44 protein-coding genes (1 of these 44 running past the window's edge) are annotated in these 57,671 nt (G+C 63.8%); 9 read left to right on the top strand and 35 right to left on the bottom strand.

The window, feature by feature from the left end; all coding sequences use genetic code 11:
• The 24 genes from OQE56_RS18915 to OQE56_RS18800 form a co-directional block, all read right to left on the bottom strand.
• Nucleotides 1–414, bottom strand: the 5' portion of a protein-coding gene (locus tag OQE56_RS18915) for a YchJ family protein (protein WP_267226470.1). The gene continues 9 nt to the left of window position 1, outside the view; 414 of the gene's 423 nt are visible here — the first part of the coding sequence; the start codon lies at nucleotides 412–414; its stop codon lies beyond the left edge, outside the window.
• A gap of 69 nt (nucleotides 415–483) precedes the next feature.
• Nucleotides 484–1,077: a DUF938 domain-containing protein gene (locus OQE56_RS18910; RefSeq protein ID WP_267226469.1), complete on the bottom strand. Its 594-nt coding sequence runs from the start codon at nucleotides 1,075–1,077 to the stop codon at nucleotides 484–486.
• Nucleotides 1,078–1,275, bottom strand: coding sequence for a hypothetical protein (locus OQE56_RS18905; protein ID WP_267226467.1), 198 nt, complete (start codon nucleotides 1,273–1,275; stop codon nucleotides 1,078–1,080).
• Nucleotides 1,276–1,344: 69 nt separating this feature from the next.
• Nucleotides 1,345–1,923, bottom strand: coding sequence for an NnrU family protein (locus OQE56_RS18900; RefSeq protein ID WP_267226466.1), 579 nt, complete (start codon nucleotides 1,921–1,923; stop codon nucleotides 1,345–1,347).
• A 69-nt stretch (nucleotides 1,924–1,992) separates the two neighbouring features.
• Nucleotides 1,993–2,547 carry a HutD/Ves family protein gene (locus OQE56_RS18895; protein ID WP_267226463.1) on the bottom strand — a complete coding sequence of 185 codons (555 nt, stop codon included), beginning with the start codon at nucleotides 2,545–2,547 and terminating at the stop codon, nucleotides 1,993–1,995.
• Nucleotides 2,544–4,646, bottom strand: a complete 2,103-nt coding sequence (dinG, locus tag OQE56_RS18890; protein ID WP_267226462.1) for an ATP-dependent DNA helicase DinG — start codon at nucleotides 4,644–4,646, stop codon at nucleotides 2,544–2,546. The genes OQE56_RS18895 and dinG overlap by 4 nt, the downstream gene beginning before the upstream one ends.
• Before the next feature lie 672 nt (nucleotides 4,647–5,318).
• On the bottom strand, nucleotides 5,319–8,279 hold the full coding sequence (locus OQE56_RS18885) for a TonB-dependent receptor plug domain-containing protein (protein ID WP_267226461.1): 2,961 nt from the start codon (nucleotides 8,277–8,279) through the stop codon (nucleotides 5,319–5,321).
• A 344-nt stretch (nucleotides 8,280–8,623) separates the two neighbouring features.
• Nucleotides 8,624–10,258: an NAD(P)/FAD-dependent oxidoreductase gene (locus tag OQE56_RS18880; protein ID WP_267226459.1), complete on the bottom strand. Its 1,635-nt coding sequence runs from the start codon at nucleotides 10,256–10,258 to the stop codon at nucleotides 8,624–8,626.
• Nucleotides 10,259–10,342: 84 nt separating this feature from the next.
• The gene (locus OQE56_RS18875; RefSeq protein ID WP_267226457.1) at nucleotides 10,343–10,996 is read right to left on the bottom strand and encodes a DsbA family oxidoreductase; all 654 of its coding nucleotides are present in this window, start codon (nucleotides 10,994–10,996) and stop codon (nucleotides 10,343–10,345) included.
• A 155-nt stretch (nucleotides 10,997–11,151) separates the two neighbouring features.
• On the bottom strand, nucleotides 11,152–11,658 hold the full coding sequence (locus OQE56_RS18870) for a DUF1993 domain-containing protein (RefSeq protein ID WP_267226455.1): 507 nt from the start codon (nucleotides 11,656–11,658) through the stop codon (nucleotides 11,152–11,154).
• Nucleotides 11,655–13,004, bottom strand: coding sequence for a TCR/Tet family MFS transporter (locus OQE56_RS18865; protein ID WP_267226452.1), 1,350 nt, complete (start codon nucleotides 13,002–13,004; stop codon nucleotides 11,655–11,657). The genes OQE56_RS18870 and OQE56_RS18865 overlap by 4 nt, the downstream gene beginning before the upstream one ends.
• 1,113 nt (nucleotides 13,005–14,117) lie before the next feature.
• Nucleotides 14,118–14,435, bottom strand: coding sequence for an EF-hand domain-containing protein (locus OQE56_RS18860; protein ID WP_267226451.1), 318 nt, complete (start codon nucleotides 14,433–14,435; stop codon nucleotides 14,118–14,120).
• A 38-nt stretch (nucleotides 14,436–14,473) separates the two neighbouring features.
• Nucleotides 14,474–17,266 carry an AAA family ATPase gene (locus tag OQE56_RS18855; protein WP_267226450.1) on the bottom strand — a complete coding sequence of 931 codons (2,793 nt, stop codon included), beginning with the start codon at nucleotides 17,264–17,266 and terminating at the stop codon, nucleotides 14,474–14,476.
• Nucleotides 17,259–17,972 (bottom strand): hypothetical protein, encoded by a 714-nt coding sequence (locus OQE56_RS18850; RefSeq protein WP_267226448.1) that lies wholly within the window; start codon nucleotides 17,970–17,972, stop codon nucleotides 17,259–17,261. The genes OQE56_RS18855 and OQE56_RS18850 overlap by 8 nt, the downstream gene beginning before the upstream one ends.
• Entirely contained in the window at nucleotides 17,965–19,266 is a 1,302-nt protein-coding gene (locus OQE56_RS18845; RefSeq protein ID WP_267226447.1) for a hypothetical protein, read from the bottom strand. Before OQE56_RS18845 ends, OQE56_RS18850 begins: the two co-directional genes overlap by 8 nt.
• Before the next feature lie 13 nt (nucleotides 19,267–19,279).
• Complete coding sequence (gene folE, locus OQE56_RS18840; RefSeq protein ID WP_267226445.1) at nucleotides 19,280–19,882, bottom strand: GTP cyclohydrolase I FolE; 603 nt, start codon at nucleotides 19,880–19,882, stop codon at nucleotides 19,280–19,282.
• A 214-nt stretch (nucleotides 19,883–20,096) separates the two neighbouring features.
• Nucleotides 20,097–20,960, bottom strand: a complete 864-nt coding sequence (locus OQE56_RS18835; RefSeq protein ID WP_267226443.1) for a class I SAM-dependent RNA methyltransferase — start codon at nucleotides 20,958–20,960, stop codon at nucleotides 20,097–20,099.
• Nucleotides 20,961–21,034: 74 nt separating this feature from the next.
• Entirely contained in the window at nucleotides 21,035–21,823 is a 789-nt protein-coding gene (locus OQE56_RS18830; protein ID WP_267226442.1) for a hypothetical protein, read from the bottom strand.
• 245 nt (nucleotides 21,824–22,068) lie between these two features.
• Nucleotides 22,069–23,517 carry a DNA recombination protein RmuC gene (locus OQE56_RS18825; protein WP_267226440.1) on the bottom strand — a complete coding sequence of 483 codons (1,449 nt, stop codon included), beginning with the start codon at nucleotides 23,515–23,517 and terminating at the stop codon, nucleotides 22,069–22,071.
• Between the two features lie 78 nt (nucleotides 23,518–23,595).
• Nucleotides 23,596–24,798 (bottom strand): DUF2252 domain-containing protein, encoded by a 1,203-nt coding sequence (locus OQE56_RS18820; RefSeq protein WP_267226437.1) that lies wholly within the window; start codon nucleotides 24,796–24,798, stop codon nucleotides 23,596–23,598.
• Between the two features lie 24 nt (nucleotides 24,799–24,822).
• Nucleotides 24,823–25,998: a class I SAM-dependent rRNA methyltransferase gene (locus tag OQE56_RS18815; protein WP_267226435.1), complete on the bottom strand. Its 1,176-nt coding sequence runs from the start codon at nucleotides 25,996–25,998 to the stop codon at nucleotides 24,823–24,825.
• Between the two features lie 1,062 nt (nucleotides 25,999–27,060).
• Entirely contained in the window at nucleotides 27,061–27,495 is a 435-nt protein-coding gene (locus OQE56_RS18810; protein ID WP_267226434.1) for a hypothetical protein, read from the bottom strand.
• A 391-nt stretch (nucleotides 27,496–27,886) separates the two neighbouring features.
• Nucleotides 27,887–28,885: a serine/threonine protein kinase gene (locus OQE56_RS18805; protein WP_267226433.1), complete on the bottom strand. Its 999-nt coding sequence runs from the start codon at nucleotides 28,883–28,885 to the stop codon at nucleotides 27,887–27,889.
• Nucleotides 28,828–29,268 carry a hotdog fold thioesterase gene (locus tag OQE56_RS18800; protein WP_267226431.1) on the bottom strand — a complete coding sequence of 147 codons (441 nt, stop codon included), beginning with the start codon at nucleotides 29,266–29,268 and terminating at the stop codon, nucleotides 28,828–28,830. Before OQE56_RS18800 ends, OQE56_RS18805 begins: the two co-directional genes overlap by 58 nt.
• 333 nt (nucleotides 29,269–29,601) lie before the next feature.
• On the opposite strand from OQE56_RS18800, the gene OQE56_RS18795 reads away from it, so the two are divergent.
• Entirely contained in the window at nucleotides 29,602–30,678 is a 1,077-nt protein-coding gene (locus tag OQE56_RS18795) for a 2Fe-2S iron-sulfur cluster-binding protein (protein ID WP_267226429.1), read from the top strand.
• A gap of 64 nt (nucleotides 30,679–30,742) precedes the next feature.
• Here OQE56_RS18795 and OQE56_RS18790 read toward each other — a convergent pair whose 3' ends face one another.
• The 3 genes from OQE56_RS18790 to OQE56_RS18780 form a co-directional block, all read right to left on the bottom strand.
• Entirely contained in the window at nucleotides 30,743–31,189 is a 447-nt protein-coding gene (locus OQE56_RS18790) for a rhodanese-like domain-containing protein (RefSeq protein ID WP_267226427.1), read from the bottom strand.
• Between the two features lie 183 nt (nucleotides 31,190–31,372).
• Nucleotides 31,373–31,786 carry a hypothetical protein gene (locus tag OQE56_RS18785; protein WP_267226424.1) on the bottom strand — a complete coding sequence of 138 codons (414 nt, stop codon included), beginning with the start codon at nucleotides 31,784–31,786 and terminating at the stop codon, nucleotides 31,373–31,375.
• A gap of 53 nt (nucleotides 31,787–31,839) precedes the next feature.
• Complete coding sequence (locus OQE56_RS18780; protein ID WP_267226422.1) at nucleotides 31,840–32,322, bottom strand: YiiD C-terminal domain-containing protein; 483 nt, start codon at nucleotides 32,320–32,322, stop codon at nucleotides 31,840–31,842.
• A 395-nt stretch (nucleotides 32,323–32,717) separates the two neighbouring features.
• Between OQE56_RS18780 and OQE56_RS18775 the strand changes: the two genes are divergently transcribed.
• The 3 genes from OQE56_RS18775 (at nucleotide 32,718) to OQE56_RS18765 (ending at nucleotide 35,937) form a co-directional block, all read left to right on the top strand.
• On the top strand, nucleotides 32,718–33,488 hold the full coding sequence (locus OQE56_RS18775; protein ID WP_267226420.1) for a uroporphyrinogen-III synthase: 771 nt from the start codon (nucleotides 32,718–32,720) through the stop codon (nucleotides 33,486–33,488).
• Between the two features lie 92 nt (nucleotides 33,489–33,580).
• Entirely contained in the window at nucleotides 33,581–34,684 is a 1,104-nt protein-coding gene (locus OQE56_RS18770) for a uroporphyrinogen-III C-methyltransferase (RefSeq protein WP_267226417.1), read from the top strand.
• Entirely contained in the window at nucleotides 34,681–35,937 is a 1,257-nt protein-coding gene (locus tag OQE56_RS18765; protein WP_267226415.1) for a heme biosynthesis protein HemY, read from the top strand. Before OQE56_RS18770 ends, OQE56_RS18765 begins: the two co-directional genes overlap by 4 nt.
• 6 nt (nucleotides 35,938–35,943) lie before the next feature.
• Here the strand turns inward: OQE56_RS18765 and OQE56_RS18760 are convergent, their stop codons facing one another.
• The 7 genes from OQE56_RS18760 to OQE56_RS18730 all read right to left on the bottom strand — a co-directional run bounded on the left by OQE56_RS18760 (nucleotide 35,944) and on the right by OQE56_RS18730 (nucleotide 44,762).
• Nucleotides 35,944–36,300 (bottom strand): hypothetical protein, encoded by a 357-nt coding sequence (locus OQE56_RS18760; protein ID WP_267226413.1) that lies wholly within the window; start codon nucleotides 36,298–36,300, stop codon nucleotides 35,944–35,946.
• A 103-nt stretch (nucleotides 36,301–36,403) separates the two neighbouring features.
• Nucleotides 36,404–36,982 carry an FUSC family protein gene (locus OQE56_RS18755; RefSeq protein ID WP_267226412.1) on the bottom strand — a complete coding sequence of 193 codons (579 nt, stop codon included), beginning with the start codon at nucleotides 36,980–36,982 and terminating at the stop codon, nucleotides 36,404–36,406.
• 11 nt (nucleotides 36,983–36,993) lie between these two features.
• Nucleotides 36,994–39,285, bottom strand: a complete 2,292-nt coding sequence (locus OQE56_RS18750; RefSeq protein WP_267226411.1) for a UvrD-helicase domain-containing protein — start codon at nucleotides 39,283–39,285, stop codon at nucleotides 36,994–36,996.
• A gap of 72 nt (nucleotides 39,286–39,357) precedes the next feature.
• Nucleotides 39,358–41,313, bottom strand: a complete 1,956-nt coding sequence (locus tag OQE56_RS18745; protein WP_267226409.1) for a serine hydrolase domain-containing protein — start codon at nucleotides 41,311–41,313, stop codon at nucleotides 39,358–39,360.
• 103 nt (nucleotides 41,314–41,416) lie between these two features.
• Nucleotides 41,417–42,601: an FAD-dependent oxidoreductase gene (locus OQE56_RS18740; RefSeq protein ID WP_267226408.1), complete on the bottom strand. Its 1,185-nt coding sequence runs from the start codon at nucleotides 42,599–42,601 to the stop codon at nucleotides 41,417–41,419.
• 215 nt (nucleotides 42,602–42,816) lie between these two features.
• On the bottom strand, nucleotides 42,817–43,035 hold the full coding sequence (locus OQE56_RS18735) for a hypothetical protein (protein ID WP_267226405.1): 219 nt from the start codon (nucleotides 43,033–43,035) through the stop codon (nucleotides 42,817–42,819).
• A 110-nt stretch (nucleotides 43,036–43,145) separates the two neighbouring features.
• Complete coding sequence (locus tag OQE56_RS18730) at nucleotides 43,146–44,762, bottom strand: alpha-glucosidase family protein (protein ID WP_267226401.1); 1,617 nt, start codon at nucleotides 44,760–44,762, stop codon at nucleotides 43,146–43,148.
• 498 nt (nucleotides 44,763–45,260) lie between these two features.
• Here OQE56_RS18730 and OQE56_RS18725 point away from each other — a divergent pair, with 498 nt between their 5' ends.
• From OQE56_RS18725 to OQE56_RS18705, 5 genes are all read left to right on the top strand, one after another.
• Entirely contained in the window at nucleotides 45,261–48,158 is a 2,898-nt protein-coding gene (locus tag OQE56_RS18725) for a TonB-dependent receptor (RefSeq protein WP_267226399.1), read from the top strand.
• Between the two features lie 173 nt (nucleotides 48,159–48,331).
• Nucleotides 48,332–49,900, top strand: a complete 1,569-nt coding sequence (locus OQE56_RS18720; protein WP_267226396.1) for an alpha-amylase family glycosyl hydrolase — start codon at nucleotides 48,332–48,334, stop codon at nucleotides 49,898–49,900.
• A complete protein-coding gene (locus OQE56_RS18715; RefSeq protein WP_267226393.1) occupies nucleotides 49,900–52,221 on the top strand; it encodes a TIM-barrel domain-containing protein in 2,322 nt (773 codons plus the stop codon). The genes OQE56_RS18720 and OQE56_RS18715 overlap by 1 nt, the downstream gene beginning before the upstream one ends.
• Nucleotides 52,218–54,437, top strand: coding sequence for an alpha-L-rhamnosidase-related protein (locus tag OQE56_RS18710; RefSeq protein ID WP_267226390.1), 2,220 nt, complete (start codon nucleotides 52,218–52,220; stop codon nucleotides 54,435–54,437). Before OQE56_RS18715 ends, OQE56_RS18710 begins: the two co-directional genes overlap by 4 nt.
• A complete protein-coding gene (locus tag OQE56_RS18705) occupies nucleotides 54,434–55,906 on the top strand; it encodes an MFS transporter (protein WP_267226389.1) in 1,473 nt (490 codons plus the stop codon). Before OQE56_RS18710 ends, OQE56_RS18705 begins: the two co-directional genes overlap by 4 nt.
• A 55-nt stretch (nucleotides 55,907–55,961) precedes the next feature.
• On the opposite strand, the gene OQE56_RS18700 is transcribed toward OQE56_RS18705, so the two are convergent.
• On the bottom strand, nucleotides 55,962–57,008 hold the full coding sequence (locus OQE56_RS18700; protein WP_425601647.1) for a LacI family DNA-binding transcriptional regulator: 1,047 nt from the start codon (nucleotides 57,006–57,008) through the stop codon (nucleotides 55,962–55,964).
• Between the last annotated feature and the right edge of the window lie 663 nt (nucleotides 57,009–57,671).

Below are 57,671 nucleotides of genomic sequence, written 5' to 3'. Positions count from 1 at the left end.
GGATCCTTCCGGAAATTCGCCGTCCACGTAGAACCAGCGTCCGTTCTCACGCACGAAGCGGCTGATCTCATGCATGCGCTGCGCTTTGCCACCGCCGTAGCGCAGCCGGACCACAAATTCCACCGTAGCCTCGTCGCCATCGCTCTCATGGCGCTTGACCGTGAGTCCCAGCCAGGTCGGTGCCGGTTGCTGGGCGCTCAGCTTCAGGTGTGCCGGGCGCGTGCTGTGATGCCAGGTGGCAAGCAGGTAGTCCTCGCGCTTGAGCACGTAGGCGCTGTAACGCGAGCGCATGAGCTGCTCGGCCGTGGCCGCGATGCCGCCGTCATGCAGCAGTCCGCAGCAGTGGGCATAGCCGGCATCGTTGCCACAGGGGCAAGGGGTTAGCGTGTCAATGGCTTGCACGTAGGGTCGCATGATCCGGGTCAAGGGCTGAGCACATCGTGCCGCCTTCCCATCCAAATGCCAATGCCGAATATTCAGGGGTCAGCGGTTGCGCTGCCAGATGCGAGTCCGGTTATTGGCAGGCATGGCGATATCGTCGATGAGATCGAACCCATGAATCTCGGCCAGCGCATCGACGGCTTCCGCGTCACGAATACGCATGTGGACGCCGCGCGCCTGTAGCCACTGATCAAACGAAGCATTGCTGTCGCTGGTGTAGTGGCCGTCATAGTTGAACGGGCCGTAGATAACGAGCATGGCGTCGTCGGTGGTCACGCCGGCAAGATGCTCAAACAGTTGCTCGACCTCGTCCCAGGCCATGATGTGCAGCGTGTTGGCGCTGAAAACGGCGTCATATCGACGCGAAGGCCATGGGCCACCTACATCCAGCTCGAGCGGCGCGGGTGTGTTTGGCAGGCTGGCATCATCCAGCCACATGCGGATGCCCGGCAAGTTCTCCGCGCGATCAGTGCATTGCCACTGCAGATGCGGCAGCGCCGCAGCGAAATACACCGCGTGTTGCCCGGTACCGCTGCCAATCTCCAGCACGTGCCGGCGATCGGCGAAGTACGTGCGCAACACATCGAGGATGGGATCGCGGTTGCGCTCGCAGGAGGGCGCGTCGGGCTTTTCCACTTAAACCGGACGACCGCGCAACACGCGCGCGGGAAGCATCAGCATGGCAGCGAGCGCTGCGAACACGGCGCTCACCGTGATGCCGATCAGGCGGAACGGCAGCATCAGCAACCACACGATGGGATAAAGAATGAGCGCCACCAGGGCGATCGGCCAGCAGATCACCAGCAGCAAAAGCCAAAGCAGAAAAGCAGCCATAGCCCGATCCTCGTCCCGAAGTTGGCGCCACTCTAGCTCAGCGGCATGGCGCCGCGTAGATGACTACCTTCACCCCATCGGCTTTACGCCGATCAGCCAGCCGTGAAGCCAGAAAGCGAAGATCGCCCAGAAAACGAAGCCTGCCACTACCACGATGATGTCTCCCTTCATCGTGCCGGCGGGGTAGGTGACGCCAGCGGCGCGGTCACGGCGGCGGCAGACCAGGAAATCCACGCCTGCCCACAGCAGGAAGGCGCCGAACAGCACCACGTCATGCAGCATGCCGGTGGCCAGCAGATGGCCAAACGCCCAAGTCTTCACGCCGGCGAGCATGGGGTGGCCCAACTTGGCCTTCAGGTGATTGCCGGGCACATAGGCGGCGATCACCAGAATGAAGGCCACCAGCGTGAACAGCGCATTGAGGTGCCGCAGCCACAGGGGCGGCACATAGAGCAGCACCGGCTGTTGCCGCGCCAGCCCGAAGCCCCAGATAAGCAGGACAAAACCAGCGATGGAAATAAGCGTATAGAGCCCTTTCCAGCGTTTTTCGCCGAGGCGGGCCAGCTGGCGGCTACGCCAGTCGTTGGCAAAGATGCGTACGGAATGCACGCCGAGAAACAACACCAGACCGAGGATCAGCAGCACCATGGGCTCACCGTGGGGTTGGCGGAATCTCGGCGATGATAGCCCTTACGGTTGCCGCTGAGGTGACAGTCGTTAGCGCGGTTCCGCCATGACGAGCAGCGCTACGCTGTCCTCGCCTAGCTCGAATGGGCTGCGATCAGGCTGCCAGGCGTCACCCGCCTGCAGATCGCCGTCGATGGTCGTCGCCGTGCCGCGTGCGATATAGATCAGTACACAGCCGGGATCGGGTACGTGACTTCCCGCCTGCGTGCGAACGCGGACGTCGCCGCGGCCCCAGGCGCGGCGCACCATCAGGTTGAAGTCGCGCGTGGCGCCGCCAGCCATCACGACATCCACATGGGCCTCGCCCGGAAAGGCGAACGGCGCGAAGGGGGTGGTCAGCGCATGCGTGTGCTGGCCATCCATGGTCATGGTGAAGCCTTCGCCATCGATCAGCGCAATCTGCCGGTCGATGCCCGGAAAAGCGGAGAACGGCGCGGCGCTGTTCACTTCCGCCACGCTCACACGCCACAGAAAATCGTCGCTGCCCGCGTCGGCAGGAAAGCGGGCAATTTCGCGTGTCGTGCCCAGGCCGTTCTTCCACGGCTGAGGTTTCATGTCGGCTGCGCGGATGATATGAAAACTCATGCGACCTTCTCGATGACGCGGGTGAACGGGGGCAACGCCTTGAGCATGCGTTCGCCGTAGCGCTTGAGCACAACGCGGCGATCCAGCAGCACGATGCGGCCGCGATCGGTTTCTGTGCGGATCAGGCGCCCGCAATACTGCGTAAGCAGCCGCGTGGCTTCTGGCACCGTGACTTCAATGAATGGATTACGCCCGCGAGATTCAAGCCATTCCGCATAGGTGGCACCCACGGGGTCCGTGGGCACGGCAAAGGGGAGTTGCGTAATCACTACGGTCTCGCACAGTTTGCCCGGCAGATCGAGACCTTCACCAAATGAAGCGAGTCCGAACAGTGTGCTGCCTTTGCCCGCTTCGATATCGGCAATGTGCTCGGAAACCAGTTGCGCTTTGCCGAGCGAGCCTTGCGCGCGAACCTTGCGCACGTGTTCGATCGGCAACTTTTGCAACACGCGATCGAGTTTTGCGCGCGACGTGAACAGCACCAGGTTGCCGGCGTCCCAATCAAGATGCTCGGCCAGCCAGTCGCAGATCTCCTGCACGTGCTCTTCGCGTGCATCAGGCAGTGCGCGCATGGCAGGAACTTCCAGCCGTGCCTGCGACGCGAGATCGAACGGTGACGGCAGGCTCAGGGTTATGGAATCATCCGGTAAGCCCACCGCATCGGCGAAGCCGCGGAAATTGCCGCCGGCGCTCAGCGTGGCCGACGTCATCACGACGGCGCTCGCGTTGCCCCACAGCACGCTGCGCAGCAAGCCGCCTGCCGATACCGCCGATGCATGACAGATCAACTGCTGGTCTGGACTCAGCGTCACCCAGCGTGCCAATGGCGGCGAATTATCGCCGTCGGTCGCGGACCACGCACGCCAGGTACGCAGCTGGCGATCGATGCGTTCGAGGGCCATACCGAGTTCGCGCGACAGCGCTTCGTGTGTTGGGCCGCTTTCCGTCATCTCCAGCACGGCGCGACGGACTGCGCCCACCCAACGTTCCACTTCGCCAGTGAACACGTAAAGCGCCCGCGCGTGCTCTACCCACGCGTCGGGGAGTTGGCCGAGCGAACCGCGATACATCGGCTCGTCGTCATCGGGCGAAGGCAGCCAGCTGAGCCGGATTTCTTTCTCCAGCTCCTCCAGCGCATCGCTGAGTTCCTGCAGCTTTTGATCACCGGCATCGAGCGGCAGTTTGCCGATCACTTCCTTGTCGGTGAGCGAATAGGCGGCGTGGATCTGGCGGCCAAGCCGGCTCAACTGCCGCACAGCCGCGTTGATATAGACCTCGGCAGCACCGCGGTCGATCGCTTTCGACGGTACGTGATGACCTTCATCGAAGATGTACAGCGTTTCGTCCGGCTTCGGCAGGATCACGCCGCCAAAACCGTCTTCCTCGCGCGGCATGGTGAGGTCGGCCAGCACCAGGTCCTGATTGGCCACGATGATGTCGGCGTCGCCTACCGCCCGCCGTGCTGCGAAGAACGGGCAGTTCATGAACTGCACGCACTTGCGGCCCGTGCAGCCTCCCGCACTCGTCGTGATCATGGGCCGCAGCACGTCGCTGATCGGCTCCGGCGCGGCGTCAATATCGCCGTTCCATTCGTTGCGATCGAACAGGCCAGCCAGCTTCGATAGCGCCTTCTTGTCGCGCTCCTGCGGCGGCTTGGTCCACAAGGCCAGGTCGGCGTCGAACCCTAAGCCCATCTGCGCTGTTTCGCTGAGGCTATTGCTGGCCATGGCGAGATTGCGCGGGCACAGGTAGCGGCCGCGCCCCTTGGCCAAGGCCACCTTCGCTTCGCTGCCATTGAGCCGGAGATAAAGCGGGATATCGCGCTGTACCAACTGCTCCTGCAGCGCCACGGTGGCGGTGGCAATGAGCAGTTTCTTCTTGTGGGCGCGCGCTACCTCGACACCGGCGATGAGATAGGCCATCGACTTGCCGGTGCCGGTGGGCGCTTCGATAACCGCTGCGCCACCCTCCTGTGCCAGCGCTTTCGCCACCTCGGCAATCATCTTTCCTTGCGACGCACGTGCGCGAAAGCCGGGCAGGCCGTCCTTTAGGCGCGTATAAGCGGCGCGGATCGCGTCTTTGGTTGTGTCGGCAAGCATGGGGGCAGGTCGGGCGAGGGTGGCCGCGTCGGTCGGTCATTCTCGCATGTCGGACCGGGTATTGCCCTGGACGGTGGACGGACGGGCGGCCCAGCCAACCCGATAGCCCCGAGCGAGCGTCCTGCACGGCTGTTGGAGCTATTTGCGGGAGTCTCCGGCCGACCCTTATCTCAAACAAAAAAAGAGCGGGTGACCCAGATCACCCGCTCTCCCCATCACACGTTGTTCAAATGTCCCGACGTTTCCCGGCTCCAAAGGGGGCAGGAGCCTTATCCCCGGACTCGTCGCGCGCGTCACCGCGGGCCCGCGTGCATTCCTTGCTCACGTGGGACGCCTGTCACTCTATGAGTCGGTGGGGCGGCAAAACATAAGACGAATCTGAAAGTAGAAGCCTGATTTGTCCGGCATTGGCAGTGAGGTGATGTGACGTCCATGAACGACATAACTATCGGAAGTCGCCGATAGGCGAAAGGTTCGGTACGGGGCAACCTACGTGCGCTCCCTGGGCATATCCCCCATGCCATCCCTCTGGGAGCATCGGGTCAGGCTCCTCCCCTTAGGTCTGACCCCCGGCCCCCGCAAGGGGGCCTTTCTTTTTGCTCGGGTGGTTAGAAAAGAAAGGGCCGGCTAGGCCGGCCCTTTCACCCCAAGCTCCTGGGCTGCCACCCAGGATCAGAAGTTGTAGTTGAAGCCTGCGTAGTAGGCGCGGCCGATGGCATCGTAGATACCGCTGGAAGCACCGGTACCGAAGAAGTTCACCGGCGGATTGCGGTCGAACACGTTGGTGATGCCGCCGTACACCTGCCAGCCACTGTTGGGAATCGAGTAGCTGACCTTGGCGTCGTTGAAGAAGCCGATACCCGTCTTGATCGGGGTCGTCTGGATCGGGTTCGACGCGTAGCTCTCGTTGCTCACGCGAAGCATCGAGGAGAAGTAGCGCATGTTCCAGTTAAACACCCAGTTGTTCCAGCCGTAAGTGGTGTACAGCGTGGCCTTCCACTTCGGGAACGCGCCATTGGTCGTGGCGGTGCCATTGTCCTGGATGGCCGTGCTCGGGTCGTCTTGGAACGGATGCTCGGTAAACGCGATCACCTTGGTGGCATTGAGGTTGAACTTCAGGTTGCCGCCGCCGACCTCGGTGCTGTAGTACGCGCCAATATCCACGCCCGAGGTGCTGAGGGCGGAGATGTTCTGGTTGACCGAACGGATCGACACCAGCTCATGCGTCACCGGATCACGCTCTGCGTTGAGGCAGTAGACGTTGTTGATGCCGCTCGGCGTGTCCACGCAGCGATCCACAATGTCCAAGCCGCCCGGCGCGGTGATCGCGTTGGTCAGCCTGATGTTCCAGTAGTCCAGCGTCAGGCCGAAGTTGTCGATAAAGCGCGGCGTGATCACCATGCCCGCGGTCCAGGTGCGACCCTGCTCCGGCTTCAGATCCGGATTGCTTCCCGAAACGCCCTGCACAGAGGAAGTGCGCGTGGACTGCCAACCCGCAGGAATGCCCAGCGCGGCGCAGTTCGCCGTGCGTACGGCCTGGCTTGCGCCGTTCTGCAACTGGTCGGCCGAGCACGGGTCGTTGCTGATCGTGAAGAAGTTCTGGGTCTGGCCGCCGAAGAGCTCGCCGATGTTCGGTGCACGCACGGCGCTGGACATGGTGCCACGCAGGCGCAGGTCATCGATGATCGACCAGTCCAGGCCCCAGCGCCAAGCCTTGGTGTGGCCGATGGTGCTGTAGTCGGAGAAACGGGCCGCTGCGTCGAAGGTCAGGTTCTGCGCAAACGGGCGGCCGGAAATCAGCGGCAGCGCCGTTTCGATGTAGCCTTCCTTCACGTTGTACGCGCCACCCGAGCTCGGGATGGCATTGAGGAAGGTCAAGCCCTGCTGGTCCAGCGGATCCGTGGTCTGGCTGCTGGTTTCGCGGCGGTACTCGATGCCGGCGGCCATGCTGGCGGCGCCCGCTTCGAACGGCATCTGGAACAGATTGTTGTTGGTGATCGAGCCGCCACCCACAAACTGCGTCAGATGCGACGTGGTGGTGGTGGTGGTGTTGAACCAACGTGCCGCCGCCGGGTTGATCACGCCAGCGCCGAAGATGCTGGTGGGCACGCAGCCGCCACCCAGCGCGATCGGGTTGAGTACGCCGCCGCGGTTGTTCTGAGCCACGTTGATGTGGTTCGGGTTGATGTAGTTCGGATTAATGCTGGAACGGCAGACGATATTGCCGTTGCTGTCCCTTACAGCATCGATGGACGCAAAGAAGCGATCATGGATGCGGTTGTTGAGGTTGTGGCGGGTTTCGTCCGTCACACCGTAGTTCACCGAAGCGTCGTACTGCCAGTCGGAGGCAATCACGCCGTTCGCGCCGAACACGGCACGTGCGGTGTCGCGCTTGGTGTCTTCGCCACGCACGCCGGCATCGCCGTCGATGCGGGAAACGCGAATGGACTTCAGCTTGTTGGCGTCCATCAGCGCGGCGAGATCGGACGTGATGTAGGCGTTGTCGCGTGTGATCACATAGCCATTGCCCTTGGCGCGGGTGCTGTCGAATGCCGGCGACGACTGCTGCTTGACGTCGACGTGACTGTAGGTGCCTTCAAAGTACAGCTTGTGCTCGGGCGTCAGGTCATAGCTGGCGATCGTGCTCAGCGTGGTGCGGCCATACTTCGGCTGCAGCTGCACGTACTTATTGTTGTCCGAGCGATCGCAATCCTGGCAGTAGCCGGCGTCGTCATAGATGCCGTTGAACTGCTGCTTGCGGATCGTGTGATCCTGGTTGAACACGTAACGCTTGGAGACGTCCGTGGCTTTGCCGATCGAGAATGTGCCGGCATCGACACGCGTGTAACCGCCGGCGTTGTCGAACAGGGCGGAGTTGGTCGGGCCCTTGGGCGTCTTGATCGTCGCGTAGGCTTCGTGGCCAAAGCGGTCGCGGAACATCAGCTCGTCCTGGTCGCTATGCTCCACCGACGCCGCGATGTTGCCGCGGTTGTTGTCGAAGTTCATGCCGCCGGAGAGCGAGAACAGGCCCTTCTTGAAGCCACCGTGCTCCGAGGTGCCGAGCTGCGCGTGCAGGTTGGCGCCCTGGTAGTTCTTCTTGAGGATGAAGTTGATCACGCCGGTCACTGCGTCGGCACCGTACACTGCCGAGGCGCCGCCGGTGATGATTTCAACGCGCTCGATCCAGTCGGCCGGGATCAGGTTCACGTCGACGCCGGTGTCACCCGCGCTGGAACCCACAAAACGACGACCATTGACCAGCACCAACGTGCGGCTGGTACCCAGGTTGCGCAGGTCCATTTCGGCCACGCCTGCGGTGCCGATGAAACGGCCCGAATTACCCATGGTGAAAGTGGTAGCCAGCTGCGGCATTGTCGTCATCAAATCGCCGATGTTGATCGCACCGGTGGCCTTGATTTCGGCGGCGCTCATCACGGCGACCGGGGTCGGCGAGATGACGTTCGGGTTGGAAATGCGGGTACCGGTAACGGTTACCGTCTCCAGCTTGGTGGCCTGGCTGGCATCAGCGGGCGAGGCGTCGTTCTTCGCAGCATCTTGCGCGGCGGCCGGGCCAGCGATAGCGGCCAAGCAGGCCAGGGCCAGCAGTTTGCGGGTGTAATTTGGGTTCTTCATGCAACCGTCTCTCCCTTACGGGGCATAGAGTTATGGAGAGCCGACGTCTTGCAACGTCACTCGGGGACAGCCGTCGGCGGGGGTTCTTGCTATGGGGGTAGCAGCAAGATTTTACGATTCGATCACAATTGCCTTGCATGAAACTGACGAAGCGCAAATTCATAGAGGCCATAGGCGACAAGTCACGGGTCGCCTGATCCCCTAGGTGCGCGGGCAGAAGTGGTGATGGATGCAGGGGGAGATCTGGCCGCAGTCACTCGCAGGCGGTCAGGCACACGGCGTCGTTGGCAGCCAATGCATGGCTACCTTCACAGGGCTTGGCGAGGAGATTCGCCTGGGTGGCGTCAGCGTGCCGCGTTGATGGCCAGCGCCATGGCCTCGGCCACGCGGATGCCGTCGACGGCCGCGGAGAGGATGCCGCCGGCATAACCGGCGCCCTCGCCAGCGGGGTACAGGCCGCGCGTATTGAGGCTCTGGTAATCCTCGCCGCGGCGGATCCGCACCGGCGAGGACGTACGGGTTTCGACGCCGGTGAGCACGGCGTCGTGCATGGCGAAGCCTTTGATCTGGCGATCGAAGGCCGGCAGCGCTTCACGAATCGCCTCGATGGCGTAATCGGGCAGCGCAGGCGCCAGGTCGGTGAGATGCACGCCCGGCTTGTAGGAAGGCTGCACGCTGCCGAACTCGTTCGACGGTTTGCCCGCAATGAAATCGCCCACCAGCTGCCCCGGCGCGCTGTAGTCGCGCCCACCCAATTCATAAGCGCGTGATTCCAGCGCGCGTTGCAGAGCGATACCGGCCAGCGGGCTGCCGCTGTCGTCAAACGCGGCGAAATCCTTGGGGTCGATGCCCACCACGATGGCGGCATTGGCATTGCGCTCGTTGCGCGAATACTGGCTCATGCCATTGGTGACCACGCGTTCCGGTTCGGATGCGGCCGCAACGACCGTGCCGCCAGGGCACATGCAGAAGCTGTAGACCGAGCGGCCGTTCTTGCAGTGGTGCACCAGCTTGTAATCCGCTGCGCCCAGAATCGGATGGCCGGCCTGCGGACCGAAGCGCGCCTGATCGACAATCGACTGCGGATGCTCCACGCGAAAACCGATGGAGAACGGCTTGGCCTCCAGGTAAACGCCACGATCATGCAGCATGAAAAAGGTGTCGCGCGCGCTGTGGCCCACGGCGAGCACCACGTGATCGCTGAGCAGCGATTCGCCATTGGCCAGCACTACACCGCGCACCTGCCGCGTGCCGTCGGCGGCGGTGTCGACCAACACGTCTTCCACGCGCTGGCTGAAGCGGATCTCGCCGCCCAGTGACTCAATGGTCGCGCGCATGTTCTCCACCATGGTAACCAGGCGGAACGTGCCGATATGCGGCTTGCTGACGTAGAGGATTTCCTCCGGCGCACCGGCCAGCACGAATTCGGTGAGTACCTTTCGGCCATGATGGTGCGGGTCGGAAATCTGGCTGTGCAACTTGCCATCGGAGAACGTGCCGGCGCCGCCTTCACCGAACTGCACGTTGGACTCGGGCTCCAGCTTGCGCTTGCGCCACAGGCCCCAGGTATCCACCGTGCGCTCGCGCACCGCCTTGCCGCGATCGAGAATGATGGGGCGATAACCCATCTGCGCCAGCAACAACCCGGCGAACAGGCCACAGGGGCCCATGCCGATCACGATAGGGCGCTGCTGCAACCCTTCCGGTGCTTTGGCCACAAAGTGGTAGCTCGTGTCCGGGGATGGCTGTACGTGCTTGTCGTCGGCGTGCCGCTTCAATACGGCGGCCTCATCGGTCACGTCCACATCGAGCGTATAGATCAACTGGATGGCGCCCCGCTTGCGGGCGTCGTAGCCACGACGAAACACGGCGAAGCCACACAGGCTGTCCTTGCCCAGCCCCAGCTTCGCGCGGATAGCGGCCTCGACGGCGCCTTCTGCGTGGTCCAGCGGGAGCTTGATGTCAGTCAGTCGGATCATGCGATGCGGCGGTCAGGGGGAGCGGCCGGGTATTTTCGCATGGCTGAGCGGCTGGGGGCTGGCCCGACGCGCTTGGCGAAGGCTTCAACCCTCCGCCGCAATCTTTCGCAACGTCTGCTCGAACACTTCCGGCGGCTGCCCGCCCTGGATCAGATAGCGGTCATTGACGATCACCGACGGCACCGCCTGAATACCCTGCGACTGGTAGAACTGCTCCTGCGCACGTACTTCCTGCGCATAGCGATCCTCATCCAGCACGTGGCGGGCGGCGGTCGCATCCAGCCCAACCCGGGCCGCCACATCCACCAATACATCACGCGAACTCACGTCACGGCCTTCGGTGAAATAGGCGGCGAGCAGGGCTTGCTTGAGCTCCGCCTGGCGACCTTCCAGCGCGGCCCAATGCAGCAGGCGGTGCGCGTCAAAGGTGTTCACGATGCGGCTGCGCCGGTTCATGTCGAAGACAAAACCGAGCTCTGCGCCACGCTGCCGGATCGCTTCCTGATTCGCGCGCATCTGTTCAGGCGTGCTGCCGTACTTGCGCGCCAGATGTTCGCCAATGTCCTCGCCTTCAGCCGCCATCTGCGGATTGAGCTCAAACGGCTGGAAATGCAGATCCACCGAAACGTCACTACCCATGCGCTCCAGCGCTTGTTCCAGCGACTTCAGGCCGATGGCACACCACGGGCACACCACGTCGGAGACGAAGTCGATCTTGATGGGAGTAGGGGTGGTCATGAACTGGCTCTTGCGTACAGGTTTCGATCAGCTCTTAGTGGGACTTGAGCTGTCAGAAATCAAGTGGTTTTAGGAGTGAGGAGCGAGAAGTGAGAAACGAGAGAAAGCGCGCTTGCACCTCTCACTACTCACTCCTCTTCACTATCTCCTGGCTCTCACGGCTTGCCGATGAAATCCGCCTTGCCGAGATCCGCGCCAGCCTCACGCAGGATGGCGTAGGCAGTGGTGCAGTGGAAGAACACGTTGGGGATCACGTAGTGAAGCAGATAACCCTGACCTTCGAAATGCTGTTCGCCGCTGCGCAGCTTGAGCGTGATGGCGCGCGTTTCGCTGCCATCGATCTGGTCCGCCTTGAAGCTCTTGATGTACTCGATGGCGCGATCGATGCGGGCATGCAGCTCAGCAAAGCTGGTCTCATTGTCGTCGAACTTCAGCGGATCGACCCCGGCCAGGCGAGCGCAGCAATTCTTGGCCATGTCGGTGGCGATCTGTACCTGGCGCGTCAGCGGCAGCATGTCCACCGTCAGGCGCGATTGCAGTAGCAGGGAGGACTCGTACTTGCGTGCCTCAGCGTGTGCCTCGCCCTTACGCAGCACGTGCTGCAGATTGTTGAGCGCGCGCAGGAAGACCGGAACCGAGGCTTGGTACATCGACAGTGTCATGGGGAATGCTCCGATGTTTCAGTGGAAGTCGTCGTGCCTTGCAGCGAGACGACGGAAGACAGTTCGCCGGGCGATGCATGGGGCGTAGCGTCATCCGCTTTTGCGAGGTCGCTGGTGTGCCTTGTCACGTGCCACGCGATGGCGGCGCCGATAGCCAGCAATGCGGCGGACAACACGAACGCGAGACCTGGCAAGTGCAACGGCGAGGCCGGCGAAATCGAAAACGAGAATACCTGGGCGAACAAAAAGGGGCCAAAAATACCGGCAAAACTGGCCAGGCTGCTGATGGCCCCTTGCAAACGCCCTTGCTCGGACGGATCGACCTGGTGTGTCATCAATGACTGAATCGGCGGTTGTGACAGCCCCCACAGCGCCATTAGCGGGATACCGAGCAAGAACATGGCGCCGGTGTTGGCCAGGCCCATCACCAGAAACGCGCCGATACCGCACAGCATGCCGCTCAGCATCAGGCGTCGCTCGCCCATGCGAGGCGCCAGACGGCGGGTAAGCACCGCCTGCACAAACCCATCACAGGCGCCCACCAGCATCAGCACATAACCCACCGCCTGCGGGCCCCAGCTGTAGCGGTAATCCGCATACAGCACAAAGGTGGTCTGAAGCACGTAGTGCGCCAGATAAACCAGAAACATCACCACGGCGAGGTTCAGCACCAGCGGGTAGCGACGGAGCAGTTTCAGCGAGCCCAATGGATGGGCGCTGTGCATCTCAAAGCGTGCCGTGCGGCGCTCCTTGGGCAGCGATTCCGGCAGCACGAACAAGCCATAGAGAAAGTTGCAGGCGGCCAGCACCGCCGCCACCCAGAACGGCAGGCGCAGGTCGTAATGCCCAAGAAAGCCGCCAACGCCCGGGCCGATGATGAAGCCGAGCCCAAAGGCGCTACCGAGAATGCCGTAAGCAGCGGCGCGTTTCTCTTTGGGCGTGATATCGGCGATGTAGGCATTGGCCGTGGTGAAACTGGCCGCCGTCATGCCGAGCAGCACACGCGCCACGAACAACAGCCACAGCGTTGGCGCGATAGCCAGCAACACAAAGTTCAGCGACAGCCCTGCGTTGGAAATCAGGATCACGGGCCGCCGGCCGAAGCGGTCGGAAAGCGCGCCCTGCACCGGCGAGAATGCAAATTGCACCAGTGCGAACACCGTGCTGAACACGCCTACCCACCATGCCGCGTTGGAAATGCCGCCGCCGGCCAATTGTTCGATCAGATGGGGCAGTACCGGTATGACGATGCCGAAGCTCAGCATGTCCAGCACCACGGTGACGTAGATGAGTGCCAGCGCTGCGCGACGGCGCGGGTGAAGGTCGGTGGGGGTGGGCTGGTCCATGAGATGAGACTCGTGGGGAGGCATGCACGATAGCTGATTGGGGGGAAGAGGGGTGTGGGGGAGGGGGAGTTCTGGCGATGCTTTTAGCTCCCTCTCCCCTCCGGGGAGAGGGTTGGGGTGAGGGGTGGGTGCTCGCGGTAACGCCCATTCCCCTCACCGTCATCCCAGCGAAGGCTGGAAGCGCTTCACAACAGCCGAAGGCTGGTCATCCAGTGACTTTGCTCTGGTGTGAGGATTCCGCGACCTGGCTCGCCTGCGGCGGGCTTCCGACCTCCTGCCGGAGGCCGGGTCACTTTTCTCTGTTTGGCCAGAGAAAAGTAACCAAAAGAGAGGCCACCCCGATGGCGCGCCTTCCGGGCTTGCAGCCCGGAAGGTACGCGGGCGGGTTACGGGGTTTTTCGACAGGACATCCCTGTCCTGACGAAAAACTGGCCGGCCTCCCTGCCGGCCACCCTGCGGGCTATTCCTCCACCCGCCCGCCGCGCCATAGGGGCCCGGAGGTCAAGAGCGAAAGCCAGAGCCAGAGCGGCGCGCACCGCGCGCCTGAAGCCGCGGCCGTGGTTTCTCCGTGCCCATGGGTTCCCTGTAGGAGCGCACTTGTGCGCGACCGCAGCGTCATGTCGTTGCCTCTCCGTAGGCTGGTCGCGCACCAATGCGCTCCTACAGAAAAACCGCCAGACGAACTGCAATGCGATGTGCCGCGCCAGCGGCACGAGCCTTTGCGCTTTTGACCTGCGGGGCCCCTGTGCGGCGGTGAGGGTTGGACGATCAGGCCCGCAGGGGGATCGGCATGGATGCCGATCCCTTTTCGTCAGGGCAGGAAGCCCTGTCGAAAAGCCCGGCCAACCCTCACGGACTTGCCGGGCCATAAGGCCCGGCAAGCGCCAAGCGGGGTGCCTTTTCTCTTGGTTACTTCTCTTTGGGCAAGCAAAGAGAAGTGACCCGGCGATCGGCAGATCGTCGGAAGCGCCGCAGGCGAGCACGCTGGCGGAAACGTCACATCAGAGCAAAGGCGAGAGATAGAAACGCTACCGCAAGCACCCACCCCTCACCCCAGCCCTCTCCCCGGAGGGGAGAGGGAGATAAGGGCAGGAGCGAAGATCGGAGGCAGCCTCACCCTTGCGGCGGCTGCGTCAACTCACGCGCGTCCAGATACCCATCGTGGTTGCGATCCAACTTATGAAACTGCCGTCGCAAATTGTCCTGAAACTGCTTGAGCGTCACCGGCTTGCCATGACCACCCGGCAACTCATCGGCCTCCAATACCCCATCCCCATTGCGATCCAGCCGGTAAAAACCTTCACTCAAATGGGCGACATACTCAGCCTCGCTGACCCGCCCATCGCCATCCGTGTCAAACGTGCGCAGATACTCCTCAGGCGTGCTCTGCGCCCGGAGCGCCATCGGCAGCAAAAGCAGGCCGGCCAGCATCACGCTGCGAAAGGCAGGTGACGCAGGCCGGCGCATGGTCAGGCGGCCTCAGTGCGGCGGCGCAGTACCGCCAACGGTTGCGCCCAGGTGGCGCCGGGACGGCGCTTGCTGGTCACCAGGGTGAGGTCGCTGGGCTGGAACACGTTGATGTTGTGCGTGGCCGGGGTAGTGAGAATGTACTGGGCGCGAGTCGACTTGAGGAAGGCGCCCACCTTATCGATGTTGAAGATGTCCAGATGGGCGAACGGTTCGTCGATGAACACGAAGCCGCCGGGGCGATCTTCGTCGCGCATCAGCGCCACCAGCAGCAACAGCGACTTCATCACCTGCTGACCGCCGGAGGCTTCGCCGTCGTCCATGCCGATCCAGCCCTTCTTGTCGAACTCGAAGCGGACCGTGAGACCAGCCTGCGCCAGTGCCAGGTCTTCGTTGGACAGCTCCGGCAGATCCACTTCGACGCCGATGCCCGCCAGGTCCGCCAACACCTTGAGATTGCGGGCGTAGCGCTTCACCGTGTTGCGCAGCACGTTGAGATAGGCGCCGCGTGCTTCGGTGGTGATGCGGCCGGCACGTTCCAGGTGTACGCGGCGGCGCTGCAGATCGTCCTTCAGACCTTCATGGTCGTTGGAGTACTTGTCGCGCAGCGGCAGACAGCCTTCGTCGGTTTCCCAGTGGCCTTCGTTGAGGCGGCGTTCGATACGATCGATTTCGCGGCGCACGGATGCAGGCGATTCGTAGCGTTCGCGAAGTTCGAGCATGGCGCGGCGGCTGCGGTGAGCGGGGCGCACGTGGCCGCGTTTGTGCCGGAACGCCTTGAGGCGATCCACTTGCTCGTTGCGGAACTGGTTGAACTGACGCGCGCTGTCGGCCAGTTGCTGCTGCACTTGCTTGTGTTCGCGCGCATCGTTGTCGCGCTGGCGCGAGTTCTGCTGTCGCTTTTCGCGCACAGCTTCGTAGTGGGCTTCGGCAGCGGCATAGCTGTCGGCACAACGCTGTACGTCATCTTGCAGCGCTGCCTGCGCTTCATGCGCGTCCGCGAATTCATCGGCGCGGTCGGCCAGCTGGCCGCTGGCGTTGGCACCGCGTAGCAGGCTTTCAGCATCGCTGGCCTGCTGCTGCCATTGCTTGCGCTGCTCGGCGATGGTGCGCAGCTGTTGCTCGATCGACTGCAAGCGCGCCTCGCCCTCGCGCAGCTGGCGCTCGCGTGCAGCGCTGCCGAAATAGACATCGTCCACGCCGAGATGACGGCCGCCGCGACGTTCGCGGAAGTAACCTTGCGGCGTGATCCAATCCTGATCCTTGCCCAGCTTGGCGCCGTCGGCCACGTCATCGACGCGGCGGATGCGATCGAGCTGGCGCAACAGCCACTCGGGCGCGGCGGCGTTGAAATCCACCACTTCGAGCAGCGAGCCACGGGTAGGCGTGGTGGAAGGCGCGCGATCGGCCACCACGAAATGCTTGTAGCGATGCTGTTCGCCGAGGCGCCACGCTGCCTCGCGGTCGCGGGGATGATCGAGCAGCACCACATGGCGATAACCCGCGAGGACAGCTTCGACAGCGGCCTGCCAGCGAGGATCGCTGATCTCCACGATTTCGCTGAGCATGCTGTGGCCGATGCCGGCATCATCCAGGGCACGGCGGAACGATTGCTCGAACTCTGGCGTGTAGCGCTGGCCGCGGCGCCATGCGCCCAGCTGGGCGGTAAGCGTGGTCAACTGATCGCGCAGACGAGTCTCTTCCGTCTGCAGACGTCCCAGCTGGCTGCGTGCATCCACCAGCTGCTTACCCTGCTTCTCGTGATCAGCGCCATCCTGTTCGGCCACCAGCTTGCGCAGGTGCTGATCCTGTTTGAGCAGCGTGGCGTTCTCTGTCTCGGCGCGGCGTGCCTCATCCAGCTGTTGCTTGGCCTGCTGACGAGCCTGGTCGGCAGAGTGCTGCTGGCCGCGCAAATGCTCTTCCTGGGCGTCGAGCGTCTGGAGGTGCAGCTGCAATTCCACGTCGCGTGCCGATAGATCGCGGCACTTTCGCTTGAGGCCAAGCAGTTGCGGGCGCGCGCCACGGATGGCGGCGTGCAGTTCTGCCAGCTCGGTGCGCGGTAATGTTTCGGCCACGAGATCGGTGTGCTCGTGCTTGAGCGCGTCCCACTCCTGCCACGAACGCACGCGGCCCTCGGCCTCCTGCAGGCTTACGCCGATCAGGGAGAGCTGATGCTCCAGGCCGTGCAGCTCGCGATCGGCCTCGGCTTGTTCGTTGCGCGCGCGCTGGTAGTCCTCGAGCACGACCTTGTCGCCGAACACGTCGAACACCAGATCGAGCAGCGCCTTGGGCGCCATCTGGCAAAGCTTGTCGGTGGCGCCTTGTTCCAGCGTGAGCACGCGGCGAATCGCTTGCGAAAGGCCGGCGCCTTCCAGCCGTACGCGATACTCGCGCAACCCCAGCCAATCGTTGCGCGCTTCGATGTCATCGATGCTCACGTCGCCGCCAAGCACGGCGTACTGGCGTTGCCATTCGCCGCCCTTCTTCTGGATGCGCACGGCCAGCGTCACTTCGCTGTCCATGATCGGGAAGAACGGACGCTCGCCGCGTGGCCCCGGGATGTTGCCTACGCGGGCGCGCAGCCACGAAAACGGCTTGCCGTTGTGGCGCAGATAGCTCTTGTAGTCGCGGTTGCCGGCGCAATCGATGGTGAGCAGCGTGCGCAGCGCATCGAGCAGCGTGGTTTTACCCGAACCGTTGGGGCCCACGACGGTAACGATGTTGGTATCCAGTGGCAGGCTGAAGCGCTGCCAGTAGTCCCAGTGAATGACTTCGAGGCTGCGGAAATCAAACATCGTCGGTCACTTCGCTGTCTTCGAGTTCGGTGTCGTCGTACAAGGGCTCGTCACTGTCGTTGCCGGCGTCGCGAGGCGTGAGGCCGGCAAGCAGATCGCCCAGTGCGCCATCGAGGATGCGTCGCGCGGTGCGTTCGTAATCGAACACCAGATCGAGCAGCGGTCCCTCGGCGAGGTCACCTTTGCGGCGGGCGATGAAGCCGTGGCGCGAGAGCAGGCCAAGATTGAAGTTCACGCGCGTCTTGCCACCGAGCTTGTCGGCGAAGTCGGCAAGCAGGGTGCGCTCGGCCACTACGGGCGAGAGCGACGGATCGCGCGAAATCGGTTTTGCCTCGGCAAACATTAGTGTCTGCGAGGCATCGGCCTCGGCCTGCTGGCGCTCGAGCTGTCGCTGGCGCTTGGGCAGCACGATCAGCGCCCACAGCACCACGAGCAACGCTACCGCGTCGCGATCCAGTTGCAGTGTGTTGGAGATCCAGCTGTCGCTGCCGCCGAACACGTGCTTCTCGTTGGCGCGGGCTACGGCGACGCCGATATAGGCAGAGTAGGGGTGTTCGCGCAGTTCCAGCCCGACGGCCGCGAGGCGGCGGTCCAGCTCTTCGCGAAACGCTTCGTCGAGCAGCGCCTTGCGTGCCTGCGCGTCGTCGCGTGGCAGCCAGCGCTGGGATAACAGTCGCGCGACGAGCGCGGCGGTTTCGTCATGCATGGGGTTTCTTATCCTTGCGTGGATGCAGGCGACCCGCGCTGACCAGCGCGATCGTCGCCAGGCCTGGATCGATCAGGCGCGGTTCGATTTCCAGCTTCAGCGGCAACCGTGCCAGGTCGGCGGTGGGGCCCTGCAGCGCAGAAGATTCGGGATCGCCGAGCAGACCGAGCAGCGAAAGGCGATAGGCGCTTAGCGCGTAGTCATCGCCGCGCAACGCATCGGTAAGTTCCAGCGGTTCGTTCACGGCTGCCAGTTCGCTGTGCCAGGTAAGCAACGGCGACAGGTCGTCCTCGTCGATCGGCAGATCGTGCGTGGTCGGCGTGCTTTCCGATGCTGGCAGCTCGGTGCTTTCAGCAGCGGCACGCTCGCGTTCCAGTAGTTCGTACTCGGCCACGTCCAGCGCGATCTGGTCTTGCAGAAAGGGCGGCTGCAGCGGCAGCTGATGTGCTTCGTCGGCGTGCTGGGCCAGCGCATCGGGCGTCAGCGAGCGCAGCCACGCCACGAGATCGGACGACGAAAGGCCCGTGCGGCCGAGATGCACGCGGTGCTGATCGATCTTGTTGAGTTCGCGCTGGAATACGCCGGCCTGCCGCAGCAACGCGCTTTGCGCACGGCCGACGGCCTGGGCAAGACGGTGCGCGGCGGAGTCGAGTTCTTCGCTATCGGCGATAGCGCTCACCACCTCGGTGCCTTTCTCCACCCAGGTCCACACCGATTCCAGGCGAAGCGCCGCACGGCGAATACGGTGTTCGGAGCCGGACAGCACGGCGCGGTCGAAGTCTTCCTTCAGCTCCGACAGGCGCGACAACAGGTGTCCGAGCTCGTCGGCGGAAATGCGGCCCACTGCCTGCCCCGCGGCGAGCTGCGCGGTGATGTAGCCCAGGCCGTCTTCGTCGTCGCGCTCAAATTCGAGCAGCGTGCTGACGGCGGCGAGTGCTTTGCGGCCCAACGGACTCACGCGATAGCGCAGCGTTTCGTTGTCCCAGGTGAGCAGCTCGTGCTCCTTGAGGCGTTGCACCACCGTTTCCAGCTTCACCGGCTCGACAAACGCGAGCTGGTCACGGATCTCGGCGGGCGTCCATTCCGGTGCGTGAGCGCGCGCGCCCAGCGTGCGCAGCACCAGCAGGCGAAGCACCACCTGGGTTTCGCTGCCATGGAACAGGGCGCTGAAAGCGCGCAGCAGCGAGCGGCCGCGCAGCAGCGGAAATACGGCTGGGAGGTCTTCGGCGCTGACGCCGCCGCGCAGTACGTCTTGCAGACGCTCGTCGGCGTCTGCGCTATCGATCGAATGCATCAAGCGGACGGCTTCAGCGGTTGCCGCCGCGGATGCCGATGAACTGCAGGAACTCCGAGCGCGTCCGTGCGTCATCGCGGAACGCACCCAGCATCTGGCTGGTGATCATCGACACACCGCGCTTGTGTACGCCGCGCGTGGTCATGCATTCGTGGCTGGCGTCGACCACCACGGCCACGCCGGCTGGTTGCAGGTTTTCCTGGATGCACTGCGCAATCTGCGCGGTCATCTTTTCCTGCACCTGGAAGCGGCGCGCATAAGCGTCGACCACGCGCGCCAGTTTGCTGATGCCCACTACACGGTTGGTCGGCAGGTAGCCGACGTGCGCGCGGCCGATGATCGGCGCCATGTGATGCTCGCAGTGGCTTTCGAACTCGATGTCGCGCAGCACCACCATTTCGTCGTAACCGGCCACTTCTTCGAAGGTGCGGCGCAGATATTCGCCTGGGTCGATCTGATAACCGGAGAACCAGTCGCGATACGCCTTCACCACGCGCTTGGGCGTATCCAGCAGGCCCTCACGGCTGGGATCCTCGCCCGACCAGCGCAGCAGGACGCGCACGGCCTCTTCGGCCTGTTCGCGGGTGACTTCGGTCGGATCGTGACGCTCGCTCATGCGGGTTCCTTCGGGGGTTACAGCACAGACGCGCAAGTGTAACGCCACCGTCAAGCTTTGAGCCGAAGCGCTGCCCTGAGTCTTTCGGGATCAAGGGGTTGGCAGGGTGCGCGCCCGGCGACCGCACCTGCGGGAGTGGCTCAACACCATCATGCTGTGCCCATGGACGCGCTGGCATGCCAAGGGCGAAGCCCGGAAAGGCTTTCCTCTCCGCTTAATGGCGACCTGGCAGCGCGTTCGGCCGGAACAGGGTGATGCGGTGGGCGTGCTGCGCGCCAACCGGTGTCAGCCAGGGTTCGGCACCCACCATCGCGGTGCAGGGGCCCAGCGTGGCGATGCGTATAGCGCGTTTGCCGGCCTCGTGCCGGATCTTGTCGAGCACTTCGCGAAGCAAGCCGCCGGTGAATGGCGTATAGAGATAGAACACGGTCGCGCGGGAAAGATCGGCCTCGCGTGCATCCTGCGCAATGAAGGCCACATCGCGCACCTTCAGGCTTTCTGCGCTACGGCGTGCCGCCGTGACATAGGCAGCCTCTCGTTCGATGCCGATACAGCGTGCACCGGTGCAGATGGACACCAGCAAGGGCACGTGCCCGAGCCCTGAACCCAGATCGATCAGCACATCGTGCGGGCCGATACCGGCGCGTTCGATCAGGTCGAACACATGGCGGGCGGGCGTGGGCTGGTAGAACACCATCTCATCGTCCAGCGCCGCGATCGCGCCCGAAGGTTCCTCGAACGACAGCACATCGCTGATCAGCGCATCGAGATGGTCGTAGCTTTGCGGGTCGGCGTCGTCACACGGCGATGCCCAACCGCGCAACGCCTGGGCGCCGGCGCCCTGCACGATGGCCATGCGGATTGCTTCGTAGAGGCGGCTCTGGATGCTCTCCAGTCGTGACTGTAGCGCCCGCACGCGCTGGTGCAGTGGCGTAGCTGGGGGAAGTGCCTCGGCCTCGTACACGAGCAGATCTTCGATGCGCTCCAACGCATCGATACGCTCGCGCCACCGGGTGGGTTGGTCGAGTGAGCGATCGTTTTCGAGATCGCCGATCAGGTTGTGCAAAGCATTCGGCATGGAGGGGTTCCGTCAACGGCGCACGACAGGCATGCTGACATGCGCCAGCCTGACGGAAGTTGAACGCGCTGGCGTTATCGCGGATCGGGCACGAAGTGACCGGCCGGGAAGGGGTCGGGCAGGGTCACTGACGTGCGCTCGGCCGCTGGAATCACGCCCTGCGCGACAAGGCGCTCGCGCGTGTCGTAATACAGCGTGACCACCTCGTCGGGGGTTGATGAGACGCGCCGGAAGTCGGTGTAACTCACCACCGACGTTTCGCGCTGACCATGACCGGTGCCTAAGGGTTCGCCAAGGTCCGCCATTGCTTTCGCCTCGGCGGACGGCGCAGCCTGCGCTGCGGCTGCCGGTGCGGCAGAACTCTCGGTGGCCCGGTTCGCCGGCGCCACCGCCATGGGGCGAATGGGCAATAGCGGCGGGCGCGAACGGAACACGGCCATGCCGATCACGCCCACATTGTCCGGGCGCCCGGTGCGCGCGGCATAACTGCGCGACGCATCGGCAAAGACGAAGTCGGCCACTTGCGAAAGACTTTTGCGCCAGCCGCGTATATCGGATGCCGCAAACGGATCGAGCACATAGCCGGTTTGCGACCAGTCGGCGGTGTCGCCGGAGAGCACGTTTACGCCATCGACCGAAAGCACGCCGAGAACGCGGCTGCCTTCGCGATTGTGCAGTTGAATCTGGTAACGGTGGCCGGGTTGCCCGGCAATGTAGTAGCGGCCCTCGTAGCGATAGACCGGCAACTCCTGTTGCGTGGTGCGGTCGTACACGCTCATGTCCAGCAGGCGGCCTACCGCCAAGGCCGGCGTGTTGACGATCAGAGCGGCCAGCAACGCAGGGGCAACGAGTGAGAGTTTCATGCGACGACTCCAGGATGCATCGCCAGCCGATGCATCTAATGAAACGTCGCGTGACGCGCAATGGGGTTTAGAAATTCTGACGGAGTCTGAGAGCGCTTTCAGAATCCGCGCACCGTCTTGTCGTTACCTCACCGTCATCCCCGCTTGACCAGCCTTCGGCTGTTGAAAAGCGCCTCGCGGGGATGACGGTGAGGGGGCGATTAGGTTGCTAAGGAATTCAAAGCCAGCAATTTTTGACCGGGCTCCTAAACCTCCACATCGTCCTCGTCGGCATCCTCGATGGCTGGCAAGCCGTCGCCCAGCAGCTGTTTGGCATCCTCGCCCGACAGCGTTTCCACGCTGCGCAGGCGGCGCTCGATGGCGCGCGTGCGTTGGCCGGCGCTGTCGATGCTGTTGCGCACCGTATCCAGCTGCTTGCGGGTTTTCTCCAGCACCGTGCCGAACTTGCCGAACTCGGACTTCACCGCACCAAGCAGTGTCCACACCTCGCTGCTGCGCTTGGCGATGGCCAACGTGCGGAAACCCATCTGCAGACTGTTGAGCAGCGCCGTGAGCGTGGTGGGGCCAACCACGGTGATGTGGTGATCGCGCTGCAGCGCTTCGAACAGGCCGGGGCGGCGGATCACTTCCGCATACAGGCCCTCCATGGGCAGAAACAGCACGGCGAAGTCGGTCGTATGTGGCGGGGCGACGTACTTGCTGCGGATGCGCTTGGCTTCCTCGCGTACGCGAGCTTCCAGTGCGCGGCCAGCCGCCGCGGCGCCTTCGGCGTCTGCCGCTTCCTGGGCGTCGAGCAGGCGCTGGTAGTCCTCTACCGGGAACTTCGCATCGATGGGCAGGTAGAGCGGCGCCTCGTCACCGGGACCAGGCATGCGCACAGCAAACTCCACACGCTCAGCACTGCCGGGGACGGTAGCGACATTCGATTCGTACTGCTCGATCGTGAGCATCTGTTCAAGCAAGGCGCCGAGCTGCACTTCGCCCAGAATGCCGCGCGTTTTCACATTGGTGAGTACGCGCTTGAGGTCGCCCACGCCGGTGGCGAGGTTCTGCATTTCGCCGAGGCCGCGCTGCACTTGTTCCAGTCGTTCGGAGACGAGTGCGAAAGACTGGCCCAGGCGGGTTTCCAGCGTGGTCTGCAATTTTTCGTCGACTGTGGCGCGCATCTGCTCAAGCTTGGCGGCGTTGTCGTCCTGAATCGCCTTGAGCTTGGTTTCCAGCGTGGCGCGCACTTCGTTGAGGCGCTTCTCGTTGTCGGCGGTAAGCGTAGCGAGACCCTGCTGCTGTTGTTCGCCGAAGCGCTTGAGTGTCAGCGTCAGTTCTTCGCGGCTGTGACGTGCGTCTTCGGTGAGGCGCTGCGCAAGTTGTTGAAGGCCCTGGTCGGTGCGCTCAGTGAGGGTCTCCAGACGTTGGCCGAACTGTGCGATGCGTTCGTGCTGCTGCGTGCTCATGCCACTCAGCTGCTCCTGCATGAGCGAGCGGAACTGTCCCATCGACTGACTCATTTCAGCGCGCCCGGCGCGCTGCTCCTGTGCCAGCGCATCGCGCAGGTGGCGGTTGTCGTCCTTGAGGGTGTCGAGCCTCGCGGCGAGACCGCCATCGTCGCGATGACGCAGCAGGCTCATTGTTTGCAGCGCGATCATCACCAACACGGCGAGAACGAGCACGATCAACAGAATGTCGGTTACGGACATGGCAACACCCGGTAGCACAGGGGGCCAAGTGTACGCGCTGACGTCTCAGAAGCCGGGATTTTCGTCAGCGCGGTGCGTTCAGACCTTGAAGGCGCCCTGGTCGTAGGCCTTGCAGTAGGTTTTCCAGTCGCGCCGCACTTGTTTGGTGCTCTCCTGGCCCAGTTGCGCCAACTGTTTGGGCCAGCGCGCCTTCTCGCCGAAGGCGATCAGCTCGTCCGTCGTGGCCGAGCCTTGCCGGCCGCTGCTGCGTAGCTGGGACCAGGCCACCAGCTTGCCCATGGCCTCCAGCACGCCGTCCAGGCGTTCCAGTTTGCCGTTCCATTCGGTGAGTGCCACACGGTCTTCAGTGGGCTGCAGGCCGCGCAATACGTAGGATTTGCGGCCCATGGTCACCGCCTGCAGGAAGGCAGGCGAAATGGCCTGCATGCGCCGTTGCACCGAGACCACGCGCTCGGCTTCGGTGTCCCAATCGGGTTGTGCGATGTTGAGATGCGGCGTGAGCGACGAGGGCATCGCCTGCTTGAGATCCAGCAGGTAATTGCCATCGGGTGAACCTTTGCCCTCCACCAGAATGGCGTAGCGCTCGACGCCCAGGCTGCCGGTGCCCGCGATACGCCGCGCCACGTCGAGCACCTTGTAGAAACTTGGGTCGGGTTGCCGCGCGCCGATCTTGTGGACCAGCGCAGTGACCTTGTCGCGCTGCTTGTCCGTCACTGGCAAGGCGCGCCGTCCGTCGAGCCGCAGCTTGCGCACTTTGCCCTTGCGTTCGGTGCGAGAGTCGAGAAAGTGCGGCCGCAGCCGTCCCCGCAGGCTGCCGAGCAGGTCGCCGACCATACCCGTGGCGGTGTCGCGCTCGATCCAGCGCGCCTTGCCGTTGCGCAGGGCGCCGACATAGGCGTTGAGAAAGTGCCGGCACAACTGGCTGGCCTGGTCCCGGCTCAGCGACAGGCTGCTCGCCGCGATGTGCACGCTGGTCAGCAGGCGGATCAGCTCCCAGCTGCAGGGAGCCAGCGCGGCTTCGTCGAAATCGTTGAGGTCGAAATAGACGAGCCGGTTATCGCCCTTGTAGCTGCCCATGTTTTCCAGATGCAGGTCGCCGCACACCCAGGTGGGCGGCGCCTTGGCCAGCACCTTGGCGGCCGGGAGCTGCGCGTAGAACAGATGGCAGGTGCCGCGCAGGAACGTGAAAGGGTCGTGCCGCATCGCCGTGTACTTGCGCTGCAAACGCTCGGGATCGCGCTTGGCGTTGTAACTGCGGATGGCTTCGACGACATCGATCATGTCACGTCCTCCACGAGCGGGTGGTTACATCACACGGCAGAACACAGCCTTCAGGTAACGCCCCTCCGGCACATCGCTGCGGAACGGATGGTCCGCACCGGCGCCGGCCACGTGCAGCACCTGGATCTCGCGCCCCGCATTGAGTGCCACGCGGCGCAGCATTTCCAGGAAATCGCCTTCGCTGACCAGACCGGTGCACGAGCAGGTCAGCAGCAGGCCGCCCGGCGGAATCACGTCGAGCGCCAGGCGATTCATCACGAAGTATTTCTTCAGCGCGTCCATAACTTTGTTGCGATCGCGCGTGAGTTTGGCCGGGTCGAGAATCACCGCATCAAACTGCTCGCCGCGTGCCACCGCGTTGCGCAGCCAGTCGAAGATATCGCCTTGCTCGAACACCGCCGGCACATCATTCGCCGCAGCGTTGGCGCGGGCGATTTCCAGAATGCCAGGGTCCATGTCGACGCCGATCGCTTCGCGCGCACCGGCGGCCAGCGCATGAACGGCAAAGCCGCCCGCGTTGCAGCAAAGATCAAGCACGCGGCGGCCCTTGGCGAGTCGCGCGAAGTGATGGCGGTTCTCGCGCTGGTCGGCGAAGAAGCCGGTCTTGTGGCCGTAGCCGGGTGCCGCATGAAAACGCAGGCCGTGCTCATGAACTTCCACCGGCGCGGGTGCTTCGGCCATGCGGCAGTCGAACGATTCCTGCTTCTGCACATGCGTCTCGGCGAACCAGTACAGGCGCGCGCCGGGGAAGTGGCGGAGCAGCGCGGCATGGATGGCTTCGCGGAAGCGCCACATGCCGGCGGCGAAGTACTCGATCACCAGGATGTCGGCGTAGCGATCCACCACGAGGCCGGAGAGTCCATCGCCTTCGCTGTGCACCACGCGCCAGGCATCGCTCACGTGATCGAGCTGCAGCCAGTCCTGGCGCAATGCCACGGCGCGGTCGATGCGTGCGGTGATCCAGTCGGTGTCGATGGCCTCATCCGGGTCGGTGGTCAACAGGCGCAGCGCGATACGGGCGTGGCCATTCCAGAAACCGCGGCCTACGAAGCGGCCTTTGGCGTCTTCCACATTGACGACGGAACCGGGGGGCAGCCGCGTTTCGGGCTTGTGCACTTGGGCGGACCACACCCAGGGGTGGCCGGGGGCGCGGTCGGTTTTGAGGCGGATGGTGGGGGAGGGGGAATCGGGGGTACTCATCCGCACATGATAACTGGTGTGGGAGGGTGGTCTGGTTGGGGCTGTGGGTGGCTGTATTTGTGATGCTGAAGGTATGGGGACGCGAGTCGGCGATGCTTTTAGCTCCCTCTCCCCTTCGGGGAGAGGGTTGGGGTGAGGGGGGTGCTCGCGGTAACGCTCATTCCCCTCACCGTCATCCCAGCGGAAGCTGGAAGCGCTTCACAACAGCCGAAGGCTGGTCATCCAGTGCCTTTCGCTCTTTTCAGAGTTCCGCACCCTGGCTCGCCTGCGGCGGGCTTCCGCTGTCCTGCCGGACAGCGGGTCACTTCTCTTTGCGTGGCCAAAGAGAAGTAACCAAGAGAAAGGCCACCCCGATGGCGCGCCATAGGGGCCCGGAGGTCAAGAGCCAGAGCTAGAGCGGCGCGCGAGGCGCCCCAGAAGCTGCGGCCGTGGTTTCCCCATGCCCATGATTTCACTGTAGGAGCGCACTTGTGCGCGACCGCCGCGTCCCATCGTTGCCGCTCCGTCGGCTGGTCGCGCACAAGTGCGCTCCTACAAAAAAAGCACGCGATATGAGGTGATGCGATGTGCCGCGCCAGCGGCACGAGCCGTGTACTTTTGATCTGAGGGGCCCCTGTGCGGCGGTGAGGGTTGGACGATCAGGCCCGCAGGGGGATCGGCATGGATGCCGATCCCTTTTCGTCAGGGCAGGAAGCCCTGTCGAAAAGCCCGGCCAACCCTCACGGACTTGCCGGGCTATCAGCCCGGCAAGCGCCAAGTGGGGTGCTCTTTCTTTTGGTTACTTTTCTTTGAGCACGCAAAGAAAAGTGACCCGGCCTCCGGCAGGAGGTCGGAAGCCCGCCGCAGGCGAGCCAGGTCGCGGAAACCCCACACTAGAGCAAAGTCACTGGATCCCTGCTTTCGCAGGGATGACGGTGAGGGAAATCTACGTTACCGCGAGCACCCGCCCCTCACCCCAACCCTCTCCCCGGAGGGGAGAGGGAGCTAGAAGCGCAAGCGTTGCGCTAACTCAGCCACTTGTGGCGAAGCCACGAGCTCAATCAACGACCAACAAAAGAAAACTCAGCGAATCCGCAACGCCAACCACGACAACAACGCCAGCAAATTAATACCCAACCTCGATACAGAAGGCCCCGCCACCGCCAACACAAACCCCTCGCTGCCGAAATGCCAATCCAGCCCAAGGCTCACCGGCAAATGCAGCGTGGCGTAGACATTCACGTAGCCACCAGAGAACAGCGCATAACTCAGGATCGGCGTAGCGATCAGCGGCAGCTGCAGCACCTGTGCCCAGCCCGAGAGCGATACGCCGCGCTCGCTACCTTCCAGCAACAGCACACCCGCCACCATCACGAACACGTACAGCACCAGACCGATCACCGCCACCAGCGAGTCGTGCGATCCGAAGGGCAACAGCCGGCGCAGCATGTTCACCATGCCGAAGAAGCCACCCGCCACCTCGAGGATGCCGATAAGTCGGAAAAGGAAATTGCGCACGTGCCAGATCCAGGGTCGAAAGCGGCGAGCTTAGCGGATCGCCACCGCCGTGTTACCAGAGCCGGTTGGCGTTTCGTCGGGTGCCGTACAGGGACATGCCGCTAGGGATACTCTGAACAAGTTTGCGCAGCCGCCACCGGCTCTGTCTGCGCGCAGATCGCAGGGGAGTCGGCGAAGGCAGACTGGCGGTCTGTCGAGCCGGCGCCCCGAAGAGATGCGGGCAGACAGAGCCGGCCATCGCCGGATTATTTAAGGGTTATGGTGATGTCTGGAAGGCCCGCCGCCTGCGCCGCACGGCTTGGCAAGACGGCCAGTCTTCCCGGCGCCGTACAACACAGGCGGCGGGTCTTCCAGACATCATGGCGGCTGCGCAAACTTGTTCAGAGCATCCCTAGAGCTCGTCCGCCAGTTCGTGCAGGTCAGTGATGTGCTGCTCCCACCAGCGCGGCTCGGCCACGAACGGGAAGGCGGCGGGGAAGGCCGGGTCGTGCCAGCGGGTGGCGATCCAGCCCGCATAGTGCAGCTGGCGCATGGCGCGCAAGGCAGGAACCAGGGCGAGCTCGCTGAAGTCGAAGTCGCGCATTTGCTGGTAGCCGTCGAGCAGGGCCTGCATGGCCGCCTCATCGTTGGCGAGCATCCAAAGGTCCTGCACGGCGGGGCCCATGCGCGCGTCGTCGAGATCGACAAAGTGCGGGCCCGTATCGGTCCACAGCACGTTGCCTGGGTGGCAGTCTCCATGCAGGCGTAACTGACGTACCGGGCCGACGGCTTCAAAACGATGGGCAACGGCCTGATCCACTCTCTCGGCCGCAGCGCGATACGCGGCGTGCAGCGAAGGCGGCAACAGGGATGACGACAGCACGGCGCTCATCGGTTGCTCGATCAGCGTGGCGCGATCTATGCGCCCACGATGCTGGAACGGTTGCCTGGCGCCCACGCTGTGGATGCGTGCAATCAGACGTCCAAGCCATTCGAGTTGTTCGGCCGACTCCAGCGACGGCGCACGGCCGCCGCGTCGTGGTGTGAGCGCGTAGCGAAAGCCCTCGTGGTGCAGCAGCGTGCGGCCACCAAATACCAATGGTGCGACCACCGGCAGGTCGTCGGCAGCGAGCTCGAGCGCGAAGGCGTGCTCTTCCAGAATGGCCGCATCGCTCCAGCGATAGGGGCGATAGAATTTGGCGATGACCGGCGAGGCATCCTCGATGCCTACCTGCCATACGCGGTTTTCGTAGCTGTTGAGCGCGAGCAGGCGGCCATCCGGCCACAAGCCGCACGCCGTCACGGCGTCGAGCACACGATCGGGGTCGAGCGATGCGTAAGGAGCTTCGAGACTCAACGTGGCGCTACCGCGCGAGCCGGAATCACCGCCATGGTGATACGCGAAATGCATACCAGCTCTCCCACTTCGGTTTCGATGCGGATTTCCCACACCTGCGTGGAGCGGCCGATATGCACCGCGCGTGCGGTACCGGTCACCGTGCCGCTGCGCACGCCACGGATGTGGTTGGCGTTGATGTCCAGGCCCACCGCCGCTTCCTGCGCGGGGTCGAGCGTCAGCATGGCGGCCATGCTGCCCAGCGTCTCGGCCAGCACTACGGAGGCGCCACCATGCAGCAAGCCATAAGGCTGATGGGTGCGGTGATCCACCGGCATGGTGCCCCGGAGCCAGTCATCACCGGTCTCGGTAAAGCGGATGCCCAGCGTCTCCATCATGGTGTTGGCGCTCATGCCGTTGAGGCGGTCGAGCGAGGTGTCCTGCTTCCAGATAGCCATGGTGGTTGATTCTCGCGAGGGGGCCCACATTGTCGTTCGACCGTTGTAGCCGCGACAATGTTCGGGGTGATCTGTTCTATGAAACGTGGGTGGCATGATGTCCAGAAAGCTTGCAGGATGTGGGGTGTGGCGCAGCCCAGGCTGGCTGCCTGGGCAAGCCGCACACCGCGGCCTGCGGGCTTTCTGGACATCACCCGCAAGGCCGCTCTGTCTGCCGGCTGCTGCGCGCCACGTCGTCTCGACAGGCGGCCAGCCAGCCTTCACCGACGCGACACACATCTGCGGGCAGACAGAGCCGGTGACACCCGCGTTTCATAGAACAGAGCACCCCTAGTGTTTATTGTCACCATTCAATCTTCGGGCCGCCAATTCCCGGTGGCGCCTGGCGAAACCGTGCTGGAAGCCGCGCAGCGGGCCGGCATCGCGTTGCCGTATTCCTGTCGTGCCGGCGTATGTGGCAGCTGCAAGGCTACGCTGCTGGAGGGTGGTTGTGTTTATCCGCGCAATCCGCCGCTGGCCCTGAGCGGCACGGCGCCCTCGCAACACGCCATCCTGTTGTGCCAGGCGGTGCCCTGTAGCGACTTACGCATCGAAGCGCGCGAAGTGACCTCGGTAGAGGACATCGTGCGTCGACGGCTGGACGTGGTGGTGTCGCGCAAATGGATGCTGGCGCCCGATGTCGTGGGTCTGCACCTGAAGCCCGCTCCGGGGCAGGCGCGGCTCACCTGGCTCCCGGGCCAGTATCTTGATGTGTTGCTGGATGAGGGGCGGCGACGCCCGTTTTCCATCGCCAATCATCCCCAGCCGGACGGCACGATCGAAATGCACGTGCGGCACGTGGCCGGCGGCGGTTTTACCTCATGGGTGAACGACGCGCTGAAAGAGGGCGAGGCGCTGCGCATCGAAGGGCCGCTGGGTACCTTTGTGCCGCGCGAGGATTCCGAGCGGCCAATGATCTTCATGGCAGGTGGCACTGGCTTCGCGCCAGTGAAGGCGATCGTGGAGCATTTCCTTGCGCTGGGCACCCGGCGCCCCATGCGGGTGTACTGGGGTGCGCGCAACACGGCCGACCTTTACCTGCGCGAACTCGCCGAAGGCTGGGCACGCACGGCCCACGACCTGGTATTTCAGGCGGTGATTTCCGACCCCGAGCAGGCCGCTGCCAGTGGTCTACGCGCGGGCCTGGTGCACGAGGCGCTGCTGGAAGACCAGCCGGATCTCGCCGGCTATGACGTCTACATGAGCGGTCCGCCCGCGATGATCGACGCGGGGCGCAAGCTCTTCATCGAGGCCAATCTGCCGGAAGAGCGGCTTTACTACGACTCGTTCGACTACGCGCCCGATGTACTGGCGCAGATCCTGGGCAGCCGCGCCGGGATTTTGGAGCGAGAAACGAGTGAAGAGGAGTGAGTAACGAGAGAATAGCGCCTGGCTCTCTCTCACTTCTCACTTCTAACTCCTCACTCTTACTTCTTCAGTTCTTGCCTTTCGCGACAGGCAACTGCGCCTGCTGCCAGGCGAGCACGCCGCCGCCCAGGGTGTGGACCTTGGTGAAGCCCGCCTTGACCAGACGCTGTGCGGCCTTTTCGCTGGCGCCGCGGCCGTCCTTGTCGATCAGCACCACCGGCAGATCCTTGGCCTTGGCCAGGTCCTTCTGCTCGGGATCGAACTGGCTCATGGCCACGTGGCGCGAACCGGGCACGTGCGCCTTTTCGTAGTCCGCATAGGCGGACAGGTCCACCATCAGCGGGCTTTCGCGATTGATCAGCAGGGTCAGGCCGCCCGGAGTCAGTTCCTTGTACTTGCGGAACAGCGAGAGCAGCTGCGTCACGATGACGGCGAGCAGCAGGGCCACAAACAGCGCCACGAGCGCGAGATGGTTGCCGATGAACTCGGGCAGCTTGTGCAGGACATCGCTCATTCGAAAGCTTCCGCAGGCGCAGCCAGGGGCCGCGTGGGTTGGACAGAACGGGCGATTATACGGGTTGGCGGGGTCATGCGGTGCTGGGGCTGGCTTTCTTGCGCCTGCGGCCCGCGCGCGTCATCCCTGCCTGCGCGGGGATGACGCTGTTTTGCCGCCGGCCCGTCGTGTGCCTGATGCCGGTTACTGCCGGCTGATATCCGGCAACCCACTCACCAACCACCAGTGCTTGCCCTCGGCGTCATAGCGCCAGGTCTGGTGATCGGTCACGGTGCGCTCGGATTGGGTGTTCACGTTCACCAGATTGATCTGCACCACCTGGGTCACTTCGAACTCGCCTTTGGGAATCGGGCCCTTGCCCTCGTCATATTCGCTCACCTTGTATTGCTGGTAGCGGGACATTTCCAGAGGGGGAATCGGATGCGCCTCGCGCACTTTGGGATCGACGAACTGCAGCGCGCTGTTGAAATCGCCCCAGCGCACCGTGTGCGCGTAGGCGTTGAGTGTTGTGGTGAGCGCGTCGTTGCGCTGGTCGGTGGCGCAACCGCCGAGCAGCAGCGTGGTGAGCGTGACCAGCAAGATCAGGATGCGGCGCATGGAACTTCCCCCTTGGGCGATACCCCGCATTGTGCCCAAGCGAGGCCGCGTTTTCATACGGCGTCGGGTGAGCGCCGTTTGGCGACGAATCGGGCTGACAGTGTGGCGGCTGGCTTTTCTGCCGTGCCCGGTACCTGGCACGTCACTTCGATGCGGGCGCGGCCGCGTGCGGCGAGCGTTTCGAAAAACGTGGCCCAGTCCGCGCCGTCGCTCAGGCGTGCCTCGCTGACGAAGTCGGTCCAGACCGGCTCGAGGTAGCGCACGGTCGATTCGCCCACGAAAACGTCGCAATCGAGCCCGCGCATGCGCAGTTCCAGCTCCACCAGACCCCAGCCGGTCAGTGTCATCGTGCTCACCAGGCTGCCGCCAAACGCGCACCCCTTGTCGTTCACGTTGGGCATGAGAGGCGCGGCCATGGAAAACTGCCGTTCGTCGCAGTTGTGCAGGCGCAGATCCATGTTCTGCGCCAGCGGAATTTCGTCGCGCATGAAGCTGACCAGCTTGCGCGCTAGCGTCTGTCGTTCGGTGTTGCTCATCGGTGTGGGGGAGGCGACTTGGGGGGAGGCGTAGTGTACGCACCCGAGGGGGTGCTCTGGTCCATTCCGCGTGCCCGTCACCGCACGGTATGCGCGCAACGCATAGTCCCGACGGCGAAGGCAGACTGGCTGTCTGTCGAGGCGGCGGGGCGAAGCGTTGCGCGCATACCGTGCGGCCCCAACATTCTGAATTGAATTGACGGGGTGACGTCCAGCAGGCCCGCCGGCAGCACCGCGCGGCTTGAACAGACGGCCAGTCTGCCCTGCGCCACGCGACACTGCCGGCGGGCCTTCTGGACGTCATGCCGGGCACGCGGAATGGAGCAGAGCACCCCCCGCCCAGGACCATGGCCGCAACGGCCGGTACACTGCCAGGCGTTCCCATGGAGAGGCTCATGACCACGCGATCCACGACCACCGCCGGGCCTGCGCTTAACGGCCGTACCGTGGTCATTACGCGTCCGGCGGGCACCGGTTCGCCGCTGGCGCGGCAAGTGCGCCGCCTTGGCGGGATCGCCCTGCTGTTGCCCGGCCTCTCGCTGCATGGCACCGACCGCCCCGATGACATGGCCGATGCCTTGCGAGCCGCCATGGGAGACGACTTGCTGGTATTCACCAGTCCAGCGGCCGTCCGCTTCGCTGCCCGCCTGACCCCGCTGCGTACCCGGGCCGTGGTGCTGGCGGTGGGGCAGGGTACCGCCCAGGCCTTGCGCCGCCATGGCGTGAGCGAGCCGCTCGCTCCGGTGCAGCGACAGGACAGCGAAGGTTTGCTTGATCATTACACCCTCGCCGATCTGCGCGGGCGCCGCGTGGCACTGATCGGGGCGCCCGGCGGCCGCGGCGTGCTGCGTACCGAACTGGCCGCACGCGGCGCACAGTTGCGCGAGGTCCACGTCTATCGGCGCGGCACGCCCCGCTGGCGGCGCCGCCAGCTCGATGCACTGGCGCAATTGCCTGCTGACGCGCGCGTGTTGCTGTCCAGCGCCGAAGCGCTCGACAACTTGCAGCAAGGGTTGCCCGCGGCGGGCTACGCGCGGCTTCATGCCGCGGTGGCGGTAGTGAGCAGCGAGCGATTGGCCGAGGCCGCGCGTGCGGGCGGGTTCAGCAAGGTCGTCGTGGCGGCGTCGGCGTTGTCCTCCGACTTGCTGGCGGCTGCAGCGCGCTGAGCCGTAAGTAGCGGTCCGACGACAGGCCAACGCGCCGTTCTTCACGCACGCTTGATGCGAGCACCCCGCCGTGGGCTGTTAGCATGTCGCGCATGAGCCACGACGACTCCACTCCCGATACTGGCGCGTCCACGAGCGCGCGACCCGACGCCACTTCTTCCCGCAGCACCCGTCCAGCCCCAGTGGCTCGTCGGGGTGGCGGCACGCTGGCGGTCACTTTGCTGCTTTCGCTGGTTGCTATCGGCGGCGGTGGCTATGTGGGCTGGCGCCAATGGCAGCACGAGCAGGGCAGCGCTGCCGATAGCGCGGACCTGCGTGCGCTCAAGCAAACCGTCAACGGTCTGGAAACTGCGGCGACGGCGAGCGAAAGCGAGCGCAATCTGCTGCGTCAGCGACTCGGCGATGCCGATCAGGTCAATCGCTCGCTGCGCGAAGAGCTGCTGAGCCAGGCCGAGCGCACGCGCAATCTCGAAGATGCGGTGGCCAAGCTGTCCGAAAAGACGCTGTCTGGCCACGATGCCATGCTGCTCGATGAAACCGAATCGCTGCTGCGCATGGCCAAGGAGCGCTACGAGCTGTTCCACGACGCGCAGGGCGCATTGACCGCCTACGGGTTGGCGGATCAGACGCTGGCGGCGGTGAACGACGGCGCGTTCTCCGGTCTGCGCCAGAGCATCGGCGCGGAGCGCGAGGCACTCGCCAAGAGTCAGCCTGCCGGGCTGGACGCGGCATTGTCCGCGCTCACCGGCCTGCGTGCGTCCATGCAGGAGCTGCCGCTCAAGCCGCTGGATGCGCCTGAGGCAGGCGATACGACCGGCAGCTGGTCGCGCATCGTCGGGGCATTGAACAACGTGGTGAAGGTGCAACGCACCAACGGCGCGCCGCTCTCCGTCGCCGATGCACGTTTTGCGCGCGAACTGGCGTCCATCGACCTGGCGCAGGCGCAGGCTGCCTTGCTGGCTTCGGACCGCGATGCTTACGCGGCAGCGCTCAAACGTGCCGATGAAGGCATCGCCGCGCAGTTCGACGTCAACGCGCCCGTGGTCAAGCACGCGCGCGAACAGCTTGCGACCTTGATGACACAGCAGCCGTCCACGCCGGTGCAGCTGGGCGCCGCGCTGAACGAATTGCGCAACCTGCGTGCGGTGCATTCGCTGAAACCCGCAAGCAGCGCGTCGGCCGGGGCCAAGTCATGAAGCTGTGGCGCTGGTTGCTGTTGTTGGTGATCGTTGCCGCGCTGGCCGCTTTTGGCTGGCATTGGGTGGCAGAAGACCCGGGTTACGTACTGGTGCAGTTGCGCGGCTGGCAGGCGGAGACCACCGTGGTCGCTGCCCTGGTCATTCTGCTGTTGGCCTGGGCGCTGCTTGGCGCAGCGTGGTTTGCCGTGCGTTGGCCGTTTGGCGCGTTGACGCGCCGCCATCGCCGGCTCAGCCGGAAGAAGATGAGCGAAGGCCTGGTGGCGCTGATGGAAGGTCGTCACGGCGATGCCGAGCGCGACCTGCATCGCGCCTCGCGTCTGGACGTGCTGCGCGGGCCCGCCTTGCTTGCCGCGGCGGAAGCGGCATCGCGCCGCGGCGAACACAGCCGTGCGCTGACCACGCTGGATGAAGCCGGTCAGGTATCGCCGCGCGCTGCGCGCGTGCTGCGTGCCCGCGTGCTGCGGCGCGAAGGCAAATCGACCGAAGCGGTGAATCTGCTGGCCGCCGATGCCGACAGCGGCAGCCTCACGCCGGGCGGCTGGCGCGAGCTCGCCCTGGCGGCAACGGACAGTGGCGACATGCGTCGCGCGCGACAGGCACTGGAGCCGCTGCAGAAGAGTGGCGCGCTCGGCTCACGCGGCTTCGCTGCGCTGGAGGCCAATGTACTGTCCGCCTCGTTGCGGGCCTCGCCCGATGCCGCGGCGCTCAACACACTGTGGTCGCAGTTGCCCAAGGCGCAGCGCCGCGTGCCGGCTGCCATCGATGCGTACGCGCGTCAGGCCGCATCGTTCGGCATGGTGTTGCCGGCGATGGACGAAGTGGAATCGGCATTGCGCCGCGAGTGGTCGCCGCTGTTGATCGAAACGTACGGCGCGCTGGGTGGCGACGATATCGAAGCGCGGCTGCGTCGCGCGGAATCCTGGCTGGACGCGCACCCCAACGATGCGAATCTGCTGCTCACACTGGGTCGCATGTGCGCACGGCTGAGTCTGTGGGGCAAGGCGACGCAGTATCTCGAGCGCTCGCTGGCGCTGTCGCCGAGCAGCGGTGCATGGGAAGCCCTGGGTGACGTGTATGCCGGTCAAAGCGATGCCGCGCTGGCCCAGCGCTGTTATCGCAACGCGCTGGCGTTGGCGCGTGGCGAACCGATCCAGGAACTGCCGCAGGGTGCTCGCTCCACTCGGCTGGATACACGCCCCATCGCGATGGAAGAGCGCAGCGAGCATGGTGTGCCGCGCCTGCCTGAGTAAGTTCGGTCAGCTGGCTGAAATCGCCCAGGTGATGAAACCGGCATTGACCGCAGTGAACACCAATGCGGCCAGAAAAATAATATCCGCCGTCCTTTCCAGCCGGTGATTGCGGCGGGCACTGCGCGTGCGCAGTGCCCAGTACGAGAGCAGGCACGAGGCCAGATAGAGCATCGAATTCACGGCCAGAAGATCGTCGCCAAGCAAGTCTTCCTTGCGTATCGAGATCACCACACGAAGGATGCCGATGACCGTGAGGCATACGCCCACCATCGCGGCGGAAGCGGTGAAGATGTGCACGCAGATGTCGTGATCCAGCCGCGTGCGAGGGCGTTCGGGTGCATCTTCGAAGGGTTGCGGTGTCATGGCCTGGCCTGCCTCTGAGAAACCATGGAAACATGGAGCTCGTGCATGGCCCGAGGGTTCCCCGCGGGCGGATTTGCGTTAAGGAAGCGGATGCCCGGCTGGCTTACAGTTCCGGTTCGGCGGGTTGCAACCAGCGACGTGCCAGCAGCTCGGCCACGCCGACCACGGCCAGCGCGCACGCGATGCCCAACGCAACCTCCCCGATACGCGTCAACGCGATCAGCCAGAACGGGCCGGTGTGCGGCACCAGCATCACGATGGTCGTCGTGGTGCCGCTCAGGCGCCCCGCGCTGCCTACCCCAAGCATCCAACAGGTAGTGATGGCAACCACGATGGCGACAGCATACGCACTGTAGTGCTCGCCCCACAGCAAGGCAGTGCCGAGGCCAATCACGCCGCCCACCAGCGCGCCGACGATCTGGTCGCGCGAGGACGCGCGAGTATCGAGATAGCTCTGCTGCGTCACCGCAATGGCGGTCAGCGCGGCCCAGAACGCCTGTTGCGTGTGCAGCAGCAGGCCAAGGGCGTAGGCGGCGCTTGCGGCCACCAGCGCCAGCAGTGCTTGCCACAGGCCTTTGAGCGTTCGTTGCGTCCAGGGTAGCCGTTGATACAACGCCCCAAGGCCCTGCTCGACGTCACGCAGGCGCCGCAGGTTCTCTCGCAAGGGCTGTCGGGTGTTCATCGTAAGGGCGATTACAGCGGCGTCAGATTGGCATAGGCGTAGACCAGCCATTTGCTGCCGTTGCCGGCGAAATTCACCTGGATGCGCATGTGCGCACCACTGCCTTCCGCACTAACCACGGTGCCCTCTCCAAAGCTTGGGTGGCTGACGCGCTGGCCGAGCTTAAGCGGCATGCTCTCTTCCAGCGAGATCGATCCGCTGGCGCCGGGCCGGGCACCGTAAAGCGGACGACTCACCTGCACGCGCGGGCGCACTTCATCGATCAGCTCGGGTGGAATCTCCGACAGAAAACGCGAGGGACGCGCCAGCATCTCCACGCCATGCATGCGGCGCGATTCGGCAAAGGTGATGAACAGGCGCTCGCGTGCACGCGTGATGCCTACATAGGCAAGGCGGCGTTCCTCTTCGAGGCGGCCTTCGTCTTCCACCGAGCGCTGGCTGGGGAACAGACCTTCCTCCATGCCGACCAGGAACACGACCGGGAACTCCAGCCCCTTGGCCGAATGCAGCGTCATCAGCTGCACGCAGTCGTCCCACGCTTCGCCCTGGCCTTCGCCGGCCTCCAGCGCCGCATGCGAGAGGAAAGCGGCCAGTTCGCTCAGGCCCGCGTCGATATCGTCGGGCGTCAGTTCGAAACGGCTGGCCACGTTGACCAGTTCGTCCAGGTTCTCTACGCGCGATTCGGCGTTGCCGCGGCTGTCCTTCTCGTAGAAGTCGCGCAGGCCGGTGTGGGTGATGGCGTGATCGATTTGCTCGGCAAGGGTCATTCCACTGGAAGCCCTCTCCCCTTCGGGGAGAGGGTTGGGTGAGGGGGCATTCGAAGCGAGGCCTTCCGGCAAGATTGACCCCTCACCCCAGCCCTCTCCCCGAAGGGGAGAGGGAGCGAATGCACGCGCCATGTCTTCGATCATCACCAGAAAGGCTTTCACCGCATTCTTGGCACGGCCAGCCAGCTCTTTGCCGCCGCTCAATTCACTGAGCGCCGATTCCCACATGGAGCTGCCTTCGACGCGCGCGCGTCGGCGCAGCACATCCAGCGTGCGATCGCCGATGCCTCGCGGCGGCGTGTTGACGGCGCGTTCAAACGCAGCATCGTCGTGGCGGTTGGAGGACAGGCGCAAATAAGCCAGTGCGTCTTTGATTTCCGCGCGATCGAAGAAGCGCTGGCCGCCGTACACGCGAAACCGGATATCGCGCTGCATCAGCTGCTCTTCGAAGTTGCGCGACTGTGCGTTGGATCGATAGAGGATCGCGCAGTCGCGCGCCTCGCCGTGTTCCGAGATGTATTCGCGGATGCGTTCGATCACGAAGCGCGCTTCGTCCTGCTCGTTGTAGGCGGAGTACAGCGCAATGCGCTCGCCTTCGCCGCCGTCCGTCCACAGCTGTTTGCCGAGGCGGCCGCCGTTGCGGGCGATCACACTATTGGCGGCTTTGAGGATGGTGGAGGTGGAACGGTAGTTCTGTTCCAGCTTGATGGTCTTGGCGCCCGGGAAGTCGCGCAGGAACTGCTGCACGTTCTCCACCTTGGCGCCGCGCCAGCCATAGATGGCCTGGTCGTCGTCGCCCACCACGAACACCTGCCCCGTGGTGCCGGCCAACACGCGGATCCACGCGTATTGCAGCGTGTTGGTGTCCTGGAACTCGTCGATGAGCAGGTAGCGCCAGCGGTCGCGATAGTGCTCGAGCACATGCGGGTTGTTGAGCCACAGCTCATGCGCACGCAGCAGCAGTTCGGCGAAATCCACCAGGCCGGCGCGGCGGCAAGCCTCTTCGTAAGCCTGATAGATCTGCACCATCGTGCGCGTCATCGGGTGATCGCGGTGCTCGATGCTGTCCGGGCGCTTGCCTTCGTCCTTCCACTGGTTGATCTGCCAGGTGGCCTGACGTGGCGGAAAGCGCGCCTCGTCCAAACCCAGCCCGGTGACCACGCGCTTGACGATGCGCTGTTGGTCATCCGCATCCAGGATCTGGAAGCTTTCGGGCAAACCCGCTTCGCGCCAGTGGCGGCGCAACAAGCGGTGCGCAATGCCGTGGAAGGTGCCCACGGTGAGGCCCTGCGTACCGCCCGGGATCAGCTGATCCAGGCGTGCGCGCATTTCGCCGGCGGCCTTGTTGGTAAAGGTCACTGCGAGAATGGCCCACGGCGGTACGCCTTCAACCTGGGTGAGCCAGCCAATCCGGTGGGTAAGCACGCGTGTCTTGCCGGAACCGGCGCCGGCGAGCACCAGGTAGTTGCCAGGTGTCGCGCACACGGCTTCGCGTTGCGCGTCGTTGAGCTTGTCGATCAGGTGGGAGACATCCATCCCGCCTATTGTACCGGGCGAGGCGAAATCGGTCCCGAATTCCCCGTCAACGTGCAGGGGCGGCCGCTAGTGTCAGTAGGCGGGATTGATGCTCAACAGGTGCCACGAGGCGATGAACGCGATGGCGCCAAGGCAGCACATCAGCAAAATCCCGCCACTGATCCTGCGCCACCAGTGCCCGCTACGCCACGCCCGCCAGTTTTCAACAGCGACAGCCACCGTGCCGAGCACGGCCAGCAAGCCGATCACGAAAAGCAGAAACAAACGCATCTCAAGATGGAGCGCGCCCAGTCGCGGCAACATGAGGTACCACCCGCCTGCAAACAGCAGATAGAGCACGGCCGTGATGCGGCTGAGGCGATACCAGCGCTCGTCTCGTTCAGGCAAGTTCAGCGAGGGTTGACGCCGGGCCAGCCAGGCAACGGCCGGCCACGAGAGTGCGATCAACGCAAAAAACGCCAGCAACAGCGACGCCACGCGTACGATGGTCGCGGGTGTTACCCCGGTGGCCGGCAGGTAGGCCTGCGTGGGGGATAGCGTGTCGATCGACAGCATGCGCACCTTGCCGTCGTGGACCACGGCGCCGAGGTGTCGGCCCGTGGCGTCATCGACCCATAGATAGGGTTTTACTTCTCGCCAGTGCGCCGCGGCGAACATGGGCGTGATCAGCGAGCCATCGGTCCCGAGGCTGATCGTGCTCTGGTGAAACACATTGCGCAGCGCGAGCACGTTGCTTTGAGACGTGATGCTGGAGGTGTAACGACCGGCCAGTTGCGCGGCGTGGACCGTGGCAGTGGCGAGCGAGGGTTGTTTCAGTTGCGGCAGCGGTGGGAAGTAACGATCGGCAAAACCCTCGGCCAGCGGGCGCAGCAGCAGCCCCGTATCGCCACCGACGGTCGCGATGAAGATGCCGGCATGCTGTTCGGGGAACAGCGCCAGCAGGCTGTGGAACCCGTTGAAATGACCGTGTTGACGAAGCGTGGTCAGGCCGTTGCGTTCCATGCGAGCCAAGCCCAGCGCCATGCCAGGCAGGCCGGGAATCGTCGCGCGCGAAGCGTTCTGCATCTCCTTCACGCTGGCCTGCTCGAGCAGCTGCGCATGGCCCACGCGACCGTATTGCAGTTGCGCCATCATGAGGCGAGCCATGTCAGCGCCGCTGATGGTCAGTCCTAGTGCGGGCGTGGGAATGACCAGCTTCGTCACGGGTTCCGGCACTCCTCCCGTACCGGCATTGGTCGCGAGCCCCTTCCATAGCGGCGACATTTGACGAAACGTGGTGTGCTGCAGGCCCAGTGGTTCGAAGATATGGCGCTCGGCATATTCGTCGAAGCGCTGGCCCGATGCCCGTTGCACGATGTAACCCGCCAGTGCCATGCCGTAAGCGGAAAAGGCGGGTACTTCACCTGCCGGATAGATTCGTGCGGGTATTCGGGTTCCGTGATGGATGCCCAGCTCGTCCCTGTCGATCAGCTTCGGGTCGGTGACGTATTGGCCCTTGATCACGTCCTCGAAGCCCGCAGTGTTGGTCAGCAAGTCACGCAGCGTGACCGGCTTGCCATCGCGCGGCGGGATGGTGAAGTCGAGGTAGCGATTGACGTCGGCATCGAGGTCGAGCTTGTGGTGTTCCACCAGCTGCATCACAGCCGTCGCCGTGACCATGCCGGACATCGCGCCCACGCGGAACAGGGTCGTGGCGGGATCGACGGGCTTGCGGGTCTCCGCGTCCGCATAGCCGTAGCCCTGGGCAAACAGAATCTCGCCATCCTTCACCACGACCACTACAGAGCCTGTCGCCGATCCCTGCTGCATCAGGCCGTTCATCGGCGCGTCCAACCAGGATTGCAGGTCGGTGGCACTCAGGTCGGCGGCGCCCAACGGGGTCACGCTCGCGTGTTTCGCCTCCGGCAACGGCGTGATCTGGATTGGCGACTGCGCCCAGACCGTCATCGGCAGCAACATCAATGCCAGCGCCGCCATGCGCTCGCGCCACGGGAACCGGCTCTTCACGGCGGGCGCGGCGAGGGGCATGCGTGACTCCTTGAAGGGTGGGGCGCGGCGAAAACGGGCGTCCAGTATGCCGCGCCGCACCCAGTCCGGCGTCTGCGTCGCGTCAACGCGCGTCAGCGAGCTTTCAGGCGGGACTGTGCGCCGGGTCGCTTTTCATCTGCGAGACGACTTCCGCCAGTTCGCGCACGGCCGCCTCGGACACCTCGCGATGAGGCGTGATGTCGTCGTTGTTGAAATTGCCGCTGTCACCCAGCACCTGCACCATGAGGCCGTCGGTGCGTGGCACCACGCTGAGATTGTGCGTGCGCAGGCCGTAGGTAACTTCGGGTTGCGGAATCAGCCGTGCGGTCTGGCCGCGCACGGGAATCACCGAGTCGTCGTTGAATAACGCGCGTGCGCCATAACCGGTGGCGTTGACCAGCGTGTGCTCCGGGAGCTTCTGCAGCTCATCGGCGTGCTGAAACTCGCGCACTTCGATCTTGCCGCCCGCCGCGAGAAATTCGGACATCAGCAGATTGGCGTAGCTGCTGATGTTGAACATGATGGTGCTGTAGCGGCGCACGTAAGGCTCAGGAAACGGGTGGCTGCCCGGCGGCAGCTCTACCGGCCTCGGTGTGAGATCGCGCACGCGATCGGCGAAGTCGCCGTATTCGGGTTCGTCCGGCACGTCGCCGTGGAATTTGCCAAACGGCGCATCGGATAGCGAATAGCCGTCGATCCATTCGATGGGGTTGCCCGGCAGGCCGAGCAGGCTCTGGTAACGCGCGTAGGAAATGCGCGTCATCATTTCCCAGCGGTCCGCCAGGGCGGGCGCATGCGCGGCATCGCAGATGCGCGAGTCAGGCGTCCACAGGCCGGAGGCGCGCATGGAGAACACATCGGGCGGCAACGCCTTGGCGTAGATGCGCACCGCAAGCCCTGCGCGTTGTGCCAGCAAGGCTGTCGTGAGTCCAATGGCGCCGCAGCCGATGACACCCAGCTCCCGTACGCCCGTGCTTTGCGCCATCTGCAAGGCCAGCGTGCCTGCGCCCCACGACAACGACCAGCCGCTGCCGCCATGTCCATAGTTGTGCACGATGGTCTTGGCACCGAGCTTCTGCATCTCGATGCGCGGTCCGGCCGCGCGAAAGGGACGCGTGCACACATAGACGCCGGTGATGCGATCGGTGCTTGCGCGGATGGGGGCGAGCGAAAGCGCGCGCCCCGTCGACACCGGGCGCGATGGCTGCCCTGCACAGGCGGCGAGGCCTGCCGTGGAGGCCACGGCGAGCGTGGCGCCCGCCTGGCGCAGGAATTGGCGTCGTTCCATGCGTGTTTCCCCGGTGTGATGACGTGGCAAGCCTACATGCTCGTCATTCCGGCGCAGGCCGGAATCCAGTGGCGTCGTCGCTTGGACTTCGCGATACGGCAAGACTGTTGGTCAATGTTCGTGATCGCGACCATCGAACGCAACTGTCACTGGATTCCGGCCTGCGCCGGAATGACGAACCTAAGAAGCGCGGTGTACTGGGTGGGACGATATCGTCAGCCCTTCTTGAGGAATCCACCCAGCGCCATCAACGCGCCGACAGCCATGCTCGCCATGCCGATCCAGGACGGAATGGCCTTGTCGTGCGTGGCAGTGATCTTCGCCGAGCCGATCTGCAGCAATGTATCGGTGGTCTGGTAACTGCCGTTGCCGAAGACAACCCAGACGCCGCCGGCCAGCAACAAGAGGCCGAGGATGATCAGAACTGCACGCATGGGGAAGGCTCCCTGGGGATCGAGGGCTCGATCATAGAAGCGGTGCGTGCGAGGGAAAAGCGACGGCGGCGCTATCGAACACGTCCGCCGTCGGGGGAGTAACCAGTGATTCAGTCCACGCGCGCAAACAGCGCGCCGTGCGCCGGCAGGCTGAGCGTGCCGCCGGCCAGATGGCCCTGGGCGAGTCCGTGCCCGTTGACTGCCGTGACCGTACCCCGTGCGGGCAGCGGCATCGTTACCGCCTGACCGGAGAGGTTGAAGGCAGCCAGCAGGGTGTCGTTGCCATGCCGGCGCGTAAAAGCCAGCACTGGCTCGGGCGTCTCGATGAACTCAATATCGCCCCAGCGCAGCGCCGGCTGTGTCTTGCGCCACGTCATGAAGGCGCGGAAGCCATTGAGCGCCGAATCCGGCGCCGCTTCCTGCGCGGTGACGGCGAGCGCCTGATGTTCGGGCGGTACCGGCAGCCAGGGATCGGCCATGCTGAAGCCGGCGTTGATGCCGGCATTCCACGGCATCGGCGTGCGGCAGCCGTCGCGGCCCTTGAAGGTGGGCCAGAAGGTGATGCCGTAGGGATCCTGCAGCGCATCGAACGGCACGTCGGCCTCGGTCAGGCCAAGCTCTTCGCCCTGATAGACGCAGACCGAGCCGCGCAGCGAGCACACCATCGCGCTCAGCAAGTTGGCCAGCTGAGGAGAGGCCTGGCCATTGCCCCAGCGGCTGAGCACGCGCGTCACGTCGTGATTGGAGATGGCCCAGCAGGGCCAGCCTTCCAGCATCTGCGCTTCGAGGTTCTGCACCGTGCCGCGAATGTAGGCCGCACTGAAGTCATCGGTGAGCAGCTCAAAGCTGTAACCCATGTGCAGACGATGGCCGCTGGTGTATTCGGCCGTGGTGGCGAGCGAATCTTCCGACGAAATTTCGCCGATGGCCGCCACGTCAGGGTACTGGTCCATCAATGCGCGCAGCTCTTCGAGAAACGCAATGTTTTCCGGCTGCGTGTTGTTGTAGTAGTGGTACTGGAACGCGTACGGGTTGTCCGGGCTGAAGCCACGGCCTACGCGCTTGTCTTCCGGCTTGGGCGGGTTGTCGCGCAGCGCGGCGTCGTGGAAGCAGAAGTTGATCGCGTCCAGGCGCAAGCCGTCCACACCCTTGTCCAGCCAGTACTTCACCTCGCCGAGCACAGCGCGGCGTACGTCCGGGTTGTGATAGTTGAGGTCGGGCTGCGACGTCAGGAAGTTGTGCAGGTAGTACTGGCCGCGACGCGGTTCCCACTGCCAGGCGCCGCCGCCAAACAGCGACAGCCAGTTGTTGGGCGGCGTGCCGTCGTCTTTGGCGTCGGCCCACACGTACCAATCCGCCCTGGCGTTGTCGCGGCTTTCGCGGCTTTCCTTGAACCAGGCGTGCTCGGCCGAGGTATGGCTGAGCACCTGGTCGATCATCACCTTCAGGCCCAGTTTGTGGGCCTTGGCCAGCAGACGGTCGAAGTCGTCGTTGCTGCCAAACAAGGGGTCGACCAGGCGGTAATCGGCAATGTCGTAGCCGAAGTCGGCCATGGGCGAGCGGAAGAACGGCGAGATCCAGATCGCGTCCACGCCAAGGCTGGCCACGTAGTCGAGCTTGTCGATGATGCCCGGCAGATCACCCACGCCGTCGCCGTTGGTGTCCATGAAGCTGCGTGGATAGATCTGATAGGTGACTGCTCCGCGCCACCAAGGTGCATCACTCATGTCGCATGTCCCGTTTGCCCAATGCGCGCATCACCGGACCCCGCCCAGAGCGAAGCGCGGGGGCAGCTTAAAGGCAGAGTGCGAAGCAGATGCTTTGACTGCATACGTATTCAGAAAAACGCGATATTGCGATGCAGCAGCATGCGTTGCCGCGTTGGCGCGATGAAAAAAATCGCGAGCGCCGATGGTGCGTCAACGCGTAAAAACCGCTGCACCATTGGCAGTCTCACCGCAGAGTGATCTTCGCGGTGTGCGCGATTTGATGTGTCAACCGAACGTGCGAGCCATTAGAATTTTGTCAAAGGTGCACAAAAAAACGCGGTCATGAATACGTATGCATAGACCTGTTCGCCCTTTGGCGCAGCCCTACCATGGCCGCCACGCGACGGGGCCCTCCGAATACTCGGCATGCACTGGCGCGTAGCCCGCCGCAGTCTGTGGGGACTGCGGCGGCAACTACAAAACCATAGAAGTGCAAACCCGTGGGAGGGGAAGACGGTGATACTGAAACGTAATGTGCTGGCCCTGGCGCTGGCGTCCGGCCTTTGTTTTACCGCCGGCATTCACGCGACGCCGGCTGAGACGGATGCAAACACCGGTGGTGTCGCTGCCGGCAATGGTGCAACCGGCGACCAGGCAGCGCCTGCCAACGCGCAGAACGACCAGAGCGCGGACAAGTCCAAGCAGACGCAGGACCAGCAGCTGGCCAAGAGCCTGTCCACCATCACGGTGACTGGCTACAACCAGGGCATGGAAAAGGCGATCGACTACCAGCGCTACGCCGACACTATCCAGAACGTAATCACCGCTGCCGACATCGGCGGCCTGCCCGATCAGTCGATTGCCGACGCATTGACCCGCCTGCCGGGCGTGTCGGCCGAGCGCATTGCCGGACAGGCTTCGCAGATCAACATTCGTGGTCTGTCGGGCAACTTCATCCAGACCACGCTCAATGGTCGCGAGCAGCCGTCCACCAGCGGCAGCAACTACATCAATTTCGATCAGTACCCTTCCGAACTGATCAACATGGCCACGGTGTACAAGTCCTCGCAGTCGTCGCTGATCACCGGCGGCGTGGGCGGCACCATCGCCATGGAGACGGCCAACCCGCTCAATGCGCCGAAGGAGCAGAACCTCAACATCGACGCGCGTGGCAGCTACAACAGCCAGGCCAATGATGTGGCAGGTGCCAACTCCACCGGCTATCGCGTGAGCGCCGCGTGGCAGGGCAAGTTCCTCAACGACACGCTGGGTGTCGGCCTGGGCGTGGCGCAGATGTACCAGCCGCACGTGGCCGAGCAGTTCGTGGGCGAAGCGTCCGACGGCAACCGTGTCACGCTGCCGAGCGGTCAGCAGGCTTACCTCACCCAGGGTCTGCAGGTGCAGCAGAACGGCGGTAACGAGCGTCGTACCGGCGAAATGGCCACCGTAGTGTGGAAGGCCACCGACGAACTGCAGTTCGGCGCCGACGCGTTCTACTCGAAGTTCAAGGACACCTCGTTCGGCTACGGCTTCCGCACGCAGAACATCTACGGCAACCAGAACCTGATCTCCAACGCCGTGCTTGGTCCGTACGGCACCATGACCGGTGGCACGGTGACCAGCCCGGGCGCCAACAACTTCTCCAACGAGACCACCGCCGACAACTACACGACGAACACCAGCGTGTTCTCGGGTGGTCTCAACATGAAGTGGAACCACGACCGCTGGCACGTCAACACCGATCTGTCGCTGTCACGCGCCACCAGCAACGAGATCAACGTGGACACCACGGCCGATCCGTACAACGGTCTGGGCACGGCGACCCCGTCGCTGATGGCGCAGTCCACCACCTATCAGCTGGCCGGTCGTAGCGTGGGTTCGGTGTCGTTCGCCAACCCGGGCATCTACACCAATCTCAACGACATGGGCTTGTCGCGTTATGGCGTGTACCCCTACATCTATCACGACAAGATCAAGGCGTTCCGTACCGACGTGAAGTACGACCTGCCCAACAGCGAGTGGTTCTCGGCGCTGGAAGCGGGCGTTTACCTGAACAATCACACGTACAACGCCGATCGCGAGGTCTACGTCTACGGTTCGGAATGGGGTACCGACCCCACGGCCGGCCTCCCGCTGACCATTCCGTCCAGCGCCGCCAACGTGCGTTGCTGGAAGGGCACGTTCGCCGGCATGCCATGCTTCTTGCAGTTGAATGGCCCGGCCATCCTCGCTGCGCACGGCATCGTCGCCAACCCGGTGAAGGACATCCACAACAACAGCTGGTCGATGATCCAGAGCGGCTCGGTCAATGAGCAGACCCGCGACCTGTACTTCCAGGCCGATATCGATTCGCAGAATGTCTTCGGCCACGAGCTGACCGGCAACATTGGCGTTCGCTACTCGCACCAGTACCAGTACAGCGATGGCCTGCAGCAGGTGGGTAACGGCGCTGGCGTGCCGATTACCGACGGCAATGGCTACACCAGCACCGACTACGCGCCGCTCCACGTCGGCAAGACCTACTCCGACTGGCTGCCGTCGTTGAACCTGGTGTACCACCTGACCGATGACGACCAGATGCGCTTCTCGGCCGCCAAGGTGCTGGCGCGTCCGCCGATCAACAAGATGCTGGCGGGTTCCGGTTCGTGGGTGTCGGGTGCCGGTCCGCTCGCCCAGTACAACGTGTGGGGCGGCACCAGCCCACTGCTCGATCCGCTGCGCGCGTTCCAGTGGGATCTGGGCTACGAGCACTACTTTGACGATCAGTCGGGCATGGTCAGTGCTGGCGTGTTCTACAAGCACATCGACTCGTTCGTGCAGGACGTGACCTACAACGGCTACGACTTCGCGGCGGCAGGCATCCCTGTGCCGACCAACCCGGCCACCGGTCAGCCCTACGAGAACGGCCAGTACCAGACTTCGTACAACGCCGCAGGCGGCAGCGTGAAGGGCCTGGAAATGTCGTTCGCCAAGAACCACATCTTCCCGGGCATCTGGGAAGGCCTGGGCGTGCAGGCGAACTTCGCACTGACCACCAGCAACGTGCGTGATCCGAACACGCTGGGCGGCCCCACGGCGAACCTCAGTCTGCCGGGCCTGTCCAAGCGCGTGGCAAGCGCGGCGGTGTTCTATGACTACGGTCCGTTCTCGGCGCGCGTATCGGGCAATTACCGCTCGAAGTTCGCCTCCGATACGCAGATGTCGGTGAACAACCAGATGGTCACCTTCGCTGCCGAAACGGTCTACGACTTCCAGGCGTCGTACGCGATCAGCAGCCAGTGGCGCGCGGTGGCGCAGGTGCTGAATCTCAGTAACCAGCCGACCCGCACCTACTTCGGCTCCGACCCTTCGCAGACCGGCACGATCCAGTACTTCGGTCGTACCACTTACCTCGGCGTCGAGTTCAAGCTGTAAACCACGATCGCGCCGGTGTCCCGCAAGGGCACCGGCGCGATGTTTTTGGGGCTGCGCATGTTGCGCAGGCCCGCCTACCGCGAGGCCCGGCGTGGCGGTCACCGGTCCGAAGCGCTGCAACGTTTCGGTGTACCGTTCCATCGAAGCTTCCCGGCTTTCGAATGGAGCACGGCATGTTTCGGACCCGCTTGTTCAGCTCGTTGGCTTTTCTGGTCGCCACCACCGTTGGCGCAGCCTCTTTTCCGGCCGCTCACGCGCAGGACATCACGCCGCAACAGGCGGCCCCTTCCTCCGGCGTCTACTACGAGATCTTTGTCCGCGCCTGGTATGACACCAACGGCGATGGCATCGGCGATCTCAATGGCGTGACCGCCAAGCTCGATTACCTGAAATCGCTGGGTATCAGCGGCATCTGGCTGATGCCGATCAATACCTCGCCGAGCTATCACGGCTACGACATCACCGATTACTACGGCATCAACCCGCAGTACGGCACCATCGCCGATTTCGAACGGCTGATCGCCGAAGCGCACAAGCGCGGCATCGCTGTGACCATGGATATGGTGATCAACCACACCAGCAACGAACATCCTTGGTTCAAGGCAGCGCAGAAGGCCAACGATCCCTACCGGAACTGGTACACCTGGAGCACCGCGCGGCCAGACCTCAAGGCGATTAGCGCCACCGATACACCGATCTGGCACGCCGGCGATGATGGCTGGTACATCGGCGTGTTCGGCGGTCACATGCCGGACCTCAATTACGACAACCCGGCGGTGCGCGCCGAGATGATCAAGGTGGGCCAGTACTGGCTGGGCAAGGGCGTGGATGGTTTCCGCCTGGATGCCGCCAAGCACATCTACGTCGACTTCAAGTCGGACGTACATAGCCTCAAGGCGTTGACAAAGAACGTCGAGTGGTGGATCGAGTACCACGACGCGCTGGCCAGGGTGAATCCCAAGGTGACCCTGGTGGGCGAGGTGAGCGCCACATCGCCGAAGGAACTGGCGCCCTATCTCAAGCCGCTGGGTTCCATTTTCGACTTTCCGCTGGCCGAGCAGCTGATCGTGAGCGCGAAGAGCGAACGCGTCGGTAAGCTCGATACCTTGCTGAAGAACACCTACGCGGCCTATAGCGAAGCGGGCGACACGTCGTTCATCGACTCCACCTTCCTGTCCAATCACGACCAGGAACGCGTGATGAGCCGCCTCGATGGCAATCTCGATCACATGCGCGTGGCTGCGGCCATGCTGCTGACGTTGCCGGGCCGTCCGTATATCTATTACGGCGAAGAGCTGGGCATGGAGGGCAGGAAGCCCGACGAGAACCTGCGCGAGCCGATGCGCTGGCAGCGCGAAGCAAGCGTGGGTGAATCCCGCTGGAAGCCTTCCAGCGTGCATCAGGGTCAGGCCGTATCGGTGCAGGCGCAGCAGGACGACCCCTCGTCGCTGCTCAACACGTATCGCACGCTGATCCGCTGGCGTGCACAGAACAGCGCACTGCGCGATGGCAAACTGCAGCAGCAGGCCACCGGCAATCCGCGCCTGCTTGCCTACTGGCGCGACGACGGCAAGCAGCGCGTGCTGGTCGTGCATAACCTTTCCGGCAAGGCCGCGATGTGGAAACCTCAGGCATCACTGCTGCCCAAGGACGCCGCCGTGCTGCTCACGACCCAACCGCAAGCCGCCCTGGAAAAGGGCCAGCTGTCTCTCCCGGCCTATAGCACCGTGGTGCTGCACTGATGCGCCGCCGCCTGTTTGCGCTGGGGCTACTGTCGATTTTCGGTGGCGCGGCCCAGGCGGCCGATGCGTCCGCCGACCGCATGGAGCTGGCGGTGCCCCAGGGCAAGCTCGAACTGCGCCTGCTCGCGCCCGGCATCGTGCAGTTGCGCGTGGATGGCACGCGCGAACCGGCGACGCCGGTCATCGATCCGCAGGCCAGTTTCGACCCGGTGCCGGTGAGGCGCGAGCAGCAAGGCGACGAGCAGGTGATGCGATCCGATTGCGTGACTCTGCGTTGGAACCCGCGCCAGGCGGTGCTGCATATGGAAGACCAGCACGGTCACCTGCTGCTCGATGCGGATCTCTCCCACGCCATGCAGGGCCACTGGTCGCTGCGTCATGCCAAGGGCGATCCGCAGTACGGCGTGGGCGGACTCAATGCGTTCGACGCGCAAACCGGTGATCTGCTGCGGCAGGGTAAGCAGGTCGCTACGGCGGGCAGACAAGGTCACACCGGTGCGCCGTTCGTATGGAGTACGGCGGGCTATGGCGTGCTGGCCGATGCCGAGCCTGCGCATTTCGATCTGTCCGACACCGCCATTGCCATTCACGCGGACAAGCAACCGATCCACACGATCTATCTGCTCGCGGGCCAGCCCGTCGCGTTGTTCTCGCAGCTCCGTCAGCTCAGCGGGGCGGCACCGATGTTTCCCAAGTGGTCGATGGGTTTCACCAACAGTCAGTGGGGTATCAATCAGCAGGAGGCATTGTCACTGGTCGATACCTATCGCGCCAAACACATTCCCATCGACAACTTCACCTTCGACTTCGACTGGAAGGCGTGGGGTGAGGACATGGGTGAGTTCCGCTGGAACACCGAAACCTTTCCCGATGGACCGGACGGCAAGCTCAAAAAGTTGATGGATCAGCGCGGCATGCACATGACCGGCATCATGAAGCCGCGCCTGCATGTGAATACCGTGGAAGGGCGCGAAGCGTCCGAACGCGGGTACTGGCTGGCGCAATCAAAAGAAGCACCCGACTATTTCTCGCACAAGCCGGTGCGCGATGTGGACTTCGACAAGCCGGAAGTGCGTGCATGGTTCTTCAACGATGCGCTGAAGCACTCGTTCGATACGGGTATCGCCGGCTGGTGGAACGACGAGGCGGATGACAGCGGCGTCGACACGCAGTTCCTGAACATGCAGCGTGCCATGTACGACGGCCAGCGCGCGCATAGCGATCAGCGCGTGTGGTCCGTAAACCGCAATTTTTACCTGGGTTCCCAGCGCTACGCCTATGGTGTGTGGTCGGGCGACATCCAAAGCGGGTTTGCCAGCATGGCGGCGCAGCGGCAGCGCATGCTGGCGGCCTTCAACGTCGGCGCGATGCATTGGGGCATGGATGGCGGCGGCTTCAAGGCACCGCGTCCCACCGATGAGAACTACGCGCGATGGATCGAGTTTGGCGCGTTCACGCCGGTATTCCGCGTGCATGGCGACTTCGGGCAGAAGCGTCAACCGTGGGTCTACGGCCCGGTGGCGGAGAAAGCGGCGACGGACGCCATTCGCCTGCGCTATAGCCTGATTCCGTACATCTACGCCTACGAACACATGAATCACGTGAGCGGCATCGGCGTAGTGAGGCCGCTGCAGTTTGCTTACCCCACCGACGCCGCGCAGCGCGATCGCATCGACGCCTGGATGTTTGGCGACTATCTGCTGGTGTCGCCCGTGGTGGAGCAGGGGCAAAAGGTGAAGCATCTGGCGTTGCCATCCGGCCGTTGGGTCGGCTGGTTTGACGGCAAGGCATACGAAGGTGGGCGCGAGATCACGCTGGCGGTTGACGCGGCAGGCTGGAGCGACATTCCACTCTTTATTCGTGAGGGCGCGATCATTCCCCAGCAGCCTGTCATGGATTACGTTGGGCAGCATCCGGTGACGACGCTGGACGTGCAGATATTCCCTGCCGACAGCGAGAGCGGTTTCGAGCTGTACGACGATGACGGGGAAACCTATGGCTATGAGAAGGGTGCGTACTTCCTGCAGCCCATCCGCGTGCGCCGGGAGGGTGATGTCGTGACATTCCACGCCGCAGCCCGCAGCGGACGTTTCTCGTCCAGCTGGCAAAACTACGTGCTCGCGATCCACGGCGGTGCAGCACGCGCCGCGACCAGCGCTGGCAAACCCTTGCCTATGCTCGACAGTGTGGACGCCCTGTGCGCGGCAGCCGGCGAGGGCTGGGCGCGCGGCAAGGATCGCTTTGGCGATGTCACCTACGTCAAGGTGACGGCGGGTGAGGCGCGCGAGCTGAAGCTCGACGGCATGGCGGTGCAGCCATGATGGCAACGTTGATGCGTCGTCGTCTGGCACTCGCCTGTGCCGTGATGCTGTCTGCCGCCGCTGCGCATGCCGATGTCATCGGTGCCAAGGGCGACGTTGCCTGGCAGGACAAGGTCGCCAGCATGAGTGCCGGCAATAACGGCGGCTTCGTGCTGCATGCGCCGAAGGGTGAACGCAAGATCGCCGCTCAGAAACTGGCGGTGCACACCGCTAGCCCGATGTTTGATGGCCTGTTTGCCATGGCGCAGGCCGAGTTGCAGCAGGACTCTGTCGCGGCAATTCGCGACGGCGCGTATGACCACGGCCACCCGATGCCATGCGAGTGCTTTGCCACCGGCGCGAAATGGCCGTTTGTGTGGACACGTGACCTGTCGTACTCGGTCGATCTTGCGCTGTGGCGGCTGGATCCGGCGCGCGCGCGGCAGTCGATGCGCTTCAAGCTTTCGGATGTTCGCGAACCGTCGGCGCCGCAAGGCTTGTACGTGATGCAGGACACCGGCTCGGGTGGCAGCTGGCCCATCAGTACCGATCGCGTGGTGTGGTTCCTCGGCGCGCGGCACCTGCTGGACGATGCCGCGTTTGCGGATGACACGTGGCGCGCGTTGAAAGACACGCTGGCGCAGGATCGGCTCTATACCTTCGATGGCAGGCTGGGCCTGTATCGCGGCGAAACTTCTTTCCTTGACTGGCGCCAGCAGACGTATCCGCGCTGGACCGAGAAGGATGTGCGCTTTATCGGCGAGTCCTTCGCCTTGTCGACCAATGTGCTGCACTATCAGGCCCTGCAACTCGCTGCACAGCAGGCAGCGCAGCGCCATGACGCGACAGCCGCCGAGTACCGCGCGCAGGCTGATGCGCTCAGGCAGGCCATCAACGCGCATTTCTGGCGCGATGAGCGCGGCATGTATATGAGTTACATCGGCCCGAACGCCATGCCGGTGGATACCTATGACCTGCTCGGGTTATCACTGGCCATCACCAGCGGTGTGGCGGACGAAGGGCGCGCGAAGCAGGCGCTGGCGAACTACCCCTCATGGCCGGCCGGCAGCCCGGTGATCTGGCCCGAGCGGGCAGATCAGCCGATCTATCACAATCGCGCGATATGGCCGTTCGTGAGCGCTTATGCGCTGCGCGCCGCACGCGCCGTCAACGATGCTCCGCGCATCGCGCATGAAATGGATTCGCTGGTGCGGGGCGCAGCGCTGGCTGCATCCAACATGGAAAATTACGAGCTCGTTTCGCAGGCGGTACATGTCGACGAAGGCGCGCTCAGTGGTCCGGTCGTGAATTCACCGCGCCAGTTGTGGTCGGTAGCTGCCTATCTCGACATGGTGATGACTGGTGTATTCGGTCTTGGCGACGACGGACGCATTGATCCGAAGCTGCCGTCGGCATGGCTGGCGCCGCTGTTCGGTGACGCGCAGCGCATTACGCTGGATCTGGGCAGCCAGCACATCACGCTGGTGCGCCCTGCCAATGCCGATGGCGATCTGTTGGTGGCCGCGGCGCAGTCTCGTGAGGGTGACGAAACCATCGTCCAGCTCAAAGCGATCACATCAGGTGCGAAACCGCTGCGCATCGATGCGCCGCTCTACGGCCCGGCCATGCCCGATGCGCCGTCGGTGACAGCAACCGCAAAGGGATGGCAGATTGCCTCCCCGAGCAAGGCGATGCTCTATGTCGATGGCCGCCGCACAGGGCTTGTTGAAGGCAGCCTGGTGGTGCCGGACAGCGGCACCCGTCAATGTTTTCAGCTCACCCAGGTGGGCGAAGGTGGCATGGAGTCGTTACCCAGCAAGGAAACCTGCGAAGGCGATGAAGCACGCGTCGCCGGTCAGGGACCGTGGGAGTGGCGTGCTCCGGCAGACGGCACCTATCGCGTGGCATTCGCGTATACCAACGCCCACGGGCCGATCAACACCGGCGTGACTGCTGCAGTGAAACTACTCGATATCCGCTGCGACAGTGGCCAGCCGCAGCCACTTCCGGTGCTGATGCCACATAGTGCCGGCCCGCAGCGCTCCACCTCTGTCACCATCACGGCGCACGCAGGCACACCTTGCCGCTTCAGCCTGGATCAGGGCTTCAACATGAGTTACCTCAGCCACAATGCTCACTACACGGGCGAGCAGGGCGGTGCGGGCGGGCCGGTCAACGAAGCCACCATCGATGCCTTGCTGGTGTCGCCGCAGCCGACAGAAAAGGCCACCCCATGACCCGCAAGCCTGAACTGTCGTTCTGGCAAATCTGGAACATGTGCTTCGGTTTTCTGGGCATCCAGTTTGGCTTCGCGCTGCAGAATGCGAACGTCAGCCGTATCTTCCAGACGCTCGGCGCGGACGTGGGTGACATCCCTGCGCTGTGGATTGCGGCGCCGTTCACCGGCCTTATCGTGCAACCCATCATCGGCTATCTGTCCGACCGCACCTGGAACCGGCTCGGGCGCCGCCGTCCCTATTTCCTGATCGGCGCGGTGCTCACCACCGTCGCGCTGCTGTGCATGCCCAATTCGCCTGCGCTGTGGGTGGCGGCGGGCTTGCTGTGGATCATGGATGCGTCGATCAACATTTCGATGGAGCCGTTCCGCGCTTTTGTTGGCGATCAGTTGCCGCCGCGGCAGCGGCCGCTCGGCTATGCCATGCAGAGCTTTTTTATCGGCGTGGGCTCAGTCGTGGCTTCACTGCTGCCGTGGCTGCTCGCCAAGGTGGGCGTCAGCAATGTGGCGGGCGTGGGCGGCATACCCGATACAGTGAAGTACGCGTTCTATCTGGGCGGTGCGGTGCTGCTGATCTCGGTACTGTGGACCGTGCTGTCCACGCCGGAGTATCCGCCGGAGGAACTCGCATCTTTCGATGATGCCGGTGCAGAAGCGCCGGTGACCAGCGCATCTGGCGCGTGGCGTATCGGTGGCACGTTGTTTGTGCTGGGCGCGCTGCTGGTGCCGGTGATCTATCACTATTCCCTGGAAAAAGAGTTGTATCTGCTTGCAGGTGGCCTGCTGGTGTTCGGCGCGTTGTTCGTCTGGCTCTCGGCGACCAGCAGCAGCGGCATGGTGCGGCAGATGATGGGCGATCTGTACCACATGCCGGCGACCATGCGCCGACTCGCGTGGGTGCAACTCTTCTCGTGGTTTGCGCTGTTTGCCTTGTGGATCGATACCACGCCGGCGGTGGCCGCCGTGCACTTTGGCAGCACCGATACGCATTCGGCCGCGTATAACGACGGTGCCAACTGGGTAGGCGTGCTGTTTGCCGCCTACAACGCTTTCGCCGCATTGGCTGCCGTGGTGATTCCCTGGATGGTCCGGCGCTGGGGTTTGCGCATGAGCCACCTGATCAATCTCTGGCTGGGTGGTGCAGGGCTGTTGTCGTTCCTGCTGATCCGCGACCCGCACTGGCTGCTGCTGTCGATGGTTGGCGTGGGCTTCGCCTGGGCGTCCATTCTTTCGCTGCCGTATGCGCTGCTGTCGGACAACCTGCCGGCCGCGAAGATGGGCGTCTATATGGGCATCTTCAACTTCTTCATCGTCATACCGCAGTTGCTGGCGGCCAGTGTGCTGGGTTTGTTACTGCGCCTGTTCTTCCACGGGCAGCCGATCTGGGCGCTGGCTATGGGGGGCGCAAGTCTGGTGATGGCGGGGCTTTGCACGCTGCGCGTGGCGGAGCCGGCTGGGAGCCAGGAGTGAGTTAAGAGGAGTGAGAAGTGAGAGAAAGCAGGCGGGGCCGCTCTTCTCTCACTTCTCACTTCTCGCTCTTGTCTTCTCGGCCCCTCAGGCTCGATTTCCGCACAATCAGCTTCGCCGGGAGCATGGCGCTTTCGGCGGGCTGGCCACGGATCAGGCTCAGCAGGTTGTCCACGAGGATCTCACCGGCCAGATTGGTGTCCTGCAGCACCGTGGTCAGCGGCGGATTGACGAAGCTGGCCATGGGAATGTCGTCGAAGCCGGCCAGGAGTACGTCGTCCGGTACTTTCAGGCCATGGTCGTCCATGGCGCGCATGGCGCCGATGGCGATCAGGTCGCTGGCGGCGAACACCGCATCAAACGTGATGCCTCGCGCAAGCAGTGTTTCGAGGGCGTCGTAGCCGGAGCGTTCGGTGCTCTCGGCATTCACCTGCAGCAGCGGCTCGGCCTCCAGCCCCGCATCGTTCAGCGCGCGAATGTGGCCGCGATAGCGGTCGAAGAATTCCGGGTAGTGGCTGGAGGCGTCGCCCAGGAAGGCGATTCGCCGGCAACCCTGTTCCATGAAATGCGTGGTCACCGCGTGTCCGCCACTGAGATTGTCGCAGCCCACGGAGATATCCGGCTGGTCGGCCAGCACCGCGCCCCAACGCACGCAGCGCGTGCCCTGATTCACCAGTTTCTGCAGCTTGTCGCGGATGGCGAGGTAGTCGCCGTAGCCGAGCAGGATGATGCCGTCAGATTTTTTGCTGTCCGCATAGTCGGCATGCCAATCATGCGAGAACTGTTGGAACGAAATCAGCAGGTCGTAACCACGCTGCGCACTGGCGCGCGTGATCGAGCCCAGCATCGACAGGAAGAACGGGTTGATGTGCGACTCGTCCGCCGTCGGGTCCTCAAACAGCAGCAGCGCCAACGTGCCGGTGTGCTTGGCGCGCAGGCTGGACGCGTTCTTGTCGACTTTGTAGTTCAGTTCATCGACGGCTGCCTGGATGCGCCGGCGGGTTTCCTCGTTGACCAGCGGGCTGCCGCGCAGGGCGCGTGAGACCGTCGACTGAGAGACCCCAGCCAGATGGGCAATATCAAATGAGGTGACTTTTCCCTTGATCTGCACGCAGCCGTGACCTTTGAAATGCCGGCCGCGCTCCTTGTGGCCAATTGCGAAGGATGCCGCAAATCCTAGCGATTTGTGCGGTCGCTGTCCTTGATCGGGCCTGAGAGAAACTGTGGGCGAAAAAAAGCCCCGAGGATTAGGGGGGAATCCTCGGGGCCGGATGGAAGCGAAACCCAGGGGAGAGGTTCGCTTACCGGTTGGCTCATCCAGGGAGGTGGTGAGCCGGCGGATGCCGTTGCGTGCATCCGTAAAGTAAGAACGCGTTGCGCGGCGAAAGTTGCACGAGGCGAGGCGGTTTTGGTTAGCGGGTGTTCATTTGACGAAAATCAAACACTTGGAGGTTGGGGTGTTGGTGGTGTTGTGGGTGGAATGGTTGCAGGTTGACTGAGTGGGCGCGGCGACGCGAATGGCGCGAGCTTTTAGCTCCCTCTCCCCTTCGGGGAGAGGGTTGGGGTGAGGGGCGGGTGCTCGCTGTAGCGTTTCTATCTGTCAGCTTTGCTCTTGGCGCTGATGTGGCGCTACCGCGACCGGGCTCGCCTGCGGCGGGCTTCCGCTGTCCTGCCGGACAGCGGGTCACTTCTCTTTGCGTGGCCAAAGAGAAGTAACCAAGAGAAAGGCCACCCCGATGGCGCGCCTTCCGGGCTTGCAGCCCGGAAG

The sequence above is a fragment of the Dyella silvae genome (genome assembly GCF_026421305.1).
Lineage (GTDB): Bacteria > Pseudomonadota > Gammaproteobacteria > Xanthomonadales > Rhodanobacteraceae > Dyella > Dyella silvae.
This window is presented reverse-complemented; position numbering and strand designations above follow the sequence as displayed.

Coding starts and splice junctions, on each gene's coding strand:
- OQE56_RS18905 (WP_267226467.1), bottom strand. CDS start 1,275: ATGGCTGCTTTTCTGCTTTGGCTTTTGCTGCTGGTGATCTGCTGGCCG.
- OQE56_RS18900 (WP_267226466.1), bottom strand. CDS start 1,923: ATGGTGCTGCTGATCCTCGGTCTGGTGTTGTTTCTCGGCGTGCATTCC.
- OQE56_RS18895 (WP_267226463.1), bottom strand. CDS start 2,547: ATGAGTTTTCATATCATCCGCGCAGCCGACATGAAACCTCAGCCGTGG.
- dinG (WP_267226462.1), bottom strand. CDS start 4,646: ATGCTTGCCGACACAACCAAAGACGCGATCCGCGCCGCTTATACGCGC.
- OQE56_RS18885 (WP_267226461.1), bottom strand. CDS start 8,279: ATGAAGAACCCAAATTACACCCGCAAACTGCTGGCCCTGGCCTGCTTG.
- OQE56_RS18880 (WP_267226459.1), bottom strand. CDS start 10,258: ATGATCCGACTGACTGACATCAAGCTCCCGCTGGACCACGCAGAAGGC.
- OQE56_RS18875 (WP_267226457.1), bottom strand. CDS start 10,996: ATGACCACCCCTACTCCCATCAAGATCGACTTCGTCTCCGACGTGGTG.
- OQE56_RS18870 (WP_267226455.1), bottom strand. CDS start 11,658: ATGACACTGTCGATGTACCAAGCCTCGGTTCCGGTCTTCCTGCGCGCG.
- OQE56_RS18865 (WP_267226452.1), bottom strand. CDS start 13,004: ATGGACCAGCCCACCCCCACCGACCTTCACCCGCGCCGTCGCGCAGCG.
- OQE56_RS18860 (WP_267226451.1), bottom strand. CDS start 14,435: ATGCTGGCCGGCCTGCTTTTGCTGCCGATGGCGCTCCGGGCGCAGAGC.
- OQE56_RS18855 (WP_267226450.1), bottom strand. CDS start 17,266: ATGTTTGATTTCCGCAGCCTCGAAGTCATTCACTGGGACTACTGGCAG.
- OQE56_RS18850 (WP_267226448.1), bottom strand. CDS start 17,972: ATGCATGACGAAACCGCCGCGCTCGTCGCGCGACTGTTATCCCAGCGC.
- OQE56_RS18845 (WP_267226447.1), bottom strand. CDS start 19,266: ATGCATTCGATCGATAGCGCAGACGCCGACGAGCGTCTGCAAGACGTA.
- folE (WP_267226445.1), bottom strand. CDS start 19,882: ATGAGCGAGCGTCACGATCCGACCGAAGTCACCCGCGAACAGGCCGAA.
- OQE56_RS18835 (WP_267226443.1), bottom strand. CDS start 20,960: ATGCCGAATGCTTTGCACAACCTGATCGGCGATCTCGAAAACGATCGC.
- OQE56_RS18830 (WP_267226442.1), bottom strand. CDS start 21,823: ATGAAACTCTCACTCGTTGCCCCTGCGTTGCTGGCCGCTCTGATCGTC.
- OQE56_RS18825 (WP_267226440.1), bottom strand. CDS start 23,517: ATGTCCGTAACCGACATTCTGTTGATCGTGCTCGTTCTCGCCGTGTTG.
- OQE56_RS18820 (WP_267226437.1), bottom strand. CDS start 24,798: ATGATCGATGTCGTCGAAGCCATCCGCAGTTACAACGCCAAGCGCGAT.
- OQE56_RS18815 (WP_267226435.1), bottom strand. CDS start 25,998: ATGAGTACCCCCGATTCCCCCTCCCCCACCATCCGCCTCAAAACCGAC.
- OQE56_RS18805 (WP_267226433.1), bottom strand. CDS start 28,885: ATGCATTTCGCGTATCACCATGGCGGTGATTCCGGCTCGCGCGGTAGC.
- OQE56_RS18800 (WP_267226431.1), bottom strand. CDS start 29,268: ATGGCTATCTGGAAGCAGGACACCTCGCTCGACCGCCTCAACGGCATG.
- OQE56_RS18790 (WP_267226427.1), bottom strand. CDS start 31,189: ATGAGCGATGTCCTGCACAAGCTGCCCGAGTTCATCGGCAACCATCTC.
- OQE56_RS18785 (WP_267226424.1), bottom strand. CDS start 31,786: ATGCGCCGCATCCTGATCTTGCTGGTCACGCTCACCACGCTGCTGCTC.
- OQE56_RS18780 (WP_267226422.1), bottom strand. CDS start 32,322: ATGAGCAACACCGAACGACAGACGCTAGCGCGCAAGCTGGTCAGCTTC.
- OQE56_RS18775 (WP_267226420.1), top strand. CDS start 32,718: ATGACCACGCGATCCACGACCACCGCCGGGCCTGCGCTTAACGGCCGT.
- OQE56_RS18770 (WP_267226417.1), top strand. CDS start 33,581: ATGAGCCACGACGACTCCACTCCCGATACTGGCGCGTCCACGAGCGCG.
- OQE56_RS18765 (WP_267226415.1), top strand. CDS start 34,681: ATGAAGCTGTGGCGCTGGTTGCTGTTGTTGGTGATCGTTGCCGCGCTG.
- OQE56_RS18760 (WP_267226413.1), bottom strand. CDS start 36,300: ATGACACCGCAACCCTTCGAAGATGCACCCGAACGCCCTCGCACGCGG.
- OQE56_RS18755 (WP_267226412.1), bottom strand. CDS start 36,982: ATGAACACCCGACAGCCCTTGCGAGAGAACCTGCGGCGCCTGCGTGAC.
- OQE56_RS18750 (WP_267226411.1), bottom strand. CDS start 39,285: ATGGATGTCTCCCACCTGATCGACAAGCTCAACGACGCGCAACGCGAA.
- OQE56_RS18745 (WP_267226409.1), bottom strand. CDS start 41,313: ATGCCCCTCGCCGCGCCCGCCGTGAAGAGCCGGTTCCCGTGGCGCGAG.
- OQE56_RS18740 (WP_267226408.1), bottom strand. CDS start 42,601: ATGGAACGACGCCAATTCCTGCGCCAGGCGGGCGCCACGCTCGCCGTG.
- OQE56_RS18735 (WP_267226405.1), bottom strand. CDS start 43,035: ATGCGTGCAGTTCTGATCATCCTCGGCCTCTTGTTGCTGGCCGGCGGC.
- OQE56_RS18730 (WP_267226401.1), bottom strand. CDS start 44,762: ATGAGTGATGCACCTTGGTGGCGCGGAGCAGTCACCTATCAGATCTAT.
- OQE56_RS18720 (WP_267226396.1), top strand. CDS start 48,332: ATGTTTCGGACCCGCTTGTTCAGCTCGTTGGCTTTTCTGGTCGCCACC.
- OQE56_RS18715 (WP_267226393.1), top strand. CDS start 49,900: ATGCGCCGCCGCCTGTTTGCGCTGGGGCTACTGTCGATTTTCGGTGGC.
- OQE56_RS18710 (WP_267226390.1), top strand. CDS start 52,218: ATGATGGCAACGTTGATGCGTCGTCGTCTGGCACTCGCCTGTGCCGTG.
- OQE56_RS18705 (WP_267226389.1), top strand. CDS start 54,434: ATGACCCGCAAGCCTGAACTGTCGTTCTGGCAAATCTGGAACATGTGC.